The organism is Phascolarctobacterium sp. (assembly GCF_045124115.1).
Taxonomy (GTDB): domain Bacteria; phylum Bacillota; class Negativicutes; order Acidaminococcales; family Acidaminococcaceae; genus Phascolarctobacterium_A.
Genome location: NZ_JBGVLF010000004.1, coordinates 1 through 57,671, shown reverse-complemented (window position 1 = coordinate 57,671; position 57,671 = coordinate 1). Strand labels below are relative to the sequence as shown.

The window sequence follows — 57,671 nt, the reverse complement described above, 5'->3', positions numbered from 1 at the left end:
GTTAGGATAGAAAGCATCACCGATTACGCCGGCAACTTTCATCTCAATGCATTTGTTGAATACTTTGCGAGCGCTTACGCCTTCAGGGAAGGTCAGCCACAGGAACAGACCACCTTCGGGATGGGTCCATTCAGTACCAGCGGGGAAATATTTTTCCATGGATTCCAGAATCAGATCGCGACGATGTTTGTACAAAGCAACGATTTCTCTAACATGTTCGTCCAAATCATAAGCTTCCATATAAGCGTCAGCAACGCCTTGGTCAAAGTTGGAAGTGTGCAGATCGGCACTTTGTTTAATCTTAACGAATTCGGTCAGCAGGCTATGTTCAGCAGCAACCCAGCCAAGACGCAGGCCCGGGCAGAAAATCTTGGAGAAAGTACCCAGGAACATAACCAAGCCTTTAGTATCCATGGACTTCAGGGAAGGAAGAATTTCGCCTTCATAACGCAGTTCACCGTAGGGGTTGTCTTCCAGTACGGGCAGGTTATGTTTGTTAACAACTTCCATGAATTTTTTACGGCGTTCCAAAGACCAAGTACGGCCAGTGGGGTTTTGGAAGTCAGGAATTACATAGATAAATTTGCAATTAGGAGTGGTTTCCAGAATCTTATCCAGTTCTTCAGGAATCAAGCCGCCGTTATCGGTAGGAACTTCTACAAATTTCGGTTGGTAAGCGTTGAATGCGTTCAAAGCGCCCAAATAAGAGGGGCTTTCGCAGAGGACAACGTCACCGGGATCCAGGAACAGTTTGCCTGCAAAATCCAAGCATTGTTGAGAACCGGTGGTAATCAGGATATCGTCGGGGTCAACATTGGTGTGGTATTTATCAGCCATACGTTTAGCGATTTTAGCGCGCAGGGACGGACGACCTTCGGTAGTTGCATATTGCAGCAGTTGACGGCCTTCTTTCAGCACCAGATCATGAGAAACCTTAGCGATTTCTTCAACAGGGAACAGTTCCGGAGCAGGCAGACCACCGGCAAAAGAAATTATGTCCGGTTGAGCAGTTAATTTTAACAGTTCACGAATTTCGGAGGCTTGCATGCGCTCCATACGAGTAGCAAATTTCATAATTAAACACCCTCATTTCAGTGATTTTGTATTTGTCTATAAGAGTAATTTTAGCACTTTTAACAAAAATGCACAAGCAAAAAAGCATTTCTCACACTTTTCTGCCTGTGCATACGTCATTCTTGTAAAAAACTTTACGCTTTCAAGAGACCTTTTTCTACCAAGTACGTAGCCAATAGTTGTGCCACATTATTAACTAATTTGATGCATTTTTTCAGATGCTCACGAGTGTTAAATTCGTACTCCATCAAATCACCACATTTGCAGCTGCCAAACTCTTTTTTGAACAGTTCATGGAATTCCAAGGCATAAGGATAGATTTCCTTCAAGGATTTTTCTTCCGGAGTAACGCGGCCAGCCAGCACGCTGATGACCATGGTGCAGCCTGCCATAGCTCCACACAAATCGCGGGCGTGGCCGATACCGCCGCCAAAGCCGCTGCACATACGGAAAGCTGCATCATCAATAGGAACGCCTGCTTCCTTGCGGAAAGCTTCTACAATAGCTTCACTGCAGTTAAACCCGCTTTTGAAAGCATTGCCTGCCGCCATACCCATTTTTTCGCTGAATTCACTCATGATTCTTCCTCCTCTAAAATTTATTTTTTATCACGTTCTGTCGCGTAAGGCCAACCGCTCATACCGCCCTCTAGGCTGTGGACATTGGTGTAGCCTTTAGCCCGCAGCATAACTTCCGCCTCATAGCCACGCAAATCAATTTGGCAGGAAGTAATAATCTTTTTATCTTTAGGACATAACTCGCCAACTTGGCGAATTTCGTCTAAAGGTACATTAATACGTTCAGGTATACCTGCAATACTGTTGGCTGCCACTTCGGCAGGAGTGCGCACATCCACAAAGAGATAACCGCCCTTAGCACGCTCTGCTTCAAAATCTTTGGGGTTGATGCCCTGCATCTGCCCTGTCAGCTTGTTATGCAGCACATTGGCTGCCGTAGCAAGGTTATCAATAGGACCATTGAAAGGAGGAGCATAAGCAATATCAAAATTGGACAAATCTTCCAGTGTTGCCCCCAAGGACATTGCTGCTACCAAAGTATCGATGCGCTTATCCGCATTAGCACCCACTGCCTGCGCCCCAAGAACACGTTCCGTGCCTTCTTCCGCCAACAATTTTACTACCAAGCGCCCTGCTCCCGGCATATAGCCCAAACGGTCGAAACCGGGGACTACTACGCTCTTAAATTTGATACCTGCAGCAGCTGCCGTACGTTCATTAAGACCTGTTGCGCCTGCGTTCGTAGAAAAAATGCGGCACACGCCCGTACCCAGCACACCGGGATATTTAATAGCATCACCACAAATATTATCGGCAATCACGCGACCATGCTTATTAGCAGTGGAACCCATAGGGGTAAAAACTTTCGCATCACTAATGCGATGGGTATTTTCCGCACAATCACCACCTGCGTAAATGCAGGGATCGCTGGTCTGCAAATATTCATTAACAGCAATGCAGCCTGTAGGGCCAATTTCCAAGCCTGCAGCTTTAGCAAGCTCCACATTGGGCCGCACACCCACTGCCACAATTACCAATTGAGCAGGAATAAGGCGCTTATCCGTCTGTACACCGGTCACAACGCCATTTTCCGCAGTAAAGGCTACAGTTTTTTCTTCTAAGTAAAGGTTAAAGTTTTCTTTAGGCAGGGACTTTTTCACTAAGTCTGCCATTTCTTTATCCAGCATTTGCGGCAGAACCCGATCCTGCATCTCCACAACGCTGGTATTAAGGCCTCGATGAACGAAAGCCTCCGCCAACTCCATACCGATAAAGCCTGCGCCAATAACTACTACATCTGTTACCCCACGTTCACGAACCGCTGCATCTACCGCATGCACATCCCACGGAAACCAAAAGCTGTGAACGCCTTCTGCATCTGCATTAGGCAAAGGCAAGCGTACAGGAGTAGCGCCTGTGCCCAGCACCAAGACATCGTAAGGCAGCTGCTTTACTTCACCTGCTTCTACGTAGGTAACAGTTTTGGCAGGACGGTCAATAGCAGTCACGTTGCAGCCAATGCGGGCATCAATGCCCTTGACTTTGCGAAAATAATCCGCATCACGTTTAACGCCTTGGGGCGTGTGGTCAAAGCTGTTAAAGCCCTTTACTTCGCCCCCAATAAAATAAGGAAAGCCGCAAGCACCATAACTTAATTCCGGTCCACGCTCTAAAACAATAATCTCCGCTTCACTGTCGCGTCTGCGCAAACGGGATGCCGTTTTCATACCCGTTGCCACGCCACCAATAATCACTACTCTTTTGCCCATGGAATCACGCTCTTTCTTGCAAAATACAGTAAACTCTGTTAATTATTATTATTCGACGAGGAGAAAGATTTTTCCTTTACGACAAGCAGTGAATACTTTGCAAACTGTATTTGTCACAAAAATTTATCTAAATTTTCAAGCTAAACAGAGTATAATAGTAGTAGAAAAAGCAGCAGTAACTACAGAATCGCAAGTTAGTACAATCCATAAGAGGAGGATACCATGGACGAAGAAAAGCTTCAGATAACCACTAACTATCTTTTCAATCGTGACTACGCAGAAGAGACAACGGAAGAGCAGGACGAAGCCTTGCAGCAGACTGCTAAAGAGCAAATTGCTGCCTATGGCTGGGAGGCAACCTTTAAAAGCTGGTATAGATACCTGTTAAACAATTGCCAGACTCCGGAAGAAGCCATCAACTTTGCTCATCTCTTTTGGTGCTACGGTGGGGCAGAAGGGTTGCTCCCTAACAATCCCTATCAATTTCTTGGCTACCTTTACTATTGTATTCACATGGATACTGAAACCTATGACGATATGGATATTCTCGACAGCCTAGCCATCACCATTCTTCCCAAAGCAGGCTACCAAAATGCAGACCTTTATAAAAACCCCTACTACGTCCCTGAAAATGACACCAAACTTTTGGAAGCCGTTGAGAGTTGGCGTTCCAAATTAGAATAAAGTTAAACGAAAAGTACTACGCAAAAGAAGCTGTGACATACATTGTCATTTCCAGCTTTATCTCAAGCGTAGCACTTTATTTTTACCTTTTCTTATTCTACATAGTACACATAATTAGGTTTGCGGGGATGAGCTTTAGGCTCCGGTCCATCAGGATAGCCTAAAATGCAGTGACCAATGCCTTCATATTCGCCCTCAATGCCCCACTTTTTGAGCATCTCCTTGCCTTCTTCCGTCTCAAATTCTTGACGAGCGCGGTGAATCCAGCAGCTGCCCAAGCCCAAAGCATGAGCTGCCAACATCAGATTGCCCATAACAAGGCTGCCATCATAAACACGATGGGGACTGTCCTTCTCTGCTAAAACAATCAAAACTACAGGAGCACCATAAAAAGTATCGCTCTTCACGCCCATAATTTCACGATTCATTTCTGCCAAGCGATCACGGGTTGCCTTATCAGTTACAGCCACAATAATAGGGGACTGCTTGCCCTTACCGCTGGCAGCGTAAGTGCCTGCTTCTACGATTTGGTCAATCAGCTCGCGCGGAACCATATCAGGTTTATATTTGCGCACGCTGCGGCGCTCTAAAATACCTTTAATAATTTCATTCATAGTAGTCAGCTCCTTTACAAATTACATATATTCTTTTATTCTCCAATAATCTCTACATTCCTGCTAGAGATTATGACGGCTTTAACTATTCGTAGAGCAGATAAGGACGCACTGCTAACGCAAAAGCGCTACATTCTTTCTGCCAACGCAGAAAAGTAGCTGGTTCCTCTGCATCTTGACGTAAGCTGTCCTCGCCTAAAGCAATATCAATTTTGTAGCCCTTGGCACCATAACCTCGCTCCGGGAACTGCACCTGATCCCCGTAAAGTTTGCGGAAAACATTAAAAATACGATACTGCAGTTCCACCAAATTAGTATGCCGTGCATCCTGCAAATAGATTTCCACGCCCTGCACCAATTCATCCTTATAGGCACCATAGCGAGGTGTAAAAGCCAGCGCTCTAAATTCAACATTGGGAATCTGCAAGGCCTGCAACGCTTGCTGCACCTCTAGCGCATCTGCAAAAGGTGCACCTACATAGAAAAACGGCTTTGCCGTACCCACGCCTACGGACAGATTGCTATCACCAATGACACCTGTTACTGCATAGAGAAACGCTGTTTTCTGAGTAGGAATCAAGGGTGAAGTCTGCACCCATGGCAGCTTGGTAGCCTGCCACAGTTGGCTGCGACGATAACGTTTCATGGGCACTACCTCTAATTGACAGTTTATCCCCTGCTCTTGGTTAATATAGCGGGCAAACTCGCCAATGGTCAGCCCATGGCGTAAAGGCATAGGATACAAGCCAATAAAAGTAGCGTTTTCCGGTTTCAGCACAGGCCCTTCCATCTTGCCACCCAAAGGATTAGGACGGTCGAGAATAACCACCTTTTTATTAAATTTGGCACATTCTTCCATAATATATGCCAGTGAAGAAAAATATGTGTAATGGCGCACACCTACATCCTGAATATCCACCACCATAGTATCTATCTTGGCAAGCATCTCCTTAGAAGGGCGCCTGCTATCGCCATACAAGCTGTACACAGGGAGATTTTTATAGGTATTGCTGTCAAACTTTTCCCCTGCAGCCACAGCGCCAAAAAGTCCATGTTCAGGCACGTAGATAGCCTGCAAATCAAAGCGTTGGCGCAACAAATCTACAGAAGAACGTAGCTTACTGTCTACCCCAGTTTGATTGGTAAATAACCCCAAGCGTTGGTTCTGTAGCATTGCTTGCACAAAACCTTCATTCAAACGCTCATCACCCAAAACCACACGAGCATGAGCTACAGCACTAATATTACAAAAAACAATGCATAATAAACTTAAAATTAAAGTTAAAGACTTCCGCATAACAAATTCACCATACCTTTTACTAGATAAATTATAGCACAAAGTTCCAAAGGTGTACCAATTATCTTATGACACAAAAACAGCCTAGCCCATAACAAAGTGGCTAAGCTGTTTTATTTATTGCTATGAATTTATCCAAACAATGCTTTCAGCGCTTGCTCTAAAGTTTTGACGCGGACAATTTCTGCATCCACATTGCCTAAACTCAATTTGTTATCGGGTACTATGAAACGCTTAAAGCCAAGGTTGATGCCATCCATAATCCTGCGTTCGGGCGCGCTGACGCGGCGCACCTCGCCAGTCAGACCGATTTCGCCAAAAACAAGAACCCCCTTAGGCACAGGGCGATTGCGATAGCTGCTGACCAGCGCTGCTGCCACTGCCAAGTCCGCCGCAGGCTCCGTCACTCGCATACCGCCTACTACATTAACATAGGCATCATAAGTGCCGAAATCAAGGCCGAAGCGCCGCTCCAGAATTGCCAGCAGCATATTCACACGGTTATAGTCAAAGCCTACTGCTGTACGCCGCGGCATACCGTAGGGAGTTTTAGCAACCAGCGCTTGGAACTCCACCATAATGGGGCGGTTGCCTTCCATGCAGGCGCCAATCATGCTGCCTGCTGCTTCGCCATCGCGGTCTTCCAAAAACAGGCCTGCCGGGTTGGCAATCTCCGCCAAGCCACCTGCTTCCATGGAGAAAATACCGCTTTCATCCGTACTACCGAAACGGTTCTTCAACGCCCGCAGTACGCGGAAGGAATAAGAACGATCCCCTTCAAATTGCAGCACCACATCCACCATGTGTTCCAAAAGACGCGGCCCTGCAATGGTACCATCCTTGGTAACGTGGCCGATAACCATAACCGCAATGCCCGTAGTCTTGGCAAACTGCAACAGTTTCGCCGTACACTCCCGCACTTGGCCCACACTGCCTGCGGCAGTCTGCAGTTCAGGATTGTACATGGTCTGGATACTGTCGATAATCAAAAGCTGGGGCTTAACTGCATTAGCCTGCGCCAAAATTGCATCTAAGTCAGTGGCTGTCATAATCAACAGGTTGTCGCTGGCGTTAGCACCGCCCAAACGCACAGCACGCATAGCGGTCTGTTCTTCGCTCTCTTCGCCGCTGACGTAAAGCACCTTGACCCCGCGTTGGCCGAAGCGCAGACCTGCGTCCAACAAAATCGTAGATTTACCGATACCGGGCGTACCGCCTAACAATACCAAACTTCCAGGAACCACACCACCGCCCAAAACGCGGTCAAATTCGCGAATGCCCGTCGCCAAGCGTTCCACCTTGACTTTGGCTACACTGGCAATGGTCTTGGGCTTTATTTTTTCGCTGTTCACAGGCAGATAGGACTTGGTATTTTTGGCAGTTACCTCTGCCTCCTCTACCATAGTGTCCCAACCACCGCATTCGGGACAGCGCCCCAACCATTTGGCAGAGGTATAGCCGCAGCTTTGGCATACAAAATGATATTTAGTCTTGGCCATGGTCCTGCTGTTCTCCTTTCCCTGCGCCTGCTAAGGCAGGTTCATGCTGCTCAGGCAGTTCCAATACCAGTTCCGCAGGCTCTACCGCCTTATGGAAACGTAGCTTACCTGCGTCTGCCTCTGCCACAAGCTTATCGCCACGGCAGAACTCCCCTGCCAAGAACAAATCACTGACAGGATCCTCCACCAGCTTGCGCAGCGCCCTCCGCAACGGACGAGCGCCATATTTGCTGTCGCTACCTTCTTTCAGTAACAGCTCTTGAGCAGCAGGAGTAAGTTCAATACTCAAGCCACTGTGGCTCATACGCTCATTAAGCTCTGCTAGTAGGTTAGTAGCAATACGCTCCAACTGTGCTTTGCCCAAAGGATTGAAGACCAGGATTTCATCCACACGGTTTAAAAACTCCGGGCGGAAAATGTGCTTGATTTCTGCTAGAACCTGCTCTTTACGGTTATCCAGTTCCGCAGTAGCGCTGGCAGCGAAACCCAAAGGCTTCGTCATCGCCAGACGTTGAGCCCCTGCGTTACTGGTCATAATCAAGACAGCGTTGCGGAAGTCCACCGTTCTGCCCTGTCCATCGGTCAATCGGCCATCCTCCATAATCTGCAATAGCAGATTGAACACGTCGGGATGGGCTTTTTCTATTTCGTCCAAAAGCACTACACAATAAGGCTTACGACGTACTGCATCCGTCAGTTGCCCACCTTCATCGTAACCAACATAACCGGGAGGCGCGCCAATGAGTCTTGCTGTAGTATGCTTTTCCATGTATTCGCTCATATCGAAACGCAACATGGCTCTTTCATCGCCAAAGAGCTCTTGCGCCAAAGCTTTAGCCAGTTCCGTCTTGCCCACACCCGTAGGACCAAGGAAGAGGAAAGAGCCCACAGGACGTTTGGCATCTTTAAAACCTGCGCGGGCACGACGTACCGCTTTACTCAAAGCAGTTACTGCCTCATCCTGACCAATAACACGTTTCTGCAAACGTTGCTCCAACTGCAGCAAACGGTGGCTTTCGCTTTCCGTCAGCCGTGCTACCGGCACCCCGGTCCAAGCAGACACTACTTCTGCCACATCTTCCTCGCTAACAGGCACCTGCATAGCAGCTTCCGCCACTGCCTCCGCCAGCTTCGTCTGCAACTCATTCTCACTGTCACGCAAGGTAGCTGCTTTTTCGTAATCCTGCTTTTCTACTGCTTCTTCTTTCTCCAGCTGCACAAAGCCCAATGCTTCCTGCAGTGCACGGACAGGCGCGCAACGTTTGTACAGTTTCATACGCAGGCGGGCGCAAGCCTCGTCCATCAAGTCAATTGCCTTATCAGGCAGATTGCGGTCTGTAATATAGCGGTCGCTTAGTTCCACTGCAGCTTTGATAGCTTCAGGAGAAATCTGCAGCTTATGGAATTCTTCATAATGCTTACGCAATCCCAGCAACATCTTTTCGCTTTCCGAAGCGCTGGGCACGCCTACCAGTACAGGTTGAAAGCGACGTTCTAAAGCTGCATCTTTTTCAATATGCTTGCGGTACTCATCAATAGTAGTAGCACCGATAATCTGCAGCTCACCACGAGCCAAAGCAGGCTTGATAATATTGGCCGCATCAATACTGCCTTCGGCACTACCGGCGCCAATAATAGTGTGCAACTCGTCAATAAAGAGAATAATCCGCTTATCCTTTTTAATCAGCTGCAACAATTCCTTCATACGCCCTTCAAATTCACCTCTGTACTTGGCGCCTGCTACCAGCATGCCCAACTCCAAGGAAAAGACTATTTTCCGTTGTAAGAATTCAGGCACATCACCGGTCACAATCTTTTGCGCTAAAGCTTCGGCTACAGCAGTTTTGCCTACGCCTGCCTCGCCAATAATTACAGGATTATTCTTCGTGCGGCGGCACAGAATTTGGATAACACGCTCCACTTCCTTATCCCTGCCAATAACAGGGTCGATAGTACCGTGGCTAGCCTCCAAATTCAAATTGCGACCGTAGGCAGAGAGCACTTCAAGCACATCTTCTGCCTTTTCAGTGCGCTGTTGGCTACGCGGCTTACGCCCCGGTACGGATTTTCTACTTTCATCTATAGTGGCAAGGACCTCACGAACTTTTTCCAAAGTAATACCAAATTTTTGCAAAACTTTATTGGCAATACCGTCGCCTGCTGCCAAAAGACCTAAAAGCAAATGACCGCTGCCAACGCGGTCCAAACCGTTGGAATTAGCTTCTGCCGCAGCCTGCTCCAGCACCATTTGGGCCCGGGGACTGTATTGCGGCACACCATCCTTTTTGCTGCCTTGGTCAATCCACTTCACTAATTCTTCTGCAATGGGTACTAAATTAGGCTGTAGCTTGCACAACACATCTTTAGCAGTGCTACCATTAAGCATCAAAATACCTGCCAAAATATGCTCCGTTCCGATATTTTCACTACCGCAATCCAAAGCACGCATAGTAGCCAATTCCATAATTTTGGAGGCAGCAATAGTAAATCCTTCCTTGCCTTCCTCCTCTTGGTGACGCGGTTTACCTTCTTTGATTAAATTACGGAAAAAGTCCAGCGCTTCCTGGGGCGTAACATTGCTTTGTCCTGCTCCCAAATTAAAAGGAAGATACTCCGTTGCGCAATCCTCGCACAACCATTTATCCACCTGCTTATCCCCCATCAAGCATACCATGTGCATAATGGCGTTCTTTTTATGGCAATTATCACATAACACCGTGTTCACCTCCTTCCTTCGCTGTTCAACAGACTCATAGCCTGCTGCAACACAGCCTTCTTTTTCGGTTCATCTGCATTAATAATATGCAGCATATATTTTAACAAAGCCCTTTCCCGGGCAGTAATCAGCTTTTGCTGCTCCAAATGTTCCACCAACTCCGCTGCTGTAGGCTCCTGCTGCTTTCTAACTGCAGCCTTGGGCTCCATGCGCACAATACGCACAAAGCCGCCGCTACCGCGGCGCGACTCTACCATAAAGCCTTTTTCCGGCGTAAAACGCGTGCTCAGCACATAACTAATTTGTGACGGAGCGCAGGATAAACGTTCCGCCAGTTCGTTACGCTGTACTAAAAGAGCATCCTCTTGATCATGAAGCAATTCACTAATGATGAAGTTTTCTATAGCATCGGCTAAATTTCTCATATTATCACCTGCATAAATTGAAATACCTGTGGAAAATGATTCTCCACCTTGTATCTATTATATTTGACTTTTCGACTTTAAGCAAGTGAAATTATTATGACACTCTGCTTTTAGCCCCTTTCTGCAAGGAATTTCACAAATATTTGACTTTTTGACATTTGACAGAGACCACTGCATAACGTACAATAGAATTAGATAATATTTTAAAGGAAACAAAACATTGACGTGTTTCCGTAGGAGGATAAGAATGAGTAAAGGTCTTTTAGGCGCTATTGCCGCCATCATTATAGCTGTAGTAATGATGTTCAGCAGCTACAATGGTTTAGTAAGCATGAACGAAAATGTTACCGGCAAGTGGGCACAGGTAGAAAACCAACTGCAACGCCGTAACGATTTGATTCCCAACTTAGTCAATACTGTTAAAGGCTACGCAGCCCACGAAACCCAAGTGTTCAAGGACGTTAGCGATGCCCGTGCCAAATTGGGCGGTGCTAAAACTGTTGCAGAAACCAGTGCTGCTAACAGCCAAATGAACAGTGCGTTGAGCAGACTGTTGATGGTTGCCGAAAATTATCCTGATTTGAAGGCTAACACCAACTTCACCCAACTGCAGGATGAATTGGCTGGCACCGAAAACCGTATCGCCGTAGCCCGCAAAGACTACAACGACGCAGTTCAAGGCTATAACGCCAAAATCAAATCTCTGCCTGCATCCTTGTACGCAGGTGCTTTCGGTTTCACTGCCCGCGACTATTTCAAAGCAGATGAAGCTGCTCAAAAAGTTCCCCAAGTAAAATTCTAAGGGAAACACTAAGCTAACTAAAAGGAAAGTAATATGAAAAGATGGCTAATCTGCCTAGTTCTGCTCTTGCAGACCTTCTTTGCAGTCGCCGCTTTTGCTGCTCCTGCCGTCCCGCCTAAACCTTCGGGCAATGGTATTTACGTGCAGGACTACGCCGGTGTTATCAGTGCCAGCGATAAACAGCAAATGCTGGCTTTAGGGCAGGATTTAGACAAGAAAACGACTGCCCAGGTAGCGGTGCTAACGGTTAAGTCCCTGGAAGGCTATCCTATTGAAGAATATGCCCTAGAGGTACTGCGACAGTGGGGCATTGGTAGTAAGGACAAAAATAACGGTGTCCTGCTCCTTATCTCCACCGGCGACCGCCGTTCCCGCATCGAAGTAGGCTACGGTCTAGAAGGCGTTCTCCCCGACGGACTTACGGGGCGCATCCAAGACCGTTATATGATTCCCTACTTTAAGTCAGGCAACTATAGTAAAGGTATCCTGCAAGGATATAAAGCAACTGTATTAACCGTAGCCAAAAGCTACGGCGTAACGGACTTAAAAACCTCCGGTGCAGCTCCGCAACAAAAACAAAACAAGGCTTCCAATGGTTGGGAAAACCTCCTGCTCATTGGCGGGCTAATCCTACTTTTAATCGTCGATAACCTGTTTTTAGGCGGGTTCATCACCCAAACATTGCTCTGGTCCATCTTCTTCCGTGGCGGCGGCCGCGGAGGCGGTGGTGGAGGTTTCGGTGGTGGCAGCGGCGGTGGCGGCGGCTCCAGCCGCAGTTGGTAAAACTTCACACTGTAACTAAAATGAGGCTGTGACTAATGTCACAGCCTCATTAATTATGTTATAATGAAAAGGAAAAGCCGGTGGCCTTCGCGAGACCACCGGCAAATTTTGCTGGAGAAAATGTTTTGAAATTATTTACCCGGGAAGAAAGGCCATACCATAGGAATTACAACCAGGGATACTACGAAGCAAACGATAATCAAACCGGTACCAGCTTTAACGTAGTCCATGAATTTGTAGTTGCCAGGGCCAAGAACCAGAGTGTTCGGAGGAGTACCAACGGGAGATGCAAATGCGCAAGATGCTGCAACTGCAATTGCCATCAAAACTGCTTTCGGGTCAGCGCCCAAGTTTTGAGAAATTGCGATACCGATGGGGCACAGCAGAGCTGCGGATGCAGTGTTGGACATGAATTGGGTCAAGCCGCAGGACAGCAGGAACAGAACTGCAGTTACAACCAACGGGGAAGGAGAACCGCCCATCAGACCAACGGTCCAGTCAGCGATCAATTTGCCAGCGCCGGTTTTATCCATTGCGGAGGATACAGGCATCATGCCTGCGAACAGGAAGATGGTTACCCAGTCGATAGAAGCATAAGCTTGTTTTTCAGTCAAGCAGCCGGTCAGTACGCAAATCAATGCGCCGATTACAGCAGCCATTTCCAAAGTAACGCCTTTAATACCAATAGCCATTACCAGAACAACGCCCAGCAGGATAACGCCGGAAACGACCATTTTCTTTTGATTGGTTTCGTTAGCTTCAATTTCTTGCTCGATTTCTTGGTTAGCATCCAATTCAGCTGCCGGCAACAGGTATTTACCTACAAACATCATGTAGATCATACCAGCCAAGGAGATAGGAACACCAATCCAAGCAAATTCGAAGAAACCAAAGGAAGGAAGACCTGCAACGTTCAGAGCACCGGTAGCGATGATGTTAGGAGGAGTACCTACCATGGTGATGATACCGCCCCAACCGCAAGCAAATGCCAAAGGCATCAATTGACGGGAAGCAGGAATCTTAGCGGATGCGCAGATACCCAGAGCAACGGGCAGCAGGCAAGCTGCAGTACCGGTGTTGGACAGAACTGCGGACAAGCAAGTACCAACCAGCATCAGGCCAAACATCAGGCTGTTTTCAGCAGTGCCGCACAGGCCAACTACTTTGTTACCGATGAATTGTGCCAAGCCGGTGTAGAACATTGCACCGCCAACGATAAACATACCAGCGAACAGAACTACGGTGGAGTTAGACAGGCCGCTAAATACTTGTTTAGCGGGGATCAAGCCCAAGAGGCCGCAACCAATTGCGCCTGCGATAGCAGTAACTGCCAAAGGAATGAGTTCGGTTACGAAGAATAACGCAACTACTGCCAGCAGGATTAGACATTTTACAGCTTTAGACATATAAAAGTCCTCCTTAATATAAAATTTTCACAGCTTATTTTGAGGCAATTTCCAAATTAAGCTTATTCCCATAAATACTCGGACATTTCTCCAGCATCGCAAATTATTATGGGGATTAGTTTAAAACCACTTCAAAACTAATGCCGTTAGTGATATTATATATCCTAGGGTGTTGATTGTCAATTACTTTATTTCATAAACTTACATTAATTACAAAAAGGAGCAGATACATGGCAAGAAAAGGTTTAAGCAAAGATATCATCATTGAAGCAGCAATCGAACTGATTCAAGAAATAGGGTACAACGGGTTTTCTATGCGCCTTTTGGCAGACAAACTGGAAGTAAAACCCTCTTCCTTATACAACCATTTTAAGAATTTAGAGTATCTTACCATCGCAGTAGGTCTACGCATTTACGAAACCTTCGACGATATCCAGGAAAAAGCAATTAACGATTCTAAAAATCGTCAGGAAGCTGTGATGAACTTGGCGCTGGCCTACCGCAGATTCGCCTTCGAAAACCCTGAACTATACAAGGTAACGCGGCTTCTGCCTAAAATCGACAATGCCATCAAGCCCGATATCGTACGTAAATGGATTAAGCCCATGAAACACGTTATGTCCTTATACAATATCAGCGAAGAGGACCAAATGCATTGGCAGCGCATCTACCGTGCTACCATTACCGGCTTCGTTAACGGCGAAAAGGCAGGACTTTTTGTCTGGATGCCCGTCAGTACGGAAGAAAGTTTCCGCATGGGCATTATGAACATCATTGTTGCCTTAGAAACGCAAGAGCGCACCGAAATCCGCAAGAAAGCCCTTGTAGCCATTGATGAATGATAAACGTTTTCATTCACAGTTTATGCAAATTTATATGCAAGAAGTTGCAAAAATACTTACATAAGCCTATTGACATAACTAACGCCGTTAGTTATAATATGGCTAACAGTGTTAGTTACATCAGTGGTTATCCAAAACAGTAAAAGAGCCTTTCTAAATTCGTACTTTTCACTAACTGCCAGAGGAATAAGTTCAGTTACAGAGAATAGTGCAACAGCTAAGGCATTTGGAGTCTCCACCCACTGAATAACTAACAAAACAGAAAACGCACCCTTATGGGTGCGTTTTTTCTTTGCCCTGCTTGCACTGGCAACCACTGCCATCTCAGTTTTCTAAGCAACAAAAAGAGACTGAAGAAGAACAGTCATTGTTACCATATTTCTAGACGAATCATTGCGATTTTAGCTCATACAGACACCCCTTATCATCTCGCTATGCATCGATGACATCCCCCTAGATAGGGGGAACGAGACACTATATTATTTTTTCCGTAAGTATACTTAGAATATCTAGTAGACAAGTGGAAATAAACCTAAAGTGTCTCGGCTCCCCTATTAGGGGAGCAGGCACCCATACCACTATAAAGTGGTATGGGTGCCTGAGGGGTTAGAAATGAGCGTTAAGAAATCGCACGTGAGTCGGAATATGGTAACATGACTACATTCGTACCATTCCCTTCATCATTGCAATATTTAACTGTTCTTACAGGCTACAGACCTGTTGCATCGTCCCACAGCACTACAGAATCGCTTTGCAAGGACTCCTGCACCAAAATCACGCGTTGGTTAGCACTACCACGGAAACGCAGATTAGGATTCTTCAGTTCGATTACGAACTCACCATCCACAAGCACATCAATATAGGACAGCATCTCTTCCGTAATCTCCCACGGACCTAAATTCCCTGTCAGCATATCCTTCTCAAAGTTATAACCGCTATAGCACCACAAATCTTTGTTGGGGAACTTAGCCTTAAACTTGCGCAGGAAAGGTACCAGCACTGCTTGGTTGGCAGGTTCGAAAGGCTCGCCGCCCAAAAGGCTCAAGCCTTTGATATGCGGGTTTTCCAACAGTTTGAAGATTTTTGCTTCCGTAGCTTCGGTAAACTCTTCACCATAGTTGAAATCCCAAGTTTCGGGATTGAAGCAGCCCTTACAATGGTGGGTACAGCCACTGACAAACAGTGATACACGCAAGCCCGGGCCATTGGCAATATCAAGATTCTTAATAGTTGCGTATTTCATAGCTTCCACCTCTTACAAATGCATTACACGCGCTTTGATTTCCTTGGTTTTGCCCACATTCCAGAAGTTTTCGCCCAAATAACCGCAGGTACGGCGGATAACCGTCATTTTAGCATGATCCTTGTTATGGCACACAGGGCATTCCCATTCATTATCGTCATTAATAGTGATTTCGCCGTCAAAGCCGCATACATGGCAGTAGTCGGACTTAGTGTTGAACTCAGCATACTGGATATTGTCATAGATAAACTTGACAACTTCTTCCAAAGCTTCGGTATTGTGACGCATATTGGGAATTTCTACGTAAGAGATACAGCCACCGGTAGAAATTTTTTGGAATTGGCTTTCAAAGCTGAATTTGCTGAAAGCATCAATTTCTTCACGTACATCAACATGGTAGGAGTTGGTGTAGTAACCTTTATCAGTAACATCTTCAATGGTACCGAAACGTTCCTTATCAATGCGTGCAAAACGATAGCACAGACTTTCCGCAGGAGTACCGTATAAGCCAAAGCCCAACCCGGTCTTAGCTTTCCATTTTTCACAAGCGCCGCGGAGACGGTTCATAACGCGCAAAGCAAACTCTTCGCCTTCAGGAGTGGTGTGGCTAACGCCTTTCATCAGTTTGGTTACTTCGTACAGACCGATATAGCCCAAGGAAATGGTGGAATAACCATTCTCGAGGAACTTGTCAATGGTTTCACCCTTTTGCAGACGAGCGATAGCGCCATACTGCCAATGTACAGGACTAACATCACTCTTGATCCCCTTTAAAGCGTTATGACGGCACATTAAAGCTTCGTAGCACAGCTCCAGACGTTCATCCAGCAGTTTCCAGAACTTGTCTTCGTCGCCTTTAGCAATAATGCCAATTTGAGGCAGGTTCAAAGAAACAACGCCTTGGTTGAAACGGCCTTCAAATTTATAGTTGCCGTTTTCGTCTTTCCATGGAGAAAGGAAGCTTCTGCAGCCCATGGGAGAGAAAACATTGCCTTCATAGTTTTCACGCATCTTCTTAGCGCTGATATAGTCAGGATACATACGCTTAGCACTGCATTTTACAGCTAAGCGGGTAATGTAGTCGTATTTGCCGCCTTTTAAACAGTTATGCTCGTCCAAAACATAAACCAGTTTTGGGAAAGCAGGAGTTACATATACGCCTTTATCATTTTTGATGCCTTGCAAACGCTGACGAAGGATTTCCTCCACAATCATAGCGTTCTCCTTCAGGTACGGGTCATCTTCCTTCAGATTCAAGAACAAAGTTACGAAAGGAGATTGACCATTGGTGGTCATCAAGGTATTGATTTGGTATTGGATGGTTTGTACGCCGCCCTTTAATTCGTAGCGCAGACGCTCGTTGGTCAAGCGTTCCAAAGTATCCGCATCCATGTTTCCGCCTGCTGTCTCCAAAATGCTCTTTTTGAACTTTTCGTAGCTACGGCGCAGGTATTTGCCCAAATGGCAGATATCAACAGACTGACCGCCGTATTGGCTGGAAGCAACGGAAGCAATGATTTGTGTCATAACGGTGCAGGCAACTTGGAAGCTACGGGGGCTTTCAATCATCTTACCGTTCATAACCGTACCATTGTCCAACATATCGCCAATATTAATCAAGCAGCAGTTAAAAATCGGTTGAATAAAGTAATCGGCATCATGGAAGTGCAGCACGCCTTCTTCATGAGCTTTGGAAATTTTTTCCGGCAACATAATACGTTTCGTCAAATCCTTAGAAACTTCACCGGCAATCAAATCACGCTGAGTAGCAGCCATAGTGGCGTTCTTATTGGAGTTTTCCTCCATAACGTCCTTATTGCTGTTGCGGATCAAGGACAGAATAGATTCGTCGGTAGTATTAGCCTTACGTACCAAAGCACGTTGGTAGCGGTAGATGATATAGGCTTTAGCCAATTCAAACTTACCTTCATCCATCAGGCTATGTTCAACCATATCTTGGATATCTTCTACCAAGAGGCGCTTGCGATTACGAGCCTGTACATTCTCCGCAATCTTGTGAATCTTTTCCTCCTCTATACGATACTCAGGTTCCACTGCTATATTAGCTTTTTGGATTGCGACAACAATTTTATTCAAATCAAAATCAACTGTAGTGCCATCGCGCTTAATGACCTTCATGGTAGTCCCATCCTTTCCTTAGATTCTATTTACAAACACATACCTATATACATAGAAAAGGACCGCTCCGATACACACGCCGTCTATCTGCGGTCTCGCGCAACCACGCTCTTTTTAGGCTGCAATATTTTACGTTCAAATTATAGCACAATATATCGTGTCCGTCAACGCAAAATATTCTATATATAGAGCTCATCTTGTAGACGTCACTATATTTCATGTAGCACTTCTGCAAAAAATTGCAACTGACTGCACCGTCCTTTACACCAAAGTCCCGCGAGAGGGAATGTTCCGCCCGGCAAAATTGCAAAAAAATTACGTATACAGCCTACTTATGCGTGTCCCCTTTGTATCGCCGATTAAAATGTGGTACAATAAATACTATCCCATTGTTAGCTAGGAGTGTTGTATAAATGAGCCAAGAAAACGTCAATAAAAATAGCGCAGGAGGCATTTTATCCCTTACTCTCTGCGCCTTTATCTGGGGCACCGCCTTCATCGCCCAAAGCGTGGGCGGTGAGTATTGCGAACCGCTTACCTTTAACTGGGCACGTAGCGTTTTAGCTACCATCTCTCTTTTTATTTGTCTACCATTATTCGATAAAATCGCCAAACGTCCCTTCTCCATCATGGGCACTGATGATCCCGCTATCAGAAAGCGTCTTATTAGAGGCGGTATTATCTGCGGCCTCGCCCTCAGCGTCGCTAGTTTTATGCAGCAGTTGGGCATTATGTACACCACTGTAGGCAAAAGCGGCTTTATAACCGCCCTCTATATTGTTCTGGTACCGCTCTTGAGTTTTGTTGTTTTCCGTAGCCATATTACCATTTTACAACAGCTAGGCGTGCTTATTGCCGCTGTGGGCATGTACTTTATCTGTATTAACGAGGGTTTCACTATTAACAAAGGTGATTTCTACACTTTTATCTGCGCTATCTGCTTTGCCTGCCATATACTCGTTATTGATAAGATCATCCCCGGTTTGGACGGTATACGCTTATCCTTGATTCAGTTTGCTACCAGCGTTGTTTTCAATGGCGTTTTAATGCTGATTTTCGAAAATCCTATTTGGTCCAATTTAATTCTTGGCTGGGCCCCCATTGCCTACGCAGGCATTATGAGCAGTGCAGTTGCCTATACACTGCAGATTATCGGTCAAAAATATTGCAACCCGGTATTAGCATGTATGCTGCTTAGTCTAGAATCCGCTTTCGCCTTGCTCAGCGGTTGGCTCCTCTTAGGTCAAGCTATGAGCAGCAGGGAAATCTTTGGTTGCGGCCTTGTCTTCGCCGCGATTATGCTGGCGCAAGTACCGCCAGATCTGTTTAAGAAAACTAAACCAAGCCAAGTATAATCATCTTTACCACATCCCTAGACGAATCATTGCGATTTTAGCTCATGAGTGCTTAGAATCACAGAAGTGAAGCGTACCCGACAAAATCTTGTTTTGCGAACAAGATCGGCCGCAAATCTTCGTTGTGATTCTGCACGAAATGAGCGTTAAGAAATCGCACGTGAGTCGGAATGTGGTAACAGTGATTTATTTTCATAGTTTCATCTACCCTCAACCCATTTCTGCAAAATAGGTGCTGCGTACTGCCCCATGGCCGTGTACGTTGCGGACTTGGGATGCACTCCGTCTAAATAGGCTGCCTTGCGCGTTGCTGCATCCATGCCGATAGCAGGCTGCAAATCTAAAAGCAGCGCCTTATCAGCATATAGTTCTTCCACCTGTTGGCGTAAAGTCAGCAAACGCGTGTTAAGTCCATCCTCAGCGCTGATTAAAGGTAGCACGATACAAAGGGCATAACCTTTTTCCGTGCACCAATCCAACAAGCGCTTGTAATCGTAAAGCACTGCCTCCAAACTGCGCCCCTGCAGCATATCGTTGGCGCCGCCTAAAAAGAGGATATGCTTAACATATTCCGGTAAAGCATATTGGCGCATCCTGTAGAGAATATCATCACAGCAGTCACCGCACAATCCGTAGTTGAGCATTTTCAGCGGTGCAGCCTGCTCCACTGCCGCCGTCCAAGAATAGCGCGTACCATAAGGAAAGCCTTGGATTAAACTATCACCATAACATGCAATATACTGCATAACAGCACCCCCTGTTTTTCTTTAATTATAACACGTGTATATAAAAGGAGGAAACACCATGGATAATTTCAAATTTCACGCACCTACCCAAGTAGTTTTTGGCAAGAACGTCGAAACACAGGCTGGCGAACTGTGCAAACGCTACGGTGCAACTAAAGTTTTGGTACACTTCGGCGGTCAAAGCGCTAAAAAGTCCGGCCTCTTAGACCGTGTCTGCACCAGTCTGCAGGAAGCAGGCCTGGAGTACGTACTTTTGGGCGGCGTTGTACCCAATCCCCAACTGGGCAAAATTTTGGAAGGCATCGACCTGTGCCGCAAGGAAAAGGTAGACTTTATCCTCGCTGTAGGCGGCGGCAGCGTTATCGACAGCGCTAAAGGTATCGGCTACGGTCTCGCCAACGACGGCGACCTGTGGGATTACTATGCTAAAAAGAAAACTGTCACTGCTATGGCACCTGTAGGCGCTGTGCTGACCATTGCTGCCGCAGGCAGCGAAATGAGCAACACCACTGTTGTTACTAACGAAAATGGTTGGCTCAAACGCGGTCTTTCCAGCGACTACGGCTACTGCAAATTCGCTTTGATGAATCCGGAACTTACCTATACTCTGCCCGCCTACCAAACCGCCAGCGGCTGCACGGACATCATGGTCCACACTTTGGAGCGCTACTTTACCGCGCCTGCTACCCACCAACTGGCAATTATCGACGGCATTGCCGAAAACCTGCTGCGCAGCGTAATGCGTAATGTCGCCATCGCTCTGAAAAGCCCTCAAGATTACGACGCCCGTGCCGAAATCATGTGGTGCGGCACCCTGTCCCACAATGACATTACCGGTGACCGCAGCTTTGGCGACTGGGCCTGCCACCAACTGGAGCACGAGCTTAGCGGTATGTTCGGTGTAGCCCACGGCGCAGGCTTAGCTGCAGTATGGGGCAGCTGGGCGCGTTACGTTTATAAAGAAAACCCTTCCCGTTTCGCCCAATTGGCAGTTAATGTTTTCCATATTCCCTACAACTACCAAAATGTTGAAGCAACTGCTTTAGAAGGCATTGCTGCCATGGAAGCCTTCTACCAAAGCATCGGCATACCCATTACTATCGGCGAACTTATCGGCAAAGAATTAACGGAAGAGGAAATTGCTACCCTTGCCTACAAGTGCAGCTTTATGGGCACCCGCACTATCGGTCAGTTCAAAAAACTGACCCAAGAAGATATGGCGAATATCTACCGCATGGCAAAATAAATACTACAAAAGCCAAAGAGACTGTGACACCCGTCACTGCTATCATATCACTAGGCGAATCATTGCGATTTTAGCTCACGAGTGCCTAGTATCACCGAAGTGAAGCGAACCATACAGTGTCTTGTTTTACGAACAAGATTGGCCGCGAATCTTCGCTGTGATACTGCACGAAGTGAGCGTTAAGAAATCGCACGTGAGCCAGGGATATGACAGTAGGACAAAACTGTCACAGCCTCTTTTTTATTTGCAGCCGCAAACGAAGTCCAAGGCGTCCTGAGCACTTTGCTCAGGCTTTACCTTAGTCCAAGCAGCCGCAACTTTTCCTTCTTCATCAATAACATATACGGAACGCACAACACCCATGCTAACCTTGCCGTACAGCTTTTTCTCCTGCCAAACATCATAAGCTTGCAATACGTTAAGCTCTGTATCACTAAGCAGAATAAAGGGCAGATTATATTTAGCAGCAAAATTGCCATGGGACTTTACGCTATCTTTGCTTATCCCGATGATTACCGCACCGGCAGCAACAAACTCGTCAAAGTCTGCCGCAAAAGCTTGCGCTTGACGGGTGCAGCCCGGCGTAGAATCCTTGGGATAGAAATACAGAACTACTTTCTTCCCTGCAAAATCGCTCAAACTTACCATTTTGCCATCTTTATCAGGCAAAGTAAAAGCAGGAGCCACGGAACCAATCTCTAACATCTAAATCACTCCTTTGGGTAATATTCTGTACCTAGTATAACATATTTCCGTTTAAAGACAAATTAAAAAGCTGGCAGTCTTGCGACTGCCAGCTTTGCTGGAGATCATAATAAGCAGTTATCTCTAGCTAATAATTAAATTATTTGCCAGGGAAGAACGGCCATACCATGGGGATAATAACCAGGGATACTACAAAGCATACGATAATCAAACCGGTACCTGCTTTAACGTAGTCCATGAATTTGTAACCGCCAGGGCCAAGAACCAGGGTGTTCGGAGGAGTACCAACGGGGGATGCAAATGCGCAGGAAGCTGCAACTGCAATAGCCATCAGAACTGCTTTCGGGTCAGCGCCCAGGTTTTGAGAAATAGCAATACCGATCGGGCACAGCAGAGCTGCGGAAGCGGTATTGGACATGAATTGGGTCAGGCCGCAGGACAGGATGAACAGAACTGCGGTTACCAGCAACGGAGCAGGAGAGCCGCCCATCAGACCAACGGTCCAGTCAGCGATCAATTTGCCAGCGCCGGTTTTATCCATTGCGGAGGATACAGGCATCATACCTGCGAACAGGAAGATGGTTACCCAGTCGATGGAAGCATAAGCTTGTTTTTCAGTCAAGCAGCCGGTCAGTACGCAAATCAGAGCGCCGATTACAGCAGCCATTTCCAGAGAAACGCCTTTAATACCAATAGCCATTACCAGGATAACAGCTACCAGGATAGCACCGGAAATCATCATTTTCTTGGAATCGGGTTCGTTAGCTTCGATTTCTTGTTCGATGTCTTGGTCAGCATCCAGTTCAGCTGCCGGCAACAGGTATTTACCTACGAACATCATGTACAGCATACCAGCTACGGAGATGGGCACACCAATCCAAGCGAATTCGAAGAAACCGAAGGTAGGCAGACCAGCAACGCTCAGAGCGCCGGTAGCGATGATGTTAGGAGGAGTACCAACCATGGTGATGATACCACCCCAACCGCAAGCGAATGCCAAAGGCATCAATTGACGGGAAGCAGGGATTTTAGCGGATGCGCAGATACCCAAAGCAACGGGCAGCATGCAAGCTGCAGTACCGGTGTTGGACAAAACTGCGGACAAGCAAGTACCAACGGTCATCAGACCGAACATCAGGCTGTTTTCAGCGGTGCCGCACAGACCTACTACTTTGTTACCGATAGCTTGAGCCAAACCGGTGTAGAACATAGCGCCGCCAACGATGAACATACCAGCGAACAATACTACGGTGGAGTTGGACAGACCGCTGAATACTTGTTTAGCGGGGATCAAGCCCAACAGGCCGCAAGCGATTGCTGCGCCCATAGCAGTAACTGCCAGAGGAATAAGTTCAGTTACAAAGAATAATGCAACTACTGCTAACAGAATCAGACATTTTACAGCTTTAGACATATAAAAGTCCTCCTTTTAAAATTTTTAAAATGTAAAAGAGCAATTCACGAATTGTCATCCACAAGCAACAATTTAGTAATCTAAAAAGTTTCAGCATGGTCTCCAGCAGCCAAAATTTTAACATTACATAGGGACAAGCTGCTTATGAAGCAAATCCGCTAGGTGTATTATAGCCAAATGACATATTTTTGTCAATGTTTTAATTTTAATAAGTTAATTAACTTACATAAATTCGTCAATCGGCGTATAATCGTGGTTTTTATGTTACATTATTTACAAATCATTGAATAATGTAAGTAAAGTAAGTAAAGTAAGTAAAAAGAAAACTCCGCAACTTGAGCTGCGGAGTTATTAGCTATTTAATTACATAGCAGCTTCTTCAACGGGATATACACTGATTTGGCGTTTGTCGCGGCCTTTGCGTTCGAATTTTACACGGCCTTCAACAGTAGCGTAGATGGTGTAATCCTTGCCCATACCAACATTGTTGCCGGGATGGAATTTGGTACCACGTTGACGAACGATGATGCTGCCAGCGGTTACCAATTGGCTGTCATGAGCTTTGGTGCCCAGACGTTGCGCGTTGGAGTCACGACCGTTGTGGGAGCTACCGGTACCTTTTTTATGTGCATGTAATTGCAGAATAATTTCAAACATTACTTTCACCTCCTATGTTCCTTGATGCGAACATATTGCGGACACTGCCGTGCTATGGATTCCACACCATATGCCATGGTCTGTAAAATAGCTTCGGTCAGGTCGTTAGGAGCACTGTTCAATGCTACCTCTAAAATTCCGTCCTCCTGATTAACGTCATAGGACGGTTTAAGTTTCAAATGTTTCTCCAAGCCAAGCAAAGGCGCTTGGGTCAATGCAGAAACAGCGCTGCAAATTATGTCCGAGCCCTCTTCTGCGAAACCAGCGTGACCACTAACTTTGTAGCCGATGATCATACCTTGCTTGTTCCTGAATAAATCCACCTGTACCATTGCGATTAAGCGTTGATAGCGGTGATTTCAACAGTGGTGAACGGTTGACGATGACCTTGACGTTTACGGTAGTTGGATTTAGCTTTGTATTTGAAAACGAAAATCTTGTCAGCTTTGCCATGTTCTACAACTTTAGCAACAACTTTAGCGCCTTCAACTACGGGCTTGCCAATCTTAACATCAGCATCATTTACAACGGTCAGAACTTCTTCAAAAACAACTTCAGCACCAACTTCTGCGTTCAGTTTTTCAACTTGCAGGGTTTGGCCTTCGCTTACACGGTATTGTTTGCCGCCGGTTTTGATAATTGCGTACATCTATTGCACCTCCCTTAATGATAGACTCGCCAAATACGGTATCCGGTCTGCCGGAATTTTCATGACCTCTCTGCGCGGTTGGGGACGGACTTAATTCAGTCCATACTGGAATATTTTACCTTACTCAGCGTTATTTGTCAACACCGGTATTATCTAAAATCATAAAACTTTCTACGTGCAGGCTAGAGTCCGCCTCCACCTTGATGGTGCAGGCAAGTTCTCTTTCCCAAGCCCGGATATCTTTCGCCAACAGCCATTGGGAAAGCCACGGATTTGCTACTACCAACAGGCTTTTAGCGCTGCCACGACGCTTCAGCAAAGAGCGCAGACGACGTTTCACTTCCAGCGCTAAGGTTTCGCGGCTCTGTACCCGTCCGCTGCCATCGCAGGTAGGACAGGTAGCATACAGAACGCTGGACAAGTTTTGGCGGGACTTTTTACGGGTAATTTCCACCAAGTTCAAAACCGTGATATCCTGCACTTTGGGATGCATCTTATCCCCCGCTAGGGAATGCTGCAACACACCCAGGATTTCCTTTTTATGCTCATCCGTATGCATATCAATAAAGTCGACCACAATAATGCCGCCGATATCGCGGAGACGCAGCTGTAAAGCAATTTCTGCCGCTGCTTCCCTATTAATCTGCATAATAGTTTCTTCTAAATTTTCACGGCCGCTAAATTTACCGCTGTTGACATCAATAACGGTCATAGCTTCCGTATAGTCAATCACAAGATAGCCACCGCTGGGCAAGGGCACATGTCTGTCAGAAATGCCTGCTACAGCTTCCTGCTGCTTGTTATAGGCAAAGATGTCCTCTAAGCCTTGGTACAAGGTCAGCTTTAAATTCTTGCTTTGGGGAAGCTGTTTTAAAAGTTCCTCCACCCTTTTATAAATTGCAAGGTCATCAATAACGATTTCCTGCAACTGAGGACGCAGATAATCGCGCACAATGCGGATGGGCAGATCAAGCTCACGCCTTAACAAACACGGAGCTTTAGCAACCTTTTCTCGAGCGGCGAGAACCTTCCAAGCAGCCAACAACTCCGCTACATCCTGCTCCAGCAGTTCCGCTGCCACGCCTGCTGCCGCAGTGCGCACAACCACACCCATGCCTGCAGGGCGGACTGCATTATAAATAGCGTTTAAGCGTTCTTTCTCCGCCTTATCATTTATTTTTCGGGATATACCTACGTAGTCCGCATGGGGCAACAGCACTGCATAGCGACCGGGCAGAGTTAACTCCCGGGTAGCAGTGGGACCCTTGGTGCCGCGGGCGTCCTTGCTAATCTGCACAATAACGCTTTGCCCTTCGGTTACGTCCATAGTATCTCCCAAATAAAGGAAGGCGTTCTGCTCCAGTCCGATATCAATAAAGGCAGCTTGAATGCCACGGACAACATTGCAGACTCTGCCTTTGAAAATGCTGCCTACTAAATGCTGCTCCGCTGTGCGCTCCACTAAATACTCCGTCAAGCGCCCGTTTTCCACCAAGCCCATACGGATTTCATCCGCGCCTCCGCCAATAATAATCTTTGCCGGCATAAGAACCCTCCTTTCTACGCAAATACCTTAATATAGTATTTTATCATATATTCCTAAGTCATGCAAAAACAAAAGCAGCATATCCTTGATTTTTATTAACCGCGGATATGCTGTACCAATAACCATATTTATTTTGCTTTGGAATTGACTACTTCAATATTTATTCTACCATACTCGCCACGTGTATCGGAAAAACAAAGTACCCCTTGGGCAACATGATATCTTTCTAACTTCTCCCGCGGCACTTTAAGCTCCACGTTCAGAGGCAGCTCGCCACGCCGTTGCTTGAGGATGTCCGTAGGCTCCAAGGCAGTCCAAATACCTTTTTTCGTTCCTTGGGACAAAAACATCTCCATACCACTGCCCTCTACCTGCAGTTTATCAGCGGTAGCAGCAATGCGCAGATACAGTGTGTACACATTAGGATTAACCCGATATTTTATTTCTCCTTGTTTTCCTAAGTCCACTGTAAGCTTAACGGCTTTTCCTTGTTCTAAAGCCACTTTGCTAAAAAGTCTGTCCTTATTATTTTCAGAGCGCAGCGTAGTCATTGCCACCATCAAGCATACCATACCGAGAAAAAGAGAAATGCGGAGCAACCACTTTTTAGACATCTGCCATCACCCTTCCCTTCAGCTTGTTATAGAAAAACTTACAACCAAGCACCAAAAGCATAAACACTCCCGGAGTGCAGTTCAAGCCGCAGCTACCACAAATACCGGTACATCCTGAAGACTGGACTCCTAAAGCTGTCAACGGCACTCCCATGGCAAGGAGGAAGTTGCAAAGTTTATTTTTCATGTTGCTTACCTCCGTAAGTAATCGCTTTGACGGGGCAGTAATGAGCACATTGACCACAAGCAATGCAGTTATGTAGAGAAAGCTGCGCCTTGTTATTTTTTACCTGTATAGCTTCCATAGGGCAATATTTTTGACAGCGAGTGCAACCTACGCATTTATCCTTGTCCACCTGCATCCGCCAAACGAAGGGCAGCTTATTAGAAAAATAATGTACAAAGTTCTGCACAGCACCAACCGGACAGAAAAAATTGCAGAAACCTCTGCCACCTTTAGTAAAAATGCCTAAAACGATTAGCCAAACTAAAGCTGTCAAAATCAGGCTAGAACTCAAGGAAATGAAATAACCCCAAATGTAGTAGCGTACCAACAAATCAAAAATAAAGAAATTACAGTAAGCACAAGCCAAAATACTGCCAAAGAAAGGCACCATGCAGTAACCCGCCAACATCCCGTAGCGCAGAGGCGTAATTTCTGTATGCTTACTCCATTCAATCTGATATTTAGACGGAACAAGTTTGCTGAGATACTCCGTAAAAGCGCCTGCAGGACATAAACGCCCGCAAAAAACAGGGCCTAGGAAGAACGCCGTCACCAAAAGCACTATGGTACTTATTACGCTAATGGGATTATAATTCCATATCTTACCATCTAAAAGATGCTCTATGGGTATACGCAAGCATAAACTATGAATGGACAATTCCTGCCACTTTCCCGTCAGCAGATATCCAATTATACCTTGGAACAGGGCAAAGGGAGCGTAGAATAAAATAAATCCCAATGCATAGCCTGCCAAACGTTTCAATTGATACGCCATTACATCAACTCCTTTCGTTTCGCAGCTATATTATCGCTGGTAACACAAAAGCACATACATATAATAACATTTCAGCAACTACATAGTAAATGAGGACAAGGCACATAACAGCACCCAGTCCCCATTTGCATATTTATTGAAAAAGTGAAGAGTAGGCTACTTAATTTAGAAGCTATAACGCAAGCCTACGTTATAGGTGCGACCGGAAGTAGCTTCGCCGCCCATGTTACCAGTGCAGTAGAATTCTCTATCAAGTAAATTATTTACACCAAATTGCAATGTCATGCCTTTAGAAATCTTGTAATTTAAAGCGGTATTAACAATAAAGAAAGCATCTTCTGAACCAAATTCGCCTGTAACAGAATCAGAAGATTGACGAGCACTTACATATTGACATTCAAGAACGCCATTAAAGTCATCCTTGCTATACTTTAAGCCTGCATGCAGCAAATGTCTCGGAATATCATACAATGCCTCATCCGTATCTTTCTTATTGGTATCCTTGCGCCCTGAAAATTCTTGATTACCACGTTGATAAGCATAATTAAAATATGCACTTAAATTGTCATTAAATCCATGTGCTAAATCAAGTTCGATACCATAACGTTTTTCAGTACCCCAGTTCTCATACTGTTTATACTCGGTAGTAGTAGTCCCCGGGGCGTAATGATAAAAATAAACAACCTTATCGTCAGTTTTTACATGATACAAAGAAACATTAAGCTGTGTCTTTTCTGCCAGTTTTTTCTTCATACCAATTTCAAAGGTATCAGAAGTTTCCGGATCAAGATCAGGATTTGCAATTACGGAGCCTGCATTGTTACCACCATTACGATATACTTGGAACAGTTCAGGAGGATTAAAGGAATGACCATAGGACACATAATAGTTTGTAGCTTCGTCAGCTTTAAAATTAAATGCCAGTTTAGGACTTAGTTCAGTATAGCTCTTAGCATCGTATTCATAAGCCCCACCTTTACCATTGAAGAATTCAGAATAGCCGTCAAATTTTTTCCAATAGTCAAAACGCAGACCGGTATACATAGTAACAGGTTCGCTCAATTTATACTCATCTTGGATAAATAACGCAACGTTGCGCGCTTTGCCACCATGGATTTCTCCTAAGCCATTTTTACCAAAGGAAGTATCAATAGACCCATCATCACGCCATTTGCTTAGCATCGTCCATTCTTGGTCAAAACTTTCTTGTTTGAAAGAACCACCTACAACAATACTATGTTTACCTATATTTTCCCATGCTTTTTGCACATCAAAATCATAGGATTCACCAGGATGATAAGAAGAGTTGCCAGCACCTTCGTAGTCAATACTAGTAGCACCGTTAGGTTGGCTATAACCATCCTTCTTTACATCAAGATAGCCAAAATTAGCTGCAAACTTATTTTCTATGTCGTTATATGATAAAGTATGTCTATCATATTCTTTATAGTTTTTGTAACCCAAATAGCCATCAACATCGGAAGAAATATAATATCCAGGTCTAGCTAAAATGTTACCTTTGTAGAAGGTATTCTTTCCATCAATAAACACATTACTGGTAGGATTGCTAGTTGTGTTTTCTGACTCACTATGATTAAAAGTGTACTTTAAAGACTTAGATTTATCAAAATCATATTTTACATTTGCAGAAATATTTTCATTTTCCCAGCGCTTTTTGCCACGATTACCAATATCATACTTACCATTAGAAAGTTGTGGAACAGGTTCACTAGAAACAACGTATTTAGTGGTATTTTTTAATTTAGATGCTGATTTAGCTAGATGATAACCCACATAGCCGTCAGATTTGCTTTGCTCATAGCCTACACCAAAGGAAATTTTATCGTTAGCTCTAACATCAGTGTACAGAGCTTTTTTCCATGTATTATTGCTACCATAGTTAATTAAAGTATTTACGGAAACACCTTTTTCTTTTTTCTCCTTAGTAATAATATTGATTACGCCACCTACAGCACGACCGCCATACAGGGAAGAGGCTGCACCTTTAACAACTTCAATACGCTCGATATTTTCTACAGGAATCATTTCCCAAATGACATCGTTGCCATAAGCAGTATTCATCTGCATGCCATCAACGAGTACCATAATATTATTGGACTCGAAACCACGCATTTGAATGCCACCTTGCGCACCTTGAGCCATATAAACGCCGGAAACAGTCTGCAATGCTTCCGTAACGGAAATAATGTTTTTCTCTTGGATTTCTTTAGCAGTTACAACGCTAACTGCTGCAGGAACCTCTTGAATTTCCTTCAGCGTTCTAGTTGCCGTAACAACCATAGTATCCAAATCAAATTCGCCAACTACCTCTTGCGCCTGTGCACCATTGCCCCCCCACACTGTGGTTCCGCAAAGCAATGCTGCCACAAGCAAACTTTTGTTAAACTTTTTCATACACACACCGTCCTTGATAAATCATAATAGCGTGAGAGTGTAGCATTAGTGTAGTGCAGTAATAATTCCTATTATGAATTTATTACTGCATATATTCTACTTTACTCATCCCAATTATGTCAAGTCATACCAGTGCATTAACATCTGCAAACGTATAACAAAAAGTTAGCACAATACGAAAAAGACTGGGGTACAATTAGTCATTATTGCCATATTCCTAGACGAATCATTGCGATTTTAGATCATGAGTGCTTAGAATCACAGAAGTGAAGCGAACCAAACAGTAAATTGTTTTGCGAACAAAATCGGCCGCGAATCTTCGTTGTGATTCTGCACGAAATGAGCGTTAAGAAATCGCACGTGAGTCGGAATATGGCAATATGACTGTATAACCCCAGCCTTGGTAATATTCCCCAATATTCTTTTTTACGCTTCCGGTTCGTACACTGCCAAAGCTTCCAAAGCCAAAGCATAACCAGCGAAGCCCAAACCGCAGATTTGGCCTACGCAGCCCGCCACAGTTACGGAATGATGACGGAACTCCTCACGCTTATGGATATTGGAAATATGTACCTCAATAGCAGGAATATTCACTGCTTTCAGAGCATCCAGAATAGCAACGCTGTAGTGAGTAAAGGCAGCCGGATTAATGACGATGCCATCAAAATTGCCATAAGCCTTCTGAATAGCAGTAACTATATCGCCTTCGTAATTGCTTTGCAAAAGTTCCACTTCTACGCCTAAGCGGGCAGCAGCACTGCGAATATAAGCGCACAGGCTCTCATAATCACGACGACCATAAATAGTTTTTTCCCTTGTGCCCAACATATTGATATTGGGACCGTTCAATACTAATATTCTGCGCATGTTATTCCTCCTCTAGCTTTTGAGCATATTCTCTAAGCAAGCCCAATGTCCGATTAAATTCGCCGTCATTACCCACTATCTTGTCCGCATAACGGCGATATAAACCGATGCGTTCCTCATACAGTTTATAAATGCGTTCTTTATCATCAGCCAGCAAAGGACGTGCATCCCCTTGGATGCAGCCAATAATATTGCTGGGTTGACGATCAATAAAAACTACTACGCCATGCTCTTTCACCAGCGTCATGTTCTCCGCCCGCTTGACAGCACCACCACCGGTAGCAATAACCACGCCCTCCAGTTGGGACAAATATTGCAGCGTCCTTGTTTCCGCAGCACGAAAAGCATCCTCGCTTTCCGCAAAGAAGCTTTTAATGGTACGCTTCTCCCGTTCTTCCAATACTTGGTCCGCATCGTAAAAACTGCGTCCCAAAGCTTTAGCCAAACGCTTACCAAAGGTGGATTTGCCACAGCCTGGCATACCAATCAAAATAATATTCTTCATTGTTCTTGCTCCAATGCTGTCATAATGCGTACAATCAAATCGCTGGCATAGCTTTCATCCTGCCAAATCTCTTGCGCCGCCACTGCTTGGGCAACCAACATAAAGAGGCCATTAACAGCTTTATGTCCTGCTGCTTCCGCTTGCTGCAGGAACAGCGTCTTGGCAGGATTGTAAATCAAATCCACACTGGCGTCAAACTCCGCACTAACACTGGCAGGCACAGGGGAAGCATCCACTTTGGGGAACATTCCCACAGGTGTACAATTCACCAGCACATCGCCTTGCAGCTTACCTAAGGCAGTGTAGTCGATAACCTCCGCCATAGGCGCCATTTCGGCAAAACGAGTATCCACTTTGGCAATATCGCGAGTAACTAAGTATAATTTAGCTACACCTTGATCCGCCAAATATTTTACTACAGCGCGAGCTGCACCGCCTGTACCCAAAACAGCAGCAACCTTCCCTTTTACGGTGATACTGTTATAAGCCAACATTCTGCCAAAGCCAAAGTAATCGGTATTATAGCCAAAGGCACCCTGCTCCGTAAACTTAATCGTATTCACTGCACCGATAGCAGCAGCCTCCGGCGCAATCTTATCCAACAAAGGCATTACATGGAGCTTATGAGGAATGGTCACATTACAGCCCTTATATTCGCTACGCAACTTCTGCATCAGTTCGGGTAATGCTTCCACGTCCCTTTCCAGCAGGCCATAGGTACCTTCTTTACCTGTATATTGAAAAAACAGCTTGTGAATAGCAGGGGACAAACTATGCCCCAGCTTGCCGCCAATTAATCCGTATTTAGCCATAATTCAGTCCTTCTTTGCGTAAGCGCGGTAGTTGCCCAACACTTTTAAATAGGTACTCTTGGATTTTACATCTTCAATAACATCTGCTACCAAAGGATCGGAAAGATTGCCCATCACATCAATATAGAAGAAATATTCCCAAGACTTGCCATCCATGGGACGGGATTCCAAATTCATCAAGTTCAGCCCTGTATGGTAGAAGCTAGAAAGCATCTTATACAAAGAACCTGTTTCGTGCTTCACCGCTACAATCAAGGTAATTTTGTTAGCATTGGCAACAGCCTCCGCTGCTTTAGCGATAATGACAAAGCGGGTATAGTTATTGCTATTGGTATTGATAGCAGGAGCGATAACCTCCAGATTATACAAATCTGCAGCTGCCTTGCCTGCTACAGCGCCAAAGGAAATATCCTGCTTATCTGCCACTTCTTCCGCACTTTTGCTGGTGCTGAAGAAAGGCACCTGCTCCATCTCCGGATAATCCTTGAAGAACTCCTTGCACTGCTTAAAGCCTTGGGGATGGGAATAAACCGTTTTGATAGATTGCAGCGTCGCGCCTTTGATGCCCAAAAGATTTTGTTCAATCTTCACCTGCTGCTCGCCTACAATATGGCAATCGTAATGACGAAGTAAATCATAAACTTCTGTAATGCCACCGGTAGAGCTGTTTTCAATGGGGAGCACGGCATAATCCATCTTGCCCTCAGAAACACTGCTAATTACTTCTTCAAAAGTATTGTAATGAGTACGATGATAATTACGTCCCTTGAAATAATCCTCTAAGGCTTGGTGGGTAAAGGAACCGGCAGGGCCAAAGCAAGCAACCTCCAGAACACGATCATTAACAGCCAAAGCATCTTCTTCCAATAGACAGGCTTGGTCGATAATGGTACGCATAATATTTTTTACAGCACCTGCATAATTTTTATTTTCCAAAAGCCCTGCTACTTTAGCAATAACTTTTTCTTCCCTAGCCTTATCCTTTACAGGCATTCCTTGGGCTTTTTTATAGGCTGCCACCTGCATTACCAGCTGCAAGCGCTTTTCCAGCACTGCCGCCAGCTGTGCATCAGCCTTATCTATTTCCTTACGGATAAGCTCTAAATCTAACTCCTGCATCTTATTTCTCCCACTTTTTTGCTTCTAAGATTAAATCCCACAGTGTCCAAGCTGTAACCGCTTCAATAACAGGTACTGCCCTTTGTACAATACAGGGATCATGACGACCTACAATGGTCAGGGTAGTATCCGCATGCTTGGACAGGCTTACCGTCTTCTGTTCTCTGGAAATAGAAGGGGTAGGCTTCATGGCTACACGGAACACCAAAGGCATACCGTTGCTGATGCCGCCGGTAATGCCGCCGTTATGGTTAGTATAACCACGTACAGCACCATTTTCGTAGTGTAATTGGTCGTTAGCCTCTGCACCTGTCAAAGCAGCAAAGCCAAAACCATCACCAAACTCGATGCCCTTTACCGCAGGTACGGAAAAGAGTACGTGGCTTAAACGGCTTTCCAAAGAATCAAAATAGGGAGCGCCAATACCTGCAGGCACGTGAGTCGCCATCAGTTCGATTACACCGCCCACGCTGTTCAGCTCGCCTTTAGCTTGCAAGATACGCTCCTGCATCTTGGCACCCACTGCATCCTCCAACACCGGAAAAGCCTTAGCGTTCAACCCTTGCAGAGTAGCATCGCTTTCGCCCATAGGGTTGAAGCTGCGCTCTTGCACATCATAGACACTGGCAATATGGGCGCCAATAACAATACCATACTGCGCCAAAGCCTGTTTCGCCACAGCACCGGCAAAAACTAAAGGTGCAGTCAGGCGGGCGCTGAAATGGCCGCCGCCGCGATAATCGTTAAAACCTTGATACCGTACATAACCTGCGTAATCGCCATGCCCCGGGCGCATCTTATCTTTCAATATGCTGTAATCTTTAGAATGTTGGTCGCCGTTTACGATCCGTGCACACAAGGGAGTACCTGTAGTATAACCCTCGAAGAAACCGCTTTGGATTTCCACAGCATCTTTTTCCTTGCGCGCCGTGGTCAGCGCACTTTGTCCGGGAGCACGACGAGCCATTTCTTTGGCAATGGCTTCTTCATCCAGCTTCAGTCCGGGAGGCAGACCATCCAGCACTACGCCGATAGCCTTACCATGAGATTCGCCATAAATGGACATCTTAATATTCATGCCAAAAACGCCGCTCATGCCAACACCTCCACTTTACCGCCTACACTTTGATAATCCTCCCAAAAAGTGGGATAGGACTTGCTTACACTGCCTGCGCCATTTAATACGAAAGGCTCCTTGCAGACTTGGGCTGCAATAGCTAGGCTCATAGCAATGCGGTGATCATTCCAGGCATCCACTTCGCCACCGCCTGACAAACCTTCAGGACAGCCTTCTATGGTCATCCCCTCAGCCTCTTCCGTAATCTTCGCACCTAATTTATTCAGCTCACTGGTCATAGCAGCCAAACGGTCACATTCCTTAATCCGCAGACGGCCTGCGTTAATAATTTTGGTCGTCCCCTTGCTAACGGCAGCCAAAACGCTAAGTACAGGAATAATATCCGGGCAATTGGAAGCATCGATTACAGTAGCCTTAGTCGCACCACCGCTCACAACCACGCTGTTTTCACCGCGGGTAATAGCAGCGCTCATGCGCTCCATAATCTCCAGAACTGCTTTGTCGCCCTGCAGCGTATCTTCGCTAATACCCGTACAGGTAACAGCTTCGCCCAAAGCACCACCCACAGTCCAGAAGGCGGTTTGGGACCAATCTCCTTCTACATGGCTGTTTAAAGCCTGATAATGTTGATTGCCGGGAACTATATAGCGACGATGCGCATTATTTTCATTAATAATCTTAATACCATATTTAGCTAAACAGCTAATAGTCATATCCACGTAAGCAGAAGATTCCAAGGGAGAAATAATCTCAATGACAGAATCACCCTTGAGCAAAGGCAAGGCAAAAAGCAGACCGCTGACGAACTGACTGCTTACATCTCCGGGCAGGGAGAAGGTACCTGCTTGCAAACGGCCGTTAACCGTCACAGGCAGATTGCCGTTGTCGTTAAAATATTGGATAAACTGTTTATCGAAAATATCGTAATACGCCTGTAGCGGACGTGACACCAACTTGCCGTGGCCTACGAAAGTCAAAGGACAGCCCAGCATAGCGCCCAAAGGCAGGAAGAACCGCAAAGTAGAACCGCTTTCACCGCAGTCTGCAAAATCTTCGGAGGCTACAGGATGACCTGTACCTGTAATCTGCAAAGCTGTACGCCCCGGAATCATGCTGGGAATTTCGTCCACAGCAACGCCCATTGCCTTTAAGCAGCGCATGGTTGCTTCAATATCCTTGGACATACTGATATTGTCTACAATACTGGTGCCTGCTGCCAAGCCTGCACAAATAATTTCCCTGTGCCCCATGCTTTTAGAAGAAGGCACCTGTACGCTTCCTTGTAATTTACTGGGGAAAATTTTTACCTTATCCATAATCATCTCATCCCAAATATTCCGGCACCTGCTGCCAATCCAGCTTTTGCAGCACACCTTCGCCTAAAGCTTTAAGGATAATAATCGTAATGCTGCTGCCGTTTTTCTTCTTATCCCTTGCCATGGTGGAAAGGAGTTCTTTTTTCTCCACACCTGCTGCCAGGGGCAGATTATATTTTTCTAAAACTGCTTTAATGCGTGCCGCAGTACCTACAGTCGTTAAGCCCATTGCTTCCGTACGTGCGGTCAATTGATACATACCGATGGCTACGCCTTCGCCATGGGTAAAGCCGCTGTAGCCAAAATGCTGCTCCACAGCATGACCTAAAGTATGGCCAAAGTTCAGCAGCATCCGCAGCCCTGTATCGAACTCGTCTTCTTCTACAATACGGGCTTTAATAGCACAACAGGTAGCTACTACGCTGTCAATATTCGCCAAAAGCTCTGCATCATCAGCAAAACCGGCAATCTTGTCAAAAAGGGCTGCATCTTTAATACAACCATATTTAATGGCTTCTGCCAAACCATCGTGAAGGAAACGAGTGGAAAGAGTCCGCAACAGGTTTGTATCGATAAACACAGCCTTGGGTTGGTAGAAGGCACCTGCCAGATTTTTGCCTGCAGCCAAGTCCACTGCCACCTTGCCACCTACGCTGCTATCAATCTGCGCCAGCAAAGACGTGGGCACCTGCACGAAGGCAATGCCGCGCATGTAGCTGGCAGCGGCAAAACCGCCCAAATCACCAACTACGCCACCGCCCAAAGTAAGCAGTACGTCCGTACGAGTGAGCCCCGCTGTCGCCAACTGCTCCAGCACCTGACTCAACACCGTCATATTCTTGCTTTGCTCCCCTGCTTCGATAACTACTTGCACCACTGCCAAACCAGCAGCCTCCAAGCTTGCTTGCAGCTGTGCTGCATACAAGGGCGCTACATTAGTGTCGCTAACAATAGCAGCCTTACGTGCTTTAGGCAGCAACGCTGCTACCTTGCCACCAACAGTAGGTAGCAGACCCGCTTCAATTTCGATATCGTAAGCATGAGCACCTAAATCCACATGAATCTTTTCCATTAATATAGCTCCTTCCGACGTGCAGCGCCTTTACGCATTAAATCTTTCAAGGTTTCGCCATCCCCTGCCCGCAAAGCGTCACGCCACAGTACAAGCTGCTCTATATATTTATCAACTTCATCAGCAACCTTGTCCTTATTGGCAAGGAAAAGGCCGCACCATAACTCAGGATTAATGTCTGCTACTCTAGTGCCGTCGCGGAAACTGCCTGCTACAAAATATTTTGTCTTATCACTGTAGGAGGCACTGTCCACCAAAGCAACTGCAGTCACATGAGGAAGATTACTGGTAAAAGCAATGGTCCTATCGTGTTCTTCCGGCGTAACCTGCACTGTCTGCTTACATCCCAAAGCCAAAGCAAAAGCTTCCAGCCATTTGATAGCAGCGGTGGTATTTCCTTTTTCCGGAACAATAATGTAGTTAGCGTTACGGAAAATTGCTGCATCGCTCATGCCTAAGCCGCTGCCCTGGCGTCCTGCCATGGGGTGACCGCTGATGAACTCCATGCCTTGGGGTAGCACTGCTTGTACTGTAGCAATCATATCATTTTTAATACCGGCCACATCCGTCAGCAGCACATCTTCCTTAAAAAAGCCCACATTGTCCTTCATAAAGCTTGCTATAGCTTCAGGATAAATGCAGCAGATAATCACATCTGCCTGGCGCAAGCGTGCATCCGCCTCGGACAAGCCTAGATCAATCAGCCCCTCGTCCATAGCTTGTGCTAAAACTGCAGCATTACTCTCGATACCGATAATCTGCCTTACTCCCAACTGACGCAGAGCTTTGGCATAAGAACCACCAATCAAACCTAAACCTACAATGGCAAAACTAAGCTCCTGCCAGTTGGTATTTCTAAAACCAGCTTCCAAAATATCACTCCTAAATCTTCCATCCTACTAATATACGATTAGAGGTTGGGTGGAACGCCCAACCTCTAGCATCTACTTCTATTCTACAAATATTCAACTTTACCTTTATTTTCAGGTTATAATTCACGACCTACGATTTGGGCAATACCGCGCAAATCCTGCATCAAGCGGTCAAAGCGACCGGGTTTCAAGGATTGAGCACCATCGCACAGTGCACATTCAGGATTATTGTGTACTTCGATCAAAAGGCCGTCAGCACCAACTGCAATAGCTGCTTTAGCCAAAGGCTCTACCATCCACCACAGACCTGCCGCATGGCTGGGGTCTACAACTACGGGCAGATGGCTCAGCTTCTTAACTGCAGGAATAGCACTCAGATCCAGAGTGTTGCGGGTATACTTTTCAAAAGTGCGGATACCGCGCTCGCACAGGATAACGTTTTCGTTACCGCCTGCCATAATGTATTCTGCGGACATAATCCACTCTTCGATAGTAGCGGAAAGACCACGTTTTAACAGAATGGGCTTATTGGTTTTGCCCAACTCCTTCAACAGCTCGAAGTTCTGCATATTACGCGCGCCTACTTGGATAATATCCACATCTTCTACAAAGCGCTCAATCTTATCAGCACTCATGATTTCCGTGCAGATAGGCAGACCGGTTGCTTCTCTGGCAGCCTTCAAGTAATCAAGGCCCAATTCTTTCAACCCTTGGAAAGAGTAAGGAGAAGTGCGGGGTTTGAAAGCACCACCGCGCAATACGGTAGCACCACTAGCCTTAACGTCTTGGGCTACTTCCGTAATCTGCTCAATGCTTTCTACAGAGCAAGGACCTGCGATAACCTGAATCTTTTTGCCACCGATGGGCACACCGCAAACATCAACAATGGTATCATCCGGATGGAACATGCGGTTAGCGCGTTTGAAAGGCTCCTGCACACGCATAACCTTTTCTACGCCCTCATTAACCAAGAGCAGGTTCATATCCAAAGCGCTGGTGTCACCAACTACGCCGAACAGGGAGGCATTGACGCCTTCGCTGGCGTGGATTTGGTAGCCGCGGTCTTCCAATTGTGCTTTCAGTCTAGCTTTGTCTTCTACAGTGGCAGTGGGTTTGAATACGATAATCATGGTAAAATCTCTCCTTTTAAACTATGCTACAATACTACAATTCTACTTTATAGCTCAAAAACGAGGACGGATAAGTCACGTTTTAACTATACTTCATTAAACTATTGCCGAAAAATTTTTATTCGACAAATGCTGCTTCAAAATTACATTTCACGGCCGACGATGCGGGCAATACCCTTCAGTTCGCCCATCAAACGTGCGAAACGTTCCGGTTTTAAGGATTGGGCGCCATCGCACAGTGCACATTCGGGGTTGTTGTGTACTTCGATCAACAAGCCGTCAGCACCAACTGCAATAGCTGCTTTAGCCAGAGGCTCTACCATCCACCACAGACCTGCTGCATGGCTGGGGTCTACAACTACAGGCAAATGGCTCAGTTTTTTAACTGCAGGAATAGCACTCAGATCCAGAGTGTTACGGGTGTAATGTTCGAAAGTGCGGATACCGCGTTCGCAGAGAATAACATTTTCGTTACCGCCTGCCATAATGTATTCCGCAGACATAATCCATTCTTCAATAGTAGCGGAAAGGCCACGTTTCAGCAGGATGGGTTTGCGAGTTTTGCCCAGTTCCTTCAGCAGTTCGAAGTTCTGCATATTGCGCGCGCCTACTTGAATCAGGTCAACATCTTCTACGAAACGTTCAATTTTGTCTGCACTCATAATCTCAGTGCAGATGGGCAGACCGCTTTCTGCGCGAGCAGCCTTTAAGTAATCAAGGCCCAGTTCTTTCAGACCTTGGAAGGAATAGGGAGAAGTACGGGGTTTGAAAGCACCGCCACGCATCAAGGTTGCGCCGCCGAGTTTTACAGAATTGGCAACAGCAGTAACTTGTTCTTGGCTTTCAACGGAGCAGGGACCGGCAATAACTTGAATCTTCTTGCCACCAATAGGTACGCCTGCAACATCAACAATAGTATCTTCCGGATGGAAAGCACGATTAGCGCGTTTGAAAGGTTCTTGGACACGCATTACCTTATCAACGGCATCGTCGATACGGAGCATGTTCATATCCAAAGCACTGGTATCACCGATAATACCGAAAATGGTCATATTAACGCCATTGATTTCATTAATTTGGAAGCCTTGGCGCTCCAAATTTGCTCTCATCTTCGCTTTGTTTTCCTCAGGGGCACCCGGTTTGAATACGATTACCATAATTCTCTCTCCTTTTGCGGCCTGCGTCTTTGCAGCCTGTGTAAATATTTTCAAGATGTATTTTGCTATTAAAAAAGCAGGCTCCGTAAAAGAGCCTGCTTAAAAAGCATTGTGAGGATATGTCAAAATACTATATAGGCTTCTATTACGCGTACTGCTTTATGCTTTTTTCCATGCCAAATAACCGGTGCTAAAGTAATAGCTAAAGACCGGTGCAAAGTAAAAGCCGTATGCAGTTGCTGCGTTTAATTTCATAGAATCCATTTTTTCACCTGCAAAATAATCTTCTCGCTTAAATCAGCGATTGAGGTAATTTTACTGCTAAGTACAGCGTTCGTCAAGCAAAAGCAAGTACTTTACGAACATTTTTTATTTCTGCGAAAAAAATGTAACGGAGGTTACAAAATTTCGCTAATTCCGTGGGCAAGCATCATTAAAGCACCTGCCAAGACAATGCACAGGGACAGACGGCGGAAAAGCTGCTGGTTCAAATAACGGAACATTTTCTCTCCTGCCCAAATGCCCAACAAAGTACCCGGAATCATGGTATACATATAATCCCAATTTTCTACAGCGCTAATATTACCTGCCCAATAGCTAGCACCTACCATAAGAATCCCTGTGACGCCAAAAATCCAAATCATATTGGCGCGCATTTCTTCCTTGGCTGTGTGCTCATTCAGAAAATATAAAACCAAAGGCGGACCGCTGACACTGGTACTGGCTCCGAAAAAACCGCTTAATACACCTGCCCCTAAACGCCCCAAAGTTTTATTTTTAATAGGCACCGTATACTGCAAGCTCATTAACAGCGTCGCCAAAATCAGCACCACGCCCAAAAACAGTTCTAACTTCACCACAGGGATAATGTTCAATACCTTACTCCCGGGAAGCATGCCTATGAAGCTGCCAATACTAGTAAGCATTACCGTACGCCCGTTGAACTGCCCCCATACCCTGTACATCGTCAACGCGCGGAGCAGCACCGTCAACACCAGTACAAAGATAATCGCCCATTTTACAGGCATAACCAGGCACAATGGCGGTGTAGCTACCAACGCAAACCCAAATCCGGAAACAGTAGCAAAAAACGAGCCTACGAAAATAATCGCACCAGCAGCAAGCAAATTAAAAACTTCCATCATCGCACTCCAAATAAGAATGAGGCTAGAACAAAACTAGTCATTGTTACCATATCCCTAGACGAATCATTGTGATTCTGCACGAAATGAGCTAAAATCGCACGTGAGTCGGGATATGGTAACATGACTATACATGTCCAAGCCTCGCATATAATCTATTTATTTTCCTGCTCAGTCAGGTAAGTCCAGCCATCTTCCTGGCGCACCTTACCTTCTTTCATCAAATGCCCCAAAGCACGCTTAAAAGCAGCCTTGCTGATGCCAAACTTCTGCTTAATAATCTCCAAGGGAGTGGAATCGCAATAAGGCATACTGCCATTGCGTTTCTGCAGAAAGTCATAAATATCCTGCGCATCTGCAATCATCGCGTTTTCCTTTTGCAAGCGCATGGAAACATTAATGCGCCCATCCTCGCGGATATAGGTTACACGGCAAGTAACCTGCTGACCGAAATCAAGGCGACCACCGGGAACCTCGCTACGATGCAGGAAAGCAATAAAGCGCTGGGTAGTGAAGATAAAGAAACCTTCCGGCAGAATATTGTAGATAGTGCCGGTTACACTGTCGCCTACTTTGATACCTTCCGCAGGCTTAGAAGCACGCACCATATCATCTTCCACACGCATAGTTACTGCAGGACGACCGCTTTTATCGCGGTACAGCTTAACCCATACCAATTGGCCTTCTGACACATGGCCGCGCATTTGGCTGTAAGGCAGGAATACGCCACGTTCTGCGCCAATATCTACGAAACCACCGTCACGGGTAACGCTCAACACACGCACATAACCCAACTGCCCTTCACGCATTTTAGGCAGTTTCATGCTGGCAGTAAGACGCTTGCTGGGGTCTAAATACAGATAGACCTTAACGCTATCCCCCACCTTGACTTCTTCCGTCTGCTGCAGTTTATGCAACAGGATATCGTCATTAGTATCACCGGTGCCACCGTCTAAGAAAGCGCCCATTTCGCCTACACGGACAACTTTCATAGTGACAACATCGCCTTGACGATATTTAGTATTGTTCTGAATCACTACAGGCTTACGACCCATAGGCTTCATCGGCTTTTTAAAATTATTCATCTTCATTCTCCACAAAAGCTTCGGAAGGAGCATCTGCCCACAATTGTTCCAAATTGTAGAAGTCGCGTTCTTCCTCTAAGAAAATATGTGCTACAACATCGCCGTAATCTAAAAGCACCCAACGTGCATCAGCATAGCCTTCTTTATGAGTGGGGAAAACACCTTCTTCGCCCAGTTTATCTTCAATATTATCAGCAATAGTCTTTACCAAAGTAGAGTTGCCGGCACTGCAGATTACATAATAATCAGTTACTGGAGACAAGCCCTCCATATTCAGCAGTAAAATGTCCTTTGCCTTTTTATCACTAGCAGCAGCAGCAATTTTCATAGCGATTTCTTTAGTGTTCATTGATTGTCCTCCTTGTTAAGATGTTTTTTCTTTTTCGTTATCAATCTGCTCTTCTTCAGAGCCTGCATCCTGTTTGTCCGCTGTCTCCTCTTTAATATAGGGAATACCCAGCTCGTCCAGGGATTTATTTACAGCGTCTTTATCAGCAGCCCAATAGCTGACACCGCTGCTATCATCAAATTGACCGTACAGCATACAGCTACGGATCTTATCATCGCCAAACAGCTTAAAGCTGTTGGCTGCCTTGAGCATGGTCAAAGTATTCAAATCCGTCTGGATATATTTATCCAAAGCGGACATCAAACTACTGATTTTGCCCACATTCTGCACGGAGAACATCTGCTCCGCTGCAGCTTTGAGGAATTTCTGTTGGCGCTGTACGCGCCCAATATCGCCTAATTCGTCCTTACGGAAACGCACATACTTGCCTGCAGTTTCGCCATCCATGTGTTGATAGCCGTGTTTAATATCTATCACCAGATTAGCGTAAGGATCTTCATAGTACATATCCTTGTCTACGTAGATATCTACACCGCCAATCAAATTGACGATATCAATAAACCCACGCCAATCGGCAAGACAATAATAGTGGATGGGCACCCGCAGCAGGTTAGCCACGGTCTGCTTAGCCATTACTGCACCGCCATAAGCATAGGCAGCATTGATTTTTTCCGGATCCTTGTGCCCCGGCAATACTACCTTGGTATCACGGGGAATGGATAAAACAGCAACTTGATCCTGCTTAGGGTCAAAACTAAGCAAGATAATAGCATCAGTACGTTTAGGCTCCGACGCTGCCGCTTCGCTGTCACCGTCATCAATACCTAAAAGCAGAATATTAATGCGCTCGTTAAGCTTTTCATCCTTGCGGATGTTTTCATCGGCAGCAGCTATATTGGCTTGGGGTGGATTAATCAGATTATCATAAACCCATACACTGCTCCAAAAAACACCAAAGCCCACAAGCCCCACTAATATCAGGAAACATAGCAGTCTGCCCCAGCGCAGCTTGCGTCGCACCTTGCGATGGTGTTCATTATTTTCTTTTTCCATATCTTCCATTGCTTACTCCCTTAAAGCAGTGCTTACTCTTTTGCAGCTAAAATCAATTCGTTATAACCTTCGATACAGTGGGGATGAATCAAAAGCCCACCATCCAGCAAATAACGAATCGTATTGCTATAAGCCATCAGCATAGCTTGATCAAGGTTCTTATGTGCCAACTTGCGCAACTCTTCCACACCGGGGAAATCACGTCCGGGTTCAATCATATCAGCCAAGTAAACTACCTTTGCCAAATCAGTCATGCCTGCCATGCCCGTGGTATGGTAAAGAATCCCGTCCAAAATTTCCTGATCTGCTATGCCGTATTTATGCATAGCGTTGTAAACACCTAATTTAGCATGGAGCAAAATGGGTTGATTAAGCTCCACCCAGTCAATAGGCAGTCCCAACTCTTGCGCCTTCCCTACACTTTCCTTGCTGCCAACCTCGCGGCCGCAGTCATGCAGCAACGCAGCAATAGCAATTTTTTCTTGTGGCAGCTGATGGGACTTAGCCAATTCCAAGGCTGTTTCGTAAACGTGCACAGAATGCTTATAGCGCTTGGGAGGAATGGATTCCTTCAGCAATGCTTGCATTTCTTCTAAATTCATCATTCAACATCTCCTGCCATACAGACCATGGTCATAAATATAGCGCTCCACAGCTTCCGGCACTAAACCTGCCAGACTGGCACCGCTTTTAATGCGATTGCGGATATCTGTAGAGGAAATATCATACTGGGGAGTATCCAAAAGAATAATCTTTTCTCGAGCACGTTCCCCTAAATGGGAAACCACCTCGTCCATAACGCCTTCATAACCAGGTCGCCCTGCAGCTACAAAAGTAGTTATTTCCAACATTTCCTCAATGTTATGCCAAGTATGCAATTGGGCCACACTGTCCGCACCAATAATAAAGAACAGTTCCTCCGTTGGGTAGAGCAGATGCAGTTCTTTAATGGTATCGATGGTATAGGAAATCCCTGTACGGCGCAACTCCATATCGGACACAGAAAAATGAGGATTGCTAGCCACTGCCAGCTTCGTCATCATGTAACGGTCTTCCGCTGGGGCAAAATCCTGCTCCAGCTTGTGAGGCGGCACGTAGGCAGGGATAAACACCACTTTTGCCAAGCCCATGCCCGTAAACACAGCTTCCGCCATGTATAGATGCCCTACATGAATGGGGTCAAATGTTCCCCCTAAAATTCCAATTTTGGCAGCCACAGCTTTCCTCCTCCAAGTTGATTACACAGTCTTACTATTTTATTATATCAACCAGCAAAGAATTCTACAACCTTTTGCAGAAGAATAATTATAACAATTAGCAAAAGTACAAAACGTGACCTATCTTTAAAATCAAAAACAGTTTTAGGCCTTCTCAGAAAATCCAAGAAGGCCTGCAGATAATCATGCAAACTTGCTTTATTTTTGTGAGGCGGCCTGCCGTCGGGCAGGTCGCGCAAATAATTTTTTCTCATTCGTACCTCAATGCATCAATAGGATCAAGCAAAGCAGCCTTTCTAGCGGGGTAAATACCAAAGAACAGGCCGATACCCACAGAAAAGACTACAGCAATAATAATGGCACTTACGGAAATAACCGTATTCCAACCGGCCAAAGCGCTGATTACAAAGGAAGCACCTACACCCAGCACTACGCCTAAGCTGCCGCCTACAATACCGATAACCATGGCTTCAATCAAAAACTGTAGCAGAATATTATTATAGGTGGCACCCAAAGCTTTGCGAATACCGATTTCCCTAGTACGCTCCGTTACAGATACCAACATAATATTCATAATGCCGATACCGCCGACCAACAGGGAGATAGCGGCAATGCAGCCTAACAACATAGTGATATTGTTGGCAGTTTCCATCATGGTATCCATAATGGCAGCCATATTGCGGACAGTAAAGTCGTCGTAATCGCCTTCTTTAATCTTATGGCGTGTGCGCAGCACCTGTTCCATTTCCGCCTGCACATCATTGATAACGTTTTCGTTCTCCGCTTGAATAGTAATGCGTTGTACATAGGTAATGCCCATCATACGTTGCATGGCAGTGTTCAAAGGGATGTAGACAATATCGTCCTGATCCTGTCCCATACCGCTTTGGCCCTTGCTTTTCAGCACGCCCACTACTTGGAAGGGTGCCTTGTTCACACGCATAATCTTGCCTACCGGATCCCCTTCCGGGAAAAGGCTGTCAGCAACAGTCTTACCAATAACCGCTACCCTGGAACGACTGGAGTTGTCACGTTCCGTCAAAATGCGTCCGTCTTCAATCTCCAAACTTTGAATGGAGAAATTACTAGGAGTAGTACCTTCCACACGGCTGTTCCAGTTTTGATTGCCCGCAACCAGTTGGTAGCTTTTGCTGACGCTGGCACTCATGGAGGCAATGCCATCCACTTGCTTCAAAATAGCCACACCGTCATCATAGGTAAGGCGTGCACCTTCACCAGCTGCCAAACGAGTACCCGTGGCAGTACGCCCGCCGCTGGTAATTACTAACAGATTACTGCCCAACTTGGAAATATTGTTCTTGATGTTTTCCTTCATGCCAAAGCCTAGGCTAACCATGGCAATAACAGCACCAACACCAATGATAATACCTAATAATGTCAGTAAAGTACGCAGTTTGTTGGAAACCATGCCATCCAAGGCCATTTTAATGGATTCGTTCAACATAACGCCTACCTTCTTTCGTCACTTACTAATTGACCATCCCGCATAACCAAGATGCGCTTCGTCTGCTCAGCTATATCCGGTTCATGAGTAACCATAACCACAGTCTTACCACGATTGTTCATCTCCTTAAAGATATCCATAATCTCATAACTGGATTTTGTATCAAGGTTGCCCGTAGGTTCGTCCGCCATAATAATGGCAGGATTATTAATCAAGGCTCTGGCGATTGCTACACGCTGGCGCTGGCCACCGCTCATTTCCATGGGCTTATGATCCAAACGCGCCCCCAAGCCCACTGCCTCCAGTGCCTGTTTGGCACGCTCCATCCGTTCTTCCTCCCCTACGCCTGCATAAACCAAAGGCAGCGCCACATTGGCTTGCGCCGTCAGTTTGGAAAGCAGATTGAAGTTTTGGAAGACAAAGCCAATCTTGGCATTACGGGTGTGCGCCAATTCATCATCGTTATAACCTGCAATCTCCTTGCCATCGAGGAAATATTCTCCGCTGGTAGGACGATCCAAGCAGCCTAAAATATTCATCATGGTTGATTTACCGCTACCGGAAGGTCCCATAATGGAAGTAAACTCACCAAACTCAATAGTAACATTCACGTGATTCAGCGCATGGACAACGCTGTCACCCATAATGTAGGTTTTCATAATATCTTTTAATTGGATTACCGTTGCCATCACAGTCACCTCATCCTTACATGGGAGGACCCATTCTGGTATTGGTCTGCTTTGCCACTGCCTTCTTGACCAACAGTTTATCGCCTTCTTTAAGACCATCAGCAGTTACTACGATATTGCTATCGTTGGACAAACCAACGGTAACGTCCACATCCCTGCTTTCTTTGCTCTGCTCGTTATAAACTTTAACATAACGACGTTTGCCTTCGCTGTAGATGCAGTTCAACGGCACCATCATGACATCTTTGGCTTCGTCCACAATGAACTCTGCACGAGCAGTCATAGTAGGCAGCAACTTACCTTTGGCATCATCAACAGTTACGTACACTTTATAGTAAATAACATTATTTTCGGTTTCCGCACTCTTAGACAACAAGCGAACCTTTCCCGTAAAAGTTTCATCAGGGTATGCGTCTACAGTAAATTTAACCTTTTGTCCCTCTTTAATTTGACCAATGTCAGACTCGTCCACCATAGTTTCAATTTCCATATTATCCAAGGTTGCTACGGACATGATTACTTGCGGTGTACTGATACCGGAGCTGATGGTTTGGCCTACAGGGGTAGGTTTACCGATAATATAACCATCAATAGGAGTAGTGATAATAGTATCGCTTACATCAGAAGCTGCTTTATCATAATTACTTTTTGCCACCAAATAATCTGCTTCTGCCGTATCAAAGGTGGATTGGCTGACAGCGCCACGCTCCAACAGCTGGGCATAACGATTATAGGTCAACGTTGCTTCACGCAGACGTGCAGACATCTGCTTTAAGGTAGCCTGCAGAGCAGTATCGTCCAAGCGTACCAGTACGTCCCCTGCTTTAACATGTTGGTTTTCTTTAACCAACACTTCTACGATACGACCGGTGATTTTGGAGCTGATATCTACGTTATCCATAGCGGTCAACGCACCGGTTGCAGAAACTGTTTCCGTCAGATCACCGCGGATAACAGTACCAATTTTCACAGTATTCGCCACTACTTTAGTGCTTTGATAATATTTATAACCACCATAGCTACCTGCTAAAAGGATAGCGCAGGCGATAATGATGTACTTATTGTTTTTCAAGAACTTCAACATAACGCATCCCTCATTCTTCTTTTAGTAGTTTAATTATAAACCTCTGTCTCTTTTAGGTCAAAACTATCATACCAAGAAGTTGTGTTTTTTGTATGACAAAACAAGAAAATTTCAAACCAAGATAATACGCGTAGAAGATTTTGTGTTATATCATTAACTCTACTTTAGCATACAAAAAGCCTGCCGCGTAATGCGACAGGCTTTAGTGTTATTCAGGTATTATTTGCCGGGGAAGAACGGCCATACCATAGGAATTACAACCAAGGATACTACGAAAGCAACGATTACCAGACCGGTACCAGCTTTTACATAGTCCATGAATTTGTAACCGCCAGGGCCAAGAACCAGGGTGTTCGGAGGAGTACCTACAGGAGTTGCAAATGCGCAAGATGCTGCAACTGCAATTGCCATCAATACAGCCTTCGGGTCAGCGCCCAGTTGTTTGGAGATTGCAATGCCGATGGGGCACAGCAGAGCTGCGGATGCAGTGTTGGACATGAATTGGGTCAGGCCGCAGGACAGGATAAACAGAACTGCGGTTACAACCAACGGAGACGGGGAACCACCCATCATACCAACGGTCCATTCAGCGATCAATTTACCAGCGCCGGTTTTATCCATTGCGGAGGATACAGGCATCATACCTGCGAACAGGAAGATGGTTACCCAGTCGATGGAAGCATAAGCTTGTTTTTCAGTCAAGCAGCCGGTCAGCACGCAAACCAAAGCACCGATTACAGCAGCCATTTCCAAGGTAATACCTTTGATACCCAGTGCCATTACCAATACTACGCACAGCAGGATAACGCCGGATACCATTTGTTTGCTTTGAGAAGCTTCACTAGCTTCGATTTCTTGTTCGATTTCTTGGTCAGCATCCAATTCTTTCTTCGGCAGCAAGTATTTGCCAACGAACATCATGTACAGCATACCAGCTACGGAAACAGGAATACCGATCCATGCGAATTCGAAGAAACCAAAGGTGGGCAGACCAGCAGCACTCAGAGCGCCGGTTGCGATAATGTTAGGAGGAGTACCTACCATGGTGATGATACCGCCCCAACCGCAAGCGAAAGCCAACGGCATTAATTGACGAGAAGCAGGAATTTTAGCAGCGGAGCAAATGCCCAGAGCTACAGGCAGCAAGCAAGCTGCAGTACCGGTGTTGGACAGAACTGCGGACAATGCAGTACCAACTACCATCAAACCAAACATCAGGCTGTTTTCACCGGTGCCGCACATTCTAACTACGGTGTTACCGATTTTTTGAGCCAAGCCGGTGTAGAACATTGCTGCACCAACTACGAACATGCCGGCGAACAGTACTACGGTGGAGTTAGACAGGCCGCTAAATACTTGTTTAGCAGGAATCAAACCTAACAGACCACAACCGATTGCTGCGGCGATAGCAGTAACTGCTAGAGGGATAAGTTCAGTTACGAAAAATAATGCAACTACTGCCAACAGAATTAAACATTTAATTGCAGGGGACATAACGTGTACCTCCTTTAAAATTTTTATATACAATACCCTAAGGCATCATATACCATGTTTTTCAGTTGTACAAAGAACTTTTCAGCTTCTAAGCCAAGAGAATTTAATGTTTGGGGGTGCTATGGGCACCCCCGTAGGGGAGATCCTAAAGAGGATTATTTAGCAACAGGACCGATCATAGCCAGCATGGTACCTGCAGCAACTGCAGTACCGATAACGCCTGCTACGTTAGGACCCATAGCGTGCATCAGCAAGAAGTTAGCAGGGTTGCATTTTTGACCAACTTTTTGAGATACACGAGCAGCCATAGGAACTGCGGATACACCGGCGGAACCAATCAACGGGTTGGTTTGACCACCATCAATCTTGCACATCAGGGTACCAAAGATTGCGCCTGCAGCAGTACCTGCTACGAATGCAACCAAGCCCAGGCAAATGATCAGGATGGTTTGATAGTTCAAGAAGGATTCAGCGCTCATGGTCAAGCCGGTACCGGTTGCCAGCATGATGGTTACAGTGTTCATCAATGCGTTTTGAGCGGTATCGGACAGACGATCCAAGCAGCCAGCTTCTTTGAACAGGTTACCCAGCATCAGCATACCAATCAATGCAGTTACGGAAGGTAACAGCAAGGAGATAACGATGGTGCACATAATCGGGAATACGATCTTTTCAAACTTGGAAACCGGACGCAGCTGTTGCATAACGATCTTGCGGTCATGTTCAGTGGTGCAGAGCATCATGATAGGGGGCTGAATCAGGGGAACCAAGGACATGTAGGAGTAAGCAGCTACTGCGATTGCGCCCAACAGTTGGGGAGCCATTTTAGCAGCCAGGTAAATGGAGGTCGGGCCGTCAGCACCACCGATGATGCCGATTGCAGCAGCTTCTTGTACGTTGAAGCCAAGCAACATAGCGCCCAACAGAGCGATAAATACGCCTGCTTGTGCAGCAGCGCCTAAGAGCAGGGTCTTCGGATTTGCAATCAGGGGACCGAAGTCAGTCATTGCGCCTACGCCCAAGAAAATCAACGGCGGGAATACTTCATGGTGAATACCATACATAATTACGGACATAACGCCGGGAGCCTCGAAACCGTTTTTGGGGATGTTAGCCAATACGCAGCCAAAAGCGATCGGGGACAGCAGCAAAGGTTCGAAACCTTTACCAATTGCCATATAGAGCAGAATCAGGCCTACACAGATCATGATTACATGACCGCCGGTCAATGCGGAGAAGCCGGAGTCGTTCCATACGGAAGTCAAAGCAACAATAAATGCTTCAAACATTGATTAATTCCTCCTTGTTTTTCCCATTCGGGATGAAATAAGTGCGCTTTGCCAAAAGGCAACAAAAGCTTCATTAACGAAAATGGCTCGCCGTTAGCTGCCTCCTCCAGTCTCCCCTAGCCTGTTAGGATAAGCTTGACGCTTACAGCCTACGTGTCAAATCATTGCCGTAGATGAAGCTGCTTAAAGCAGCAAATGCCACTTTGAAACCAAACTATTTCGCTCTTGCTTTGGTGGGGTCAACGTATTGGATTAAATTCATCAATACACCCAAAGCGATAAGCACGCCGAATACAATGGTCATGTTGATCAAGGCAATCAGCCACGGATTGGTAGTTACAGGACCCATCAAATCACCTCTTCCTCTTTAACAAAAGCATTTTGTAAGCTAAGTAAGTTGGATTACTTTTATAACTTATCTTACTTTAGTAAGTATAAAAGCAAATTATCCTTTATTCTGTTGCTTACGCCACACCGTTTTCCCTATAGTCGCTTACATTATTTACATAATTTATTAACAATAACTACAATATGTTTACTATACTTTACTAAGGATTTTTGTGACCTAGGCAACAGAAATCCCCTACTCTTCTGCTAAAATAGTAGACGCAAAGCAACCATTTAATATCCTCTCAATCTTCAATTTTTCTTATTGAAGGATTGGGAGAAAAAGGCCGAAGCTGCTGCGAACTACTTCGACCAAAGAAAATAACCAGTGCGACCTGGTTATTTTTTTTGCGCAATTTTAGGCATAAAAAATAGGCTGGGACATTATAGTCACGTTGCCATATCCCGACTCACGTGCGATTTCTTAACGCTCATTTCGTGCAGAATCACAACGAAGATTCACGGCCGATCTTGTTCGAGAAACAAGATACGTTTCAGTTCGCTTCGGTGATTCTAAGCACTCATGAGCTAAAATCGCAATGATTCGTCTAGGGATATGGCAACAATGACTTTTTAGTCTCAGCCTATACTTATTTTATTATAATTTATTTGCCGGGGAAGAAAGGCCATACCATAGGAATTACAACCAAGGATACTACGAAAGCTACAACCACCAGACCGGTACCGGCTTTTACATAGTCCATGAATTTGTAACCACCAGGGCCAAGAACCAAGGTGTTAGGAGGAGTACCAACAGGAGTTGCAAATGCGCAGGATGCTGCAACTGCAATTGCCATCAATACTGCCTTCGGGTCAGCACCCAGCTGCTTGGAGATTGCAATGCCGATGGGGCACAGCAGAGCTGCGGATGCAGTGTTGGACATGAATTGGGTAAGGCCGCAGGACAGGATGAACAATACTGCGGTTACAATCAACGGAGACGGGGAGCCGCCCATCAAGCTTACAGTCCATTCAGCGATCAATTTGCCAGCGCCGGTCTTATCCATGGCGGTGGATACAGGCATCATACCTGCGAACAGGAAGATGGTTACCCAGTCGATGGAAGCATAAGCTTGTTTTTCAGTCAAGCAGCCGGTCAGTACGCAAACCAGAGCACCAATTACAGCAGCCATTTCCAAAGTAACGCCTTTAATGCCCAGTGCCATAACGATTACTACAGCAGCCAAGATAACGCCGGAAATGATTTGTTTCTTTTTATCGTGAGTGGTTGCTTCAATTTCTTGCTCAATTTCTTGGTCAGCATCCAATTCTTTCTTCGGCAGCAGATGTTTACCTACAAACATCATATAGAGCATACCAGCTACGGATACAGGAATACCAATCCAAGCAAATTCGAAGAAACCGAAGGCGGGCAGACCGGCAGCGGTCAAAGCGCCGGTAGCGATGATGTTAGGAGGAGTACCTACCATGGTGATGATACCGCCCCAACCGCAGGCAAATGCCAAAGGCATCAACTGGCGGGATGCGGGAATTTTAGCAGCGGCGCAAATACCCAAAGCTACAGGCAGGAGGCACGCTGCAGTACCGGTGTTGGACAGAACGGAGGACAACAGGGTACCAACCAGCATTAAACCGAACATCAAACTGTTTTCACCGGTGCCACACATTTTAACAACGTTATTACCAATTTCTTGAGCGAGACCGGTATAGAACATTGCTGCACCAACAACAAACATACCTGCAAATAATACTACGGTGGAGTTGGACAAACCACTGAAAACCTGCTTAGCAGGAATCAAGCCCAACAGGCCGCAGGCAACAGCACCAGCGGTGGCGGTAACTGCCAGAGGAATCAACTCTGTTACGAAAAACAAAGCTACAACAGCCAATAAAATCAAACATTTAATAGCGGGAGACATATTTCATTCCTCCTTTGAGAAAATTTTAAGGGACAAACTTATTTAGCAACAGGACCAATCATAGCCAGCATGGTACCTGCAGCAACTGCAGTACCGATAACGCCTGCTACGTTGGGGCCCATAGCGTGCATCAGCAGGAAGTTGGCAGGATTTGCCTTTTGACCAACGATTTGAGATACACGAGCAGCCATAGGAACTGCGGATACGCCTGCAGAACCAATCAGCGGGTTAGTTTTGCCACCGTCAACGGTGCACATAAGCTTACCAAAGATTACGCCTGCGGCAGTACCAGCTACGAAAGCTACCAAGCCTAAGAAGATAATCAGGATGGTTTGATAGTTCAGGAAGGATTCAGCGCTCATGGTCAAGCCGGTACCGGTTGCCAGCATGATGGTTACAGTGTTCATCAGTGCATTTTGCGCGGTGTCGGACAAGCGGTCCAAGCAGCCTGCTTCTTTAAACAGGTTACCCAGCATCAGCATACCGATCAATGCGGTTACAGAAGGTAACAGCAGGGAAATTACGATGGTGCACATAATCGGGAAAACAATCTTTTCAAACTTGGAAACGGGGCGCAATTGTTGCATAACAATCTTGCGGTCTGCTTCCGTAGTGAACAGCTTCATAATAGGAGGCTGAATCAGAGGAACCAAAGACATGTAGGAATAAGCAGCAACGGCGATTGCACCTAACAGTTGGGGAGCCATTTTAGCAGCTAAGTAGATGGAAGTAGGACCATCTGCGCCGCCGATAATACCGATAGCAGAAGCTTCCTGTACGGTGAAGCCCAGCATCATTGCGCCAAGCAGTGCTACGAATACGCCAGCCTGAGCGGCAGCGCCCAAAAGCAAGGTCTTGGGATTAGCAATCAGGGGACCAAAGTCGGTCATGGCGCCTACACCTAAGAAAATCAAAGGCGGGAATACTTCGTGATGAATACCATACATAATAACGGACATTACACCGGGAGCTTCAAAACCGTTTTTAGGAATGTTAGCTAAGATACAGCCAAAAGCGATAGGGGAAAGCAGCAGGGGTTCAAAGCCCTTGCCAATAGCCATGTACAGCAAAATCAGACCAACTAAAATCATAATAACGTGGCCGCCGGTCAAAGCGGAAAAGCCTGAATCTGCCCACACAGAAGCTAATGCTACGACAAATGCTTCAATCATAGGAATAAATCCTCCTTCTTATAATTATTTTGCTTTTGCCTTGGTAGGATCAATATATTGAATCATGTTCATTAACAAGCCCAATGCAATCAGGACGCCAAAGACAATGGTCATGTTAATTACGGCGATCAACCAAGGATTAGTAGTTACAGGACCCATACTTATCACCTCTTTCGTTTGCAAAAATCTTACCACAAGGGCAGCGTCCCTGTTTACATGTATAATTATAAGAGCCCGCGACTTACGGCACTGTTGCCTCTGTCACGAGCACTGTCCACACCCCGCTTACACTACTTTAGGAAGCAGTAGTCTTTAACTTGTTTATTCTTTTATAATTTTAATAAGTTTATCTAAGTATTTTGTAAGCGCATTAAGTTACAATATCCTTTTTAAGACGCAAAAAACCGCTGCAGCGAACTTAATCGCCACAGCGGTTTTTCGTTAGGGGTTAGAGGGGTTGGGATATTTATAAGTTAGATTTGTTCGTTAGGATTATCCTTCTTTTCGCGATGGAACAAACGCTCGATAACAACGAAAAGTACAGGAATCAAGAAGATACCGAACATGGTAGCGATGGTCATACCACCAACTACGGCGTTACCCATGGATACGCGGGCACCTGCGCCCGGGCCGGTTGCAATAGCCAAAGGTACGCAACCCAGGATAAACGCGAAGGAAGTCATCAGGATGGGACGCAGACGGAGACGAGCAGCTTCAACTGCAGCTTCCACAACGCCCATACCATTTTCTTCCATGTTCATCTTTGCATATTCTACAATCAGAATCGCATTCTTCGCAGCCAGACCGATCAAGGTGATCAGACCAATCTGCATATAAACGTCGTTCTGTTGGCCACGCAGATATTGGCTCAGGAAGCAGCCAAAGATTGCGGAAGGCACGGACAGCAGTACGGCCAGAGGAATGGACCAGCTTTCGTACAATGCTGCCAAGCACAGGAATACGAAGATCATAGAAATGATATAGATTTGGGTAGAACGACTGCCTGCTTCGATTTCGTCGCGGCTTTGGTCAACCCATTCATGGGTGTAGGTGTTAGGCAGAACTTCTGCTGCAACCTCGTTAATTGCTTCCATAGCTTGACCGGTGGAATATCCGCTGGCAGGGTCGCCTGCAATCTTAATAGCGGACGCACCGTTGAAACGGGTCATAACGACGGAAGTATTTTTGTTTTGAGGTTTAACCAGAGTATTCAAAGGAATCATTTCGCCGCTATTGCTGCGTACAAAGAAGTAACGCATATCGTCTACATCAGTACGATATTTAGCGTCAGCCTGCATAACTACTTTCCAAGTACGACCGAAGCTGTTAATATCGTTGACTTCAGCACCACCTAAGAAGGTTTGCAATGCGCTAAAGACACTGGATACGGGCACGTTCATGGATTGTGCCTTTTCACGGTCTACTTCAAATTGATAAGCAGGAGTAGAAGTATTCAGAGTGGTGTAGATAGAGCCAATCTCCGGACGTTGACGGCATTTTGCCAAGAACTCGTTAGCACGCTGGCCCATGGTAGTAACGTCTTCACCACCCAAGTTCATCAGGTACAGGCTCAAGGTACCAGTGTTAGATGCACCGGGCAGAGGAGGCGGTTGGAAGGCCATTACGTTCAAGTCAGGATATTTGGCACCAATACCCCAAATCATAGGAATTACGTCCTGAATGGAGTTATCACGCTCTTTGTAGTCCTTCATGGTACAAACCATCAGACCTGCGCTTGCCTTTTGTGCGTCAGACAGAATATCAATACCGGAAACCTGGATGATATTGCTTACGCCGGGCAGATTTCTCAATTCCTTAGACAGAGCATCCATCTGTTGAGAAGTACGGTTATCGGATGCGCCTTCAGGCAGAGATACGGAAACCATGGACATACCTTGGTCTTCAATAGGTACAAAGCCGGAAGGAGTGAGTTTAGCCAAAGCACCAATGCAGATGCAGACAATAGCCAAACAAGCCAATACGGTCTTAGTATGACGGATACATACTTCTACATTCTTAACGTATTTAGCCAAAGTCTTTTCAAACCAAACGTTGAATGCATGTACTGCTTTGCCGATAACGCCCTTGACTTCTTCGTCCTCGCCCTTCTTAACCAAGATCAAGGAGCACAGAGCAGGAGTCAAAGACAAGGCGATCAATGCGGAAAGCATCATAGACACGGATACGGTGATTGCAAACTGTTTGTACAGTTCGCCTACAGTACCGCCGGTAAAAGCTACAGGAACAAATACCGCTGCCAAAACGAAAGCAATTGCCACTACAGGGCCGGATACTTCGTTCATTGCACGGTAGGTTGCCTCTTTAGGAGACATACCGTTATCTTGGATATGATGTTCTACTGCTTCTACTACTACGATAGCATCATCGACTACCAGACCAATTGCCAGAATCATAGCGAATGCGGTCAAGGTGTTGATAGTGAAGCCCAAAAGTACGAAGGAAGCAAAAGTACCAACCAAGGATACAGGTACTGCCAATACAGGAATCAAGGTTGCACGCCAGCTACCCAAGAACATGAATACTACCAGAATTACCAGCACCAATGCTTCAAAGAAGGTATGTGCTACTTTTTCCAAAGATTCAATAATGAACTGGGTATTATCCTGTACTACCATGATCTTCATGTCGTCAGGGAAACGTGTTTCTGCGTCTGCCAGTACTTCCTTAATCTTGCCAACGGTTTCAATAGCGTTAGCATCGGAAGTCAAGGATACGGCAAAAATCGCAGCGTCACCGCCGTTCAAGCGGCCGTTAGTCAGATCGCTACGCGCGCCTTGTTTAATTTCGGCAAGATCACGCAGTTTAAGATTTTCACCATTTTGGGAACGAATAATTACGTTACCAAATTCTTCAGGGGTTTTCAAACGACCTTGGGCACTGGCGGAATAAGCAAATTCCTGTGTATCCGCAGAAGGACGGTTACCAATGGAGCCTACAGGTGCTTGAACGTTTTGAGTTTTAATAGCAGTGGAAATATCATCAACGGTTACGCCCAGCTGAGCCATTTTTTCAGGATTCAGCCAAATGCGCATTGCGTATTCAGGTGCATATTCGCCCAAAGTAGATACGCCTTTTACACGCTTAACGGCATCGATAAAGTTAGCGTCGGCGTATGTTCTCAGGAACATACCATCATAAGTTCTGTTAGGGGAATACAGGGCAAAGAACATAATAGTCTCTGCAGATTCCTTCGCAGTAGTAATACCATAGTTGGTTACTTCGTTCGGCATGGAGCTATTAGCCTGGGATACACGGTT

Annotated in this window: 53 protein-coding genes and 2 pseudogenes (1 of these 55 running past the window's edge); 6 read left to right on the top strand and 49 right to left on the bottom strand. The window is 45.8% G+C overall.

Going from position 1 to position 57,671, the window contains the following annotated elements; genetic code table 11:
• From ACJMM4_RS00660 to ACJMM4_RS00650, 3 genes are all read right to left on the bottom strand, one after another.
• Positions 1 to 1,074 carry the 5' portion of a PLP-dependent aminotransferase family protein gene (locus ACJMM4_RS00660; protein WP_405379843.1) on the bottom strand. Its footprint begins 105 nt before the window's first position, so 1,074 of the gene's 1,179 nt are visible here — the first part of the coding sequence; it begins with the start codon at positions 1,072 to 1,074; its stop codon lies beyond the left edge, outside the window.
• A gap of 134 nt (positions 1,075 to 1,208) precedes the next feature.
• Positions 1,209 to 1,652 (bottom strand): C-GCAxxG-C-C family protein, encoded by a 444-nt coding sequence (locus tag ACJMM4_RS00655; RefSeq protein WP_405379841.1) that lies wholly within the window; start codon positions 1,650 to 1,652, stop codon positions 1,209 to 1,211.
• A 20-nt stretch (positions 1,653 to 1,672) separates the two neighbouring features.
• On the bottom strand, positions 1,673 to 3,361 hold the full coding sequence (locus tag ACJMM4_RS00650) for an FAD-dependent oxidoreductase (RefSeq protein WP_405382528.1): 1,689 nt from the start codon (positions 3,359 to 3,361) through the stop codon (positions 1,673 to 1,675).
• 222 nt (positions 3,362 to 3,583) lie between these two features.
• Here ACJMM4_RS00650 and ACJMM4_RS00645 point away from each other — a divergent pair, with 222 nt between their 5' ends.
• Positions 3,584 to 4,045 carry a hypothetical protein gene (locus tag ACJMM4_RS00645; protein ID WP_405379837.1) on the top strand — a complete coding sequence of 154 codons (462 nt, stop codon included), beginning with the start codon at positions 3,584 to 3,586 and terminating at the stop codon, positions 4,043 to 4,045.
• Between the two features lie 92 nt (positions 4,046 to 4,137).
• Here ACJMM4_RS00645 and ACJMM4_RS00640 read toward each other — a convergent pair whose 3' ends face one another.
• The 5 genes from ACJMM4_RS00640 to ACJMM4_RS00620 all read right to left on the bottom strand — a co-directional run bounded on the left by ACJMM4_RS00640 (position 4,138) and on the right by ACJMM4_RS00620 (position 10,596).
• Positions 4,138 to 4,659, bottom strand: coding sequence for a nitroreductase (locus ACJMM4_RS00640; RefSeq protein WP_405379835.1), 522 nt, complete (start codon positions 4,657 to 4,659; stop codon positions 4,138 to 4,140).
• Positions 4,660 to 4,744: 85 nt separating this feature from the next.
• The gene (locus tag ACJMM4_RS00635) at positions 4,745 to 5,956 is read right to left on the bottom strand and encodes an exo-beta-N-acetylmuramidase NamZ domain-containing protein (protein WP_405382526.1); all 1,212 of its coding nucleotides are present in this window, start codon (positions 5,954 to 5,956) and stop codon (positions 4,745 to 4,747) included.
• A gap of 131 nt (positions 5,957 to 6,087) precedes the next feature.
• Entirely contained in the window at positions 6,088 to 7,455 is a 1,368-nt protein-coding gene (gene radA / locus ACJMM4_RS00630; RefSeq protein ID WP_405378331.1) for a DNA repair protein RadA, read from the bottom strand.
• On the bottom strand, positions 7,442 to 9,919 hold the full coding sequence (locus ACJMM4_RS00625) for an ATP-dependent Clp protease ATP-binding subunit (RefSeq protein ID WP_405382578.1): 2,478 nt from the start codon (positions 9,917 to 9,919) through the stop codon (positions 7,442 to 7,444). The genes radA and ACJMM4_RS00625 overlap by 14 nt, the downstream gene beginning before the upstream one ends.
• Before the next feature lie 257 nt (positions 9,920 to 10,176).
• Positions 10,177 to 10,596 carry a CtsR family transcriptional regulator gene (locus ACJMM4_RS00620; RefSeq protein ID WP_405380581.1) on the bottom strand — a complete coding sequence of 140 codons (420 nt, stop codon included), beginning with the start codon at positions 10,594 to 10,596 and terminating at the stop codon, positions 10,177 to 10,179.
• Between the two features lie 247 nt (positions 10,597 to 10,843).
• Here ACJMM4_RS00620 and ACJMM4_RS00615 point away from each other — a divergent pair, with 247 nt between their 5' ends.
• Both ACJMM4_RS00615 and ACJMM4_RS00610 read left to right on the top strand, forming a co-directional pair.
• Positions 10,844 to 11,398, top strand: coding sequence for a LemA family protein (locus ACJMM4_RS00615; RefSeq protein ID WP_405380579.1), 555 nt, complete (start codon positions 10,844 to 10,846; stop codon positions 11,396 to 11,398).
• A 33-nt stretch (positions 11,399 to 11,431) separates the two neighbouring features.
• On the top strand, positions 11,432 to 12,181 hold the full coding sequence (locus ACJMM4_RS00610; RefSeq protein WP_405380577.1) for a TPM domain-containing protein: 750 nt from the start codon (positions 11,432 to 11,434) through the stop codon (positions 12,179 to 12,181).
• 131 nt (positions 12,182 to 12,312) lie between these two features.
• On the opposite strand, the gene ACJMM4_RS00605 is transcribed toward ACJMM4_RS00610, so the two are convergent.
• Positions 12,313 to 13,587 (bottom strand): SLC13 family permease, encoded by a 1,275-nt coding sequence (locus tag ACJMM4_RS00605; protein WP_405380575.1) that lies wholly within the window; start codon positions 13,585 to 13,587, stop codon positions 12,313 to 12,315.
• A 230-nt stretch (positions 13,588 to 13,817) separates the two neighbouring features.
• On the opposite strand from ACJMM4_RS00605, the gene ACJMM4_RS00600 reads away from it, so the two are divergent.
• Entirely contained in the window at positions 13,818 to 14,429 is a 612-nt protein-coding gene (locus ACJMM4_RS00600) for a TetR/AcrR family transcriptional regulator (RefSeq protein ID WP_405380573.1), read from the top strand.
• 709 nt (positions 14,430 to 15,138) lie between these two features.
• Here ACJMM4_RS00600 and nrdG read toward each other — a convergent pair.
• Positions 15,139 to 15,672 carry an anaerobic ribonucleoside-triphosphate reductase activating protein gene (nrdG, locus tag ACJMM4_RS00595; RefSeq protein WP_405380569.1) on the bottom strand — a complete coding sequence of 178 codons (534 nt, stop codon included), beginning with the start codon at positions 15,670 to 15,672 and terminating at the stop codon, positions 15,139 to 15,141.
• 12 nt (positions 15,673 to 15,684) lie between these two features.
• The gene (nrdD, locus tag ACJMM4_RS00590; protein ID WP_405382524.1) at positions 15,685 to 17,811 is read right to left on the bottom strand and encodes an anaerobic ribonucleoside-triphosphate reductase; all 2,127 of its coding nucleotides are present in this window, start codon (positions 17,809 to 17,811) and stop codon (positions 15,685 to 15,687) included.
• 413 nt (positions 17,812 to 18,224) lie between these two features.
• Between nrdD and ACJMM4_RS00585 the strand changes: the two genes are divergently transcribed.
• Positions 18,225 to 19,166: a DMT family transporter gene (locus ACJMM4_RS00585; RefSeq protein WP_405381580.1), complete on the top strand. Its 942-nt coding sequence runs from the start codon at positions 18,225 to 18,227 to the stop codon at positions 19,164 to 19,166.
• A gap of 200 nt (positions 19,167 to 19,366) precedes the next feature.
• On the opposite strand, the gene ACJMM4_RS00580 is transcribed toward ACJMM4_RS00585, so the two are convergent.
• Positions 19,367 to 19,912, bottom strand: coding sequence for an SGNH/GDSL hydrolase family protein (locus tag ACJMM4_RS00580; RefSeq protein WP_405381577.1), 546 nt, complete (start codon positions 19,910 to 19,912; stop codon positions 19,367 to 19,369).
• 58 nt (positions 19,913 to 19,970) lie between these two features.
• On the opposite strand from ACJMM4_RS00580, the gene ACJMM4_RS00575 reads away from it, so the two are divergent.
• Positions 19,971 to 21,158 carry an iron-containing alcohol dehydrogenase gene (locus ACJMM4_RS00575; RefSeq protein WP_405381575.1) on the top strand — a complete coding sequence of 396 codons (1,188 nt, stop codon included), beginning with the start codon at positions 19,971 to 19,973 and terminating at the stop codon, positions 21,156 to 21,158.
• A gap of 240 nt (positions 21,159 to 21,398) precedes the next feature.
• Here ACJMM4_RS00575 and ACJMM4_RS00570 read toward each other — a convergent pair whose 3' ends face one another.
• The 37 genes and pseudogenes from ACJMM4_RS00570 to ACJMM4_RS00390 form a co-directional block, all read right to left on the bottom strand.
• A complete protein-coding gene (locus ACJMM4_RS00570; RefSeq protein ID WP_405381573.1) occupies positions 21,399 to 21,863 on the bottom strand; it encodes a peroxiredoxin in 465 nt (154 codons plus the stop codon).
• Between the two features lie 139 nt (positions 21,864 to 22,002).
• Complete coding sequence (locus ACJMM4_RS00565; protein WP_405382522.1) at positions 22,003 to 23,277, bottom strand: SLC13 family permease; 1,275 nt, start codon at positions 23,275 to 23,277, stop codon at positions 22,003 to 22,005.
• Positions 23,278 to 23,640: 363 nt separating this feature from the next.
• Positions 23,641 to 23,934, bottom strand: a complete 294-nt coding sequence (rpmA, locus tag ACJMM4_RS00560; protein ID WP_405379506.1) for a 50S ribosomal protein L27 — start codon at positions 23,932 to 23,934, stop codon at positions 23,641 to 23,643.
• Between the two features lie 5 nt (positions 23,935 to 23,939).
• On the bottom strand, positions 23,940 to 24,257 hold the full coding sequence (locus ACJMM4_RS00555; RefSeq protein WP_405379505.1) for a ribosomal-processing cysteine protease Prp: 318 nt from the start codon (positions 24,255 to 24,257) through the stop codon (positions 23,940 to 23,942).
• A 14-nt stretch (positions 24,258 to 24,271) separates the two neighbouring features.
• Positions 24,272 to 24,583 carry a 50S ribosomal protein L21 gene (rplU, locus tag ACJMM4_RS00550; RefSeq protein ID WP_405379504.1) on the bottom strand — a complete coding sequence of 104 codons (312 nt, stop codon included), beginning with the start codon at positions 24,581 to 24,583 and terminating at the stop codon, positions 24,272 to 24,274.
• A gap of 130 nt (positions 24,584 to 24,713) precedes the next feature.
• The gene (locus ACJMM4_RS00545) at positions 24,714 to 26,129 is read right to left on the bottom strand and encodes an Rne/Rng family ribonuclease (protein ID WP_405379503.1); all 1,416 of its coding nucleotides are present in this window, start codon (positions 26,127 to 26,129) and stop codon (positions 24,714 to 24,716) included.
• A gap of 128 nt (positions 26,130 to 26,257) precedes the next feature.
• Positions 26,258 to 26,743: a hypothetical protein gene (locus tag ACJMM4_RS00540; RefSeq protein ID WP_405379502.1), complete on the bottom strand. Its 486-nt coding sequence runs from the start codon at positions 26,741 to 26,743 to the stop codon at positions 26,258 to 26,260.
• A complete protein-coding gene (locus ACJMM4_RS00535; protein WP_405379501.1) occupies positions 26,736 to 26,930 on the bottom strand; it encodes a hypothetical protein in 195 nt (64 codons plus the stop codon). Before ACJMM4_RS00535 ends, ACJMM4_RS00540 begins: the two co-directional genes overlap by 8 nt.
• A complete protein-coding gene (locus ACJMM4_RS00530) occupies positions 26,920 to 27,744 on the bottom strand; it encodes a 4Fe-4S binding protein (protein ID WP_405379500.1) in 825 nt (274 codons plus the stop codon). Before ACJMM4_RS00530 ends, ACJMM4_RS00535 begins: the two co-directional genes overlap by 11 nt.
• Positions 27,745 to 27,909: 165 nt before the next feature.
• On the bottom strand, positions 27,910 to 30,159 hold the full coding sequence (locus ACJMM4_RS00525) for a TonB-dependent receptor (RefSeq protein WP_405379499.1): 2,250 nt from the start codon (positions 30,157 to 30,159) through the stop codon (positions 27,910 to 27,912).
• A gap of 426 nt (positions 30,160 to 30,585) precedes the next feature.
• Positions 30,586 to 31,026 carry a type II 3-dehydroquinate dehydratase gene (aroQ, locus tag ACJMM4_RS00520; protein ID WP_405382520.1) on the bottom strand — a complete coding sequence of 147 codons (441 nt, stop codon included), beginning with the start codon at positions 31,024 to 31,026 and terminating at the stop codon, positions 30,586 to 30,588.
• A 1-nt stretch (position 31,027) separates the two neighbouring features.
• Complete coding sequence (locus tag ACJMM4_RS00515; protein ID WP_405379497.1) at positions 31,028 to 31,531, bottom strand: shikimate kinase; 504 nt, start codon at positions 31,529 to 31,531, stop codon at positions 31,028 to 31,030.
• Positions 31,528 to 32,343, bottom strand: coding sequence for a shikimate dehydrogenase family protein (locus tag ACJMM4_RS00510; RefSeq protein WP_405379496.1), 816 nt, complete (start codon positions 32,341 to 32,343; stop codon positions 31,528 to 31,530). The genes ACJMM4_RS00515 and ACJMM4_RS00510 overlap by 4 nt, the downstream gene beginning before the upstream one ends.
• Positions 32,344 to 32,346: 3 nt before the next feature.
• On the bottom strand, positions 32,347 to 33,462 hold the full coding sequence (gene pheA, locus ACJMM4_RS00505) for a prephenate dehydratase (RefSeq protein ID WP_405379495.1): 1,116 nt from the start codon (positions 33,460 to 33,462) through the stop codon (positions 32,347 to 32,349).
• 1 nt (position 33,463) lies between these two features.
• Positions 33,464 to 34,558 (bottom strand): chorismate synthase, encoded by a 1,095-nt coding sequence (aroC, locus tag ACJMM4_RS00500; RefSeq protein ID WP_405379494.1) that lies wholly within the window; start codon positions 34,556 to 34,558, stop codon positions 33,464 to 33,466.
• Positions 34,555 to 35,856, bottom strand: coding sequence for a 3-phosphoshikimate 1-carboxyvinyltransferase (aroA, locus tag ACJMM4_RS00495; RefSeq protein ID WP_405379493.1), 1,302 nt, complete (start codon positions 35,854 to 35,856; stop codon positions 34,555 to 34,557). Before aroA ends, aroC begins: the two co-directional genes overlap by 4 nt.
• A gap of 7 nt (positions 35,857 to 35,863) precedes the next feature.
• Entirely contained in the window at positions 35,864 to 36,928 is a 1,065-nt protein-coding gene (gene aroB / locus ACJMM4_RS00490; RefSeq protein ID WP_405379492.1) for a 3-dehydroquinate synthase, read from the bottom strand.
• Positions 36,928 to 37,800 carry a prephenate dehydrogenase gene (locus tag ACJMM4_RS00485; protein WP_405379491.1) on the bottom strand — a complete coding sequence of 291 codons (873 nt, stop codon included), beginning with the start codon at positions 37,798 to 37,800 and terminating at the stop codon, positions 36,928 to 36,930. The genes aroB and ACJMM4_RS00485 overlap by 1 nt, the downstream gene beginning before the upstream one ends.
• A gap of 116 nt (positions 37,801 to 37,916) precedes the next feature.
• Positions 37,917 to 38,930, bottom strand: a complete 1,014-nt coding sequence (gene aroF, locus ACJMM4_RS00480) for a 3-deoxy-7-phosphoheptulonate synthase (protein WP_405379490.1) — start codon at positions 38,928 to 38,930, stop codon at positions 37,917 to 37,919.
• A gap of 143 nt (positions 38,931 to 39,073) precedes the next feature.
• On the bottom strand, positions 39,074 to 40,087 hold the full coding sequence (gene aroF / locus ACJMM4_RS00475; RefSeq protein ID WP_405379489.1) for a 3-deoxy-7-phosphoheptulonate synthase: 1,014 nt from the start codon (positions 40,085 to 40,087) through the stop codon (positions 39,074 to 39,076).
• Positions 40,088 to 40,485: 398 nt separating this feature from the next.
• Positions 40,486 to 41,229 carry a sulfite exporter TauE/SafE family protein gene (locus ACJMM4_RS00470; protein WP_405379488.1) on the bottom strand — a complete coding sequence of 248 codons (744 nt, stop codon included), beginning with the start codon at positions 41,227 to 41,229 and terminating at the stop codon, positions 40,486 to 40,488.
• A 155-nt stretch (positions 41,230 to 41,384) separates the two neighbouring features.
• Positions 41,385 to 42,284, bottom strand: a complete 900-nt coding sequence (locus tag ACJMM4_RS00465) for a S1 RNA-binding domain-containing protein (protein WP_405379511.1) — start codon at positions 42,282 to 42,284, stop codon at positions 41,385 to 41,387.
• A gap of 22 nt (positions 42,285 to 42,306) precedes the next feature.
• The gene (gene rsfS, locus ACJMM4_RS00460) at positions 42,307 to 42,663 is read right to left on the bottom strand and encodes a ribosome silencing factor (protein ID WP_405379487.1); all 357 of its coding nucleotides are present in this window, start codon (positions 42,661 to 42,663) and stop codon (positions 42,307 to 42,309) included.
• Positions 42,664 to 42,678: 15 nt separating this feature from the next.
• Positions 42,679 to 43,725, bottom strand: coding sequence for an LCP family protein (locus tag ACJMM4_RS00455; RefSeq protein ID WP_405379486.1), 1,047 nt, complete (start codon positions 43,723 to 43,725; stop codon positions 42,679 to 42,681).
• 23 nt (positions 43,726 to 43,748) lie between these two features.
• Positions 43,749 to 44,321 (bottom strand): bis(5'-nucleosyl)-tetraphosphatase (symmetrical) YqeK, encoded by a 573-nt coding sequence (yqeK, locus tag ACJMM4_RS00450; protein ID WP_405379485.1) that lies wholly within the window; start codon positions 44,319 to 44,321, stop codon positions 43,749 to 43,751.
• Complete coding sequence (gene nadD / locus ACJMM4_RS00445) at positions 44,322 to 44,933, bottom strand: nicotinate-nucleotide adenylyltransferase (protein ID WP_405379484.1); 612 nt, start codon at positions 44,931 to 44,933, stop codon at positions 44,322 to 44,324. It abuts the gene before it with no gap.
• A gap of 47 nt (positions 44,934 to 44,980) precedes the next feature.
• Positions 44,981 to 45,187, bottom strand: coding sequence for a hypothetical protein (locus ACJMM4_RS00440; protein WP_405379483.1), 207 nt, complete (start codon positions 45,185 to 45,187; stop codon positions 44,981 to 44,983).
• Positions 45,184 to 46,398, bottom strand: a complete 1,215-nt coding sequence (locus ACJMM4_RS00435; protein ID WP_405379482.1) for an ABC transporter permease — start codon at positions 46,396 to 46,398, stop codon at positions 45,184 to 45,186. The genes ACJMM4_RS00440 and ACJMM4_RS00435 overlap by 4 nt, the downstream gene beginning before the upstream one ends.
• A gap of 5 nt (positions 46,399 to 46,403) precedes the next feature.
• Positions 46,404 to 47,087, bottom strand: coding sequence for an ABC transporter ATP-binding protein (locus ACJMM4_RS00430; RefSeq protein ID WP_405379481.1), 684 nt, complete (start codon positions 47,085 to 47,087; stop codon positions 46,404 to 46,406).
• Between the two features lie 16 nt (positions 47,088 to 47,103).
• Complete coding sequence (locus ACJMM4_RS00425) at positions 47,104 to 48,171, bottom strand: efflux RND transporter periplasmic adaptor subunit (RefSeq protein WP_405379480.1); 1,068 nt, start codon at positions 48,169 to 48,171, stop codon at positions 47,104 to 47,106.
• A 219-nt stretch (positions 48,172 to 48,390) separates the two neighbouring features.
• Positions 48,391 to 49,665: an SLC13 family permease gene (locus ACJMM4_RS00420; protein ID WP_405379479.1), complete on the bottom strand. Its 1,275-nt coding sequence runs from the start codon at positions 49,663 to 49,665 to the stop codon at positions 48,391 to 48,393.
• 155 nt (positions 49,666 to 49,820) lie between these two features.
• Positions 49,821 to 50,954, bottom strand: a complete 1,134-nt coding sequence (locus tag ACJMM4_RS00415; RefSeq protein WP_405379478.1) for a sodium ion-translocating decarboxylase subunit beta — start codon at positions 50,952 to 50,954, stop codon at positions 49,821 to 49,823.
• Between the two features lie 223 nt (positions 50,955 to 51,177).
• A pseudogene (locus ACJMM4_RS00410) lies at positions 51,178 to 51,303 on the bottom strand (OadG family protein); the annotation flags it as partial.
• A 643-nt stretch (positions 51,304 to 51,946) separates the two neighbouring features.
• The gene (locus ACJMM4_RS00405) at positions 51,947 to 53,221 is read right to left on the bottom strand and encodes an SLC13 family permease (protein WP_405379477.1); all 1,275 of its coding nucleotides are present in this window, start codon (positions 53,219 to 53,221) and stop codon (positions 51,947 to 51,949) included.
• A 38-nt stretch (positions 53,222 to 53,259) separates the two neighbouring features.
• Positions 53,260 to 54,390 (bottom strand): sodium ion-translocating decarboxylase subunit beta, encoded by a 1,131-nt coding sequence (locus ACJMM4_RS00400; protein ID WP_405379510.1) that lies wholly within the window; start codon positions 54,388 to 54,390, stop codon positions 53,260 to 53,262.
• Between the two features lie 36 nt (positions 54,391 to 54,426).
• Positions 54,427 to 54,552, bottom strand: a pseudogene (locus tag ACJMM4_RS00395) (OadG family protein); the annotation flags it as partial.
• 314 nt (positions 54,553 to 54,866) lie between these two features.
• The coding region (locus ACJMM4_RS00390) for an efflux RND transporter permease subunit (protein WP_405382518.1) at positions 54,867 to 57,671 on the bottom strand (2,805 nt) is incomplete at its 5' end.

Coding starts and splice junctions, on each gene's coding strand:
- ACJMM4_RS00655 (WP_405379841.1), bottom strand. CDS start 1,652: ATGAGTGAATTCAGCGAAAAAATGGGTATGGCGGCAGGCAATGCTTTC.
- ACJMM4_RS00650 (WP_405382528.1), bottom strand. CDS start 3,361: ATGGGCAAAAGAGTAGTGATTATTGGTGGCGTGGCAACGGGTATGAAA.
- ACJMM4_RS00645 (WP_405379837.1), top strand. CDS start 3,584: ATGGACGAAGAAAAGCTTCAGATAACCACTAACTATCTTTTCAATCGT.
- ACJMM4_RS00640 (WP_405379835.1), bottom strand. CDS start 4,659: ATGAATGAAATTATTAAAGGTATTTTAGAGCGCCGCAGCGTGCGCAAA.
- ACJMM4_RS00635 (WP_405382526.1), bottom strand. CDS start 5,956: ATGCGGAAGTCTTTAACTTTAATTTTAAGTTTATTATGCATTGTTTTT.
- radA (WP_405378331.1), bottom strand. CDS start 7,455: ATGGCCAAGACTAAATATCATTTTGTATGCCAAAGCTGCGGCTATACC.
- ACJMM4_RS00625 (WP_405382578.1), bottom strand. CDS start 9,919: ATGGAATTGGCTACTATGCGTGCTTTGGATTGCGGTAGTGAAAATATC.
- ACJMM4_RS00620 (WP_405380581.1), bottom strand. CDS start 10,596: ATGAGAAATTTAGCCGATGCTATAGAAAACTTCATCATTAGTGAATTG.
- ACJMM4_RS00615 (WP_405380579.1), top strand. CDS start 10,844: ATGAGTAAAGGTCTTTTAGGCGCTATTGCCGCCATCATTATAGCTGTA.
- ACJMM4_RS00610 (WP_405380577.1), top strand. CDS start 11,432: ATGAAAAGATGGCTAATCTGCCTAGTTCTGCTCTTGCAGACCTTCTTT.
- ACJMM4_RS00605 (WP_405380575.1), bottom strand. CDS start 13,587: ATGTCTAAAGCTGTAAAATGTCTAATCCTGCTGGCAGTAGTTGCGTTA.
- ACJMM4_RS00600 (WP_405380573.1), top strand. CDS start 13,818: ATGGCAAGAAAAGGTTTAAGCAAAGATATCATCATTGAAGCAGCAATC.
- nrdG (WP_405380569.1), bottom strand. CDS start 15,672: ATGAAATACGCAACTATTAAGAATCTTGATATTGCCAATGGCCCGGGC.
- nrdD (WP_405382524.1), bottom strand. CDS start 17,811: ATGAAGGTCATTAAGCGCGATGGCACTACAGTTGATTTTGATTTGAAT.
- ACJMM4_RS00585 (WP_405381580.1), top strand. CDS start 18,225: ATGAGCCAAGAAAACGTCAATAAAAATAGCGCAGGAGGCATTTTATCC.
- ACJMM4_RS00580 (WP_405381577.1), bottom strand. CDS start 19,912: ATGCAGTATATTGCATGTTATGGTGATAGTTTAATCCAAGGCTTTCCT.
- ACJMM4_RS00575 (WP_405381575.1), top strand. CDS start 19,971: ATGGATAATTTCAAATTTCACGCACCTACCCAAGTAGTTTTTGGCAAG.
- ACJMM4_RS00570 (WP_405381573.1), bottom strand. CDS start 21,863: ATGTTAGAGATTGGTTCCGTGGCTCCTGCTTTTACTTTGCCTGATAAA.
- ACJMM4_RS00565 (WP_405382522.1), bottom strand. CDS start 23,277: ATGTCTAAAGCTGTAAAATGTCTGATTCTGTTAGCAGTAGTTGCATTA.
- rpmA (WP_405379506.1), bottom strand. CDS start 23,934: ATGTTTGAAATTATTCTGCAATTACATGCACATAAAAAAGGTACCGGT.
- rplU (WP_405379504.1), bottom strand. CDS start 24,583: ATGTACGCAATTATCAAAACCGGCGGCAAACAATACCGTGTAAGCGAA.
- ACJMM4_RS00545 (WP_405379503.1), bottom strand. CDS start 26,129: ATGCCGGCAAAGATTATTATTGGCGGAGGCGCGGATGAAATCCGTATG.
- ACJMM4_RS00540 (WP_405379502.1), bottom strand. CDS start 26,743: ATGTCTAAAAAGTGGTTGCTCCGCATTTCTCTTTTTCTCGGTATGGTA.
- ACJMM4_RS00535 (WP_405379501.1), bottom strand. CDS start 26,930: ATGAAAAATAAACTTTGCAACTTCCTCCTTGCCATGGGAGTGCCGTTG.
- ACJMM4_RS00530 (WP_405379500.1), bottom strand. CDS start 27,744: ATGGCGTATCAATTGAAACGTTTGGCAGGCTATGCATTGGGATTTATT.
- ACJMM4_RS00525 (WP_405379499.1), bottom strand. CDS start 30,159: ATGAAAAAGTTTAACAAAAGTTTGCTTGTGGCAGCATTGCTTTGCGGA.
- aroQ (WP_405382520.1), bottom strand. CDS start 31,026: ATGCGCAGAATATTAGTATTGAACGGTCCCAATATCAATATGTTGGGC.
- ACJMM4_RS00515 (WP_405379497.1), bottom strand. CDS start 31,531: ATGAAGAATATTATTTTGATTGGTATGCCAGGCTGTGGCAAATCCACC.
- ACJMM4_RS00510 (WP_405379496.1), bottom strand. CDS start 32,343: ATGGCTAAATACGGATTAATTGGCGGCAAGCTGGGGCATAGTTTGTCC.
- pheA (WP_405379495.1), bottom strand. CDS start 33,462: ATGCAGGAGTTAGATTTAGAGCTTATCCGTAAGGAAATAGATAAGGCT.
- aroC (WP_405379494.1), bottom strand. CDS start 34,558: ATGAGCGGCGTTTTTGGCATGAATATTAAGATGTCCATTTATGGCGAA.
- aroA (WP_405379493.1), bottom strand. CDS start 35,856: ATGGATAAGGTAAAAATTTTCCCCAGTAAATTACAAGGAAGCGTACAG.
- aroB (WP_405379492.1), bottom strand. CDS start 36,928: ATGGAAAAGATTCATGTGGATTTAGGTGCTCATGCTTACGATATCGAA.
- aroF (WP_405379490.1), bottom strand. CDS start 38,930: ATGATTATCGTATTCAAACCCACTGCCACTGTAGAAGACAAAGCTAGA.
- aroF (WP_405379489.1), bottom strand. CDS start 40,087: ATGGTAATCGTATTCAAACCGGGTGCCCCTGAGGAAAACAAAGCGAAG.
- ACJMM4_RS00470 (WP_405379488.1), bottom strand. CDS start 41,229: ATGGAAGTTTTTAATTTGCTTGCTGCTGGTGCGATTATTTTCGTAGGC.
- ACJMM4_RS00465 (WP_405379511.1), bottom strand. CDS start 42,284: ATGGGTCGTAAGCCTGTAGTGATTCAGAACAATACTAAATATCGTCAA.
- rsfS (WP_405379487.1), bottom strand. CDS start 42,663: ATGAACACTAAAGAAATCGCTATGAAAATTGCTGCTGCTGCTAGTGAT.
- ACJMM4_RS00455 (WP_405379486.1), bottom strand. CDS start 43,725: ATGGAAGATATGGAAAAAGAAAATAATGAACACCATCGCAAGGTGCGA.
- yqeK (WP_405379485.1), bottom strand. CDS start 44,321: ATGATGAATTTAGAAGAAATGCAAGCATTGCTGAAGGAATCCATTCCT.
- ACJMM4_RS00440 (WP_405379483.1), bottom strand. CDS start 45,187: ATGAGAAAAAATTATTTGCGCGACCTGCCCGACGGCAGGCCGCCTCAC.
- ACJMM4_RS00435 (WP_405379482.1), bottom strand. CDS start 46,398: ATGTTGAACGAATCCATTAAAATGGCCTTGGATGGCATGGTTTCCAAC.
- ACJMM4_RS00430 (WP_405379481.1), bottom strand. CDS start 47,087: ATGGCAACGGTAATCCAATTAAAAGATATTATGAAAACCTACATTATG.
- ACJMM4_RS00425 (WP_405379480.1), bottom strand. CDS start 48,171: ATGTTGAAGTTCTTGAAAAACAATAAGTACATCATTATCGCCTGCGCT.
- ACJMM4_RS00420 (WP_405379479.1), bottom strand. CDS start 49,665: ATGTCCCCTGCAATTAAATGTTTAATTCTGTTGGCAGTAGTTGCATTA.
- ACJMM4_RS00415 (WP_405379478.1), bottom strand. CDS start 50,954: ATGTTTGAAGCATTTATTGTTGCTTTGACTTCCGTATGGAACGACTCC.
- ACJMM4_RS00405 (WP_405379477.1), bottom strand. CDS start 53,221: ATGTCTCCCGCTATTAAATGTTTGATTTTATTGGCTGTTGTAGCTTTG.